The 57,671-nt window shown below is 46.8% G+C and carries 59 protein-coding genes (2 of these 59 cut by a window edge); 54 read left to right on the top strand and 5 right to left on the bottom strand.

All coding sequences use genetic code 11. From position 1 onward, the window contains the following. From dapG to pduL, 26 genes are all read left to right on the top strand, one after another. Positions 1 to 273, top strand: the end of a protein-coding gene (gene dapG / locus ABD014_RS13750) for an aspartate kinase (protein ID WP_343861926.1). It extends 951 nt beyond the left edge of the window; 273 of the gene's 1,224 nt are visible here — the last part of the coding sequence; its start codon lies off the left edge, out of view; its stop codon occupies positions 271 to 273. Positions 274 to 336: 63 nt separating this feature from the next. Then, positions 337 to 1,200, top strand: coding sequence for a 4-hydroxy-tetrahydrodipicolinate synthase (gene dapA, locus ABD014_RS13745; protein ID WP_343861925.1), 864 nt, complete (start codon positions 337 to 339; stop codon positions 1,198 to 1,200). Positions 1,201 to 1,465: 265 nt separating this feature from the next. Next, positions 1,466 to 3,145 (top strand): ribonuclease J, encoded by a 1,680-nt coding sequence (locus ABD014_RS13740; protein ID WP_343861923.1) that lies wholly within the window; start codon positions 1,466 to 1,468, stop codon positions 3,143 to 3,145. 216 nt (positions 3,146 to 3,361) lie between these two features. After that, positions 3,362 to 4,129: a ClpP family protease gene (locus tag ABD014_RS13735; RefSeq protein WP_343861921.1), complete on the top strand. Its 768-nt coding sequence runs from the start codon at positions 3,362 to 3,364 to the stop codon at positions 4,127 to 4,129. Then, positions 4,126 to 4,350 (top strand): YlzJ-like family protein, encoded by a 225-nt coding sequence (locus ABD014_RS13730; RefSeq protein WP_343861919.1) that lies wholly within the window; start codon positions 4,126 to 4,128, stop codon positions 4,348 to 4,350. Before ABD014_RS13735 ends, ABD014_RS13730 begins: the two co-directional genes overlap by 4 nt. A gap of 73 nt (positions 4,351 to 4,423) precedes the next feature. After that, the gene (locus ABD014_RS13725) at positions 4,424 to 7,093 is read left to right on the top strand and encodes an FtsK/SpoIIIE family DNA translocase (RefSeq protein WP_343861917.1); all 2,670 of its coding nucleotides are present in this window, start codon (positions 4,424 to 4,426) and stop codon (positions 7,091 to 7,093) included. Between the two features lie 412 nt (positions 7,094 to 7,505). Further along, complete coding sequence (gene sleB / locus ABD014_RS13720; protein ID WP_343861915.1) at positions 7,506 to 8,336, top strand: spore cortex-lytic enzyme; 831 nt, start codon at positions 7,506 to 7,508, stop codon at positions 8,334 to 8,336. Between the two features lie 214 nt (positions 8,337 to 8,550). Continuing rightward, a complete protein-coding gene (gene yfmF, locus ABD014_RS13715) occupies positions 8,551 to 9,831 on the top strand; it encodes an EF-P 5-aminopentanol modification-associated protein YfmF (protein ID WP_343861913.1) in 1,281 nt (426 codons plus the stop codon). A gap of 3 nt (positions 9,832 to 9,834) precedes the next feature. Continuing rightward, positions 9,835 to 11,115 carry an EF-P 5-aminopentanol modification-associated protein YfmH gene (gene yfmH, locus ABD014_RS13710; RefSeq protein ID WP_343861910.1) on the top strand — a complete coding sequence of 427 codons (1,281 nt, stop codon included), beginning with the start codon at positions 9,835 to 9,837 and terminating at the stop codon, positions 11,113 to 11,115. 1 nt (position 11,116) lies between these two features. Beyond that, positions 11,117 to 11,884: an elongation factor P 5-aminopentanone reductase gene (gene ymfI, locus ABD014_RS13705; RefSeq protein ID WP_343861908.1), complete on the top strand. Its 768-nt coding sequence runs from the start codon at positions 11,117 to 11,119 to the stop codon at positions 11,882 to 11,884. 92 nt (positions 11,885 to 11,976) lie between these two features. Further along, complete coding sequence (locus ABD014_RS13700; protein WP_127000282.1) at positions 11,977 to 12,231, top strand: DUF3243 domain-containing protein; 255 nt, start codon at positions 11,977 to 11,979, stop codon at positions 12,229 to 12,231. Between the two features lie 208 nt (positions 12,232 to 12,439). Further along, on the top strand, positions 12,440 to 13,204 hold the full coding sequence (locus ABD014_RS13695) for a DUF3388 domain-containing protein (RefSeq protein WP_343861903.1): 765 nt from the start codon (positions 12,440 to 12,442) through the stop codon (positions 13,202 to 13,204). 93 nt (positions 13,205 to 13,297) lie between these two features. After that, entirely contained in the window at positions 13,298 to 14,308 is a 1,011-nt protein-coding gene (locus ABD014_RS13690; protein ID WP_343861901.1) for a RodZ domain-containing protein, read from the top strand. Between the two features lie 174 nt (positions 14,309 to 14,482). Next, positions 14,483 to 14,974: a YajQ family cyclic di-GMP-binding protein gene (locus ABD014_RS13685; RefSeq protein ID WP_343861899.1), complete on the top strand. Its 492-nt coding sequence runs from the start codon at positions 14,483 to 14,485 to the stop codon at positions 14,972 to 14,974. Between the two features lie 159 nt (positions 14,975 to 15,133). Further along, positions 15,134 to 16,465, top strand: a complete 1,332-nt coding sequence (gene rimO, locus ABD014_RS13680) for a 30S ribosomal protein S12 methylthiotransferase RimO (protein WP_343862134.1) — start codon at positions 15,134 to 15,136, stop codon at positions 16,463 to 16,465. Then, positions 16,462 to 17,049: a CDP-diacylglycerol--glycerol-3-phosphate 3-phosphatidyltransferase gene (gene pgsA, locus ABD014_RS13675; protein WP_343861897.1), complete on the top strand. Its 588-nt coding sequence runs from the start codon at positions 16,462 to 16,464 to the stop codon at positions 17,047 to 17,049. The genes rimO and pgsA overlap by 4 nt, the downstream gene beginning before the upstream one ends. Before the next feature lie 137 nt (positions 17,050 to 17,186). After that, positions 17,187 to 18,458: a competence/damage-inducible protein A gene (locus tag ABD014_RS13670; protein WP_343861895.1), complete on the top strand. Its 1,272-nt coding sequence runs from the start codon at positions 17,187 to 17,189 to the stop codon at positions 18,456 to 18,458. 871 nt (positions 18,459 to 19,329) lie between these two features. Next, entirely contained in the window at positions 19,330 to 20,391 is a 1,062-nt protein-coding gene (gene recA, locus ABD014_RS13665; protein ID WP_285860073.1) for a recombinase RecA, read from the top strand. 80 nt (positions 20,392 to 20,471) lie between these two features. Then, complete coding sequence (locus tag ABD014_RS13660) at positions 20,472 to 21,329, top strand: regulatory protein RecX (protein WP_343861889.1); 858 nt, start codon at positions 20,472 to 20,474, stop codon at positions 21,327 to 21,329. 316 nt (positions 21,330 to 21,645) lie between these two features. Further along, positions 21,646 to 23,190, top strand: a complete 1,545-nt coding sequence (gene rny, locus ABD014_RS13655) for a ribonuclease Y (RefSeq protein ID WP_343861886.1) — start codon at positions 21,646 to 21,648, stop codon at positions 23,188 to 23,190. Between the two features lie 388 nt (positions 23,191 to 23,578). Continuing rightward, positions 23,579 to 24,394 (top strand): TIGR00282 family metallophosphoesterase, encoded by an 816-nt coding sequence (locus ABD014_RS13650; protein ID WP_343861884.1) that lies wholly within the window; start codon positions 23,579 to 23,581, stop codon positions 24,392 to 24,394. Between the two features lie 173 nt (positions 24,395 to 24,567). Then, complete coding sequence (locus ABD014_RS13645; protein WP_006286829.1) at positions 24,568 to 24,828, top strand: stage V sporulation protein S; 261 nt, start codon at positions 24,568 to 24,570, stop codon at positions 24,826 to 24,828. Between the two features lie 115 nt (positions 24,829 to 24,943). Beyond that, positions 24,944 to 25,909 (top strand): dipeptidase, encoded by a 966-nt coding sequence (locus tag ABD014_RS13640; RefSeq protein ID WP_343861881.1) that lies wholly within the window; start codon positions 24,944 to 24,946, stop codon positions 25,907 to 25,909. Positions 25,910 to 26,145: 236 nt separating this feature from the next. Further along, a complete protein-coding gene (locus ABD014_RS13635) occupies positions 26,146 to 27,921 on the top strand; it encodes a 2-oxoacid:acceptor oxidoreductase subunit alpha (RefSeq protein WP_343861879.1) in 1,776 nt (591 codons plus the stop codon). Then, positions 27,908 to 28,774, top strand: coding sequence for a 2-oxoacid:ferredoxin oxidoreductase subunit beta (locus ABD014_RS13630; protein WP_343861877.1), 867 nt, complete (start codon positions 27,908 to 27,910; stop codon positions 28,772 to 28,774). The genes ABD014_RS13635 and ABD014_RS13630 overlap by 14 nt, the downstream gene beginning before the upstream one ends. Positions 28,775 to 28,897: 123 nt before the next feature. Further along, positions 28,898 to 29,470: a phosphate propanoyltransferase gene (gene pduL / locus ABD014_RS13625; RefSeq protein ID WP_343861875.1), complete on the top strand. Its 573-nt coding sequence runs from the start codon at positions 28,898 to 28,900 to the stop codon at positions 29,468 to 29,470. 90 nt (positions 29,471 to 29,560) lie between these two features. Here the strand turns inward: pduL and spoVAD are convergent, their stop codons facing one another. Genes spoVAD through ABD014_RS13610 form a run of 3 tightly spaced genes read right to left on the bottom strand, consistent with a single transcriptional unit; the run spans position 29,561 to position 31,937 of the window. Then, positions 29,561 to 30,568 (bottom strand): stage V sporulation protein AD, encoded by a 1,008-nt coding sequence (gene spoVAD / locus ABD014_RS13620; protein ID WP_343861873.1) that lies wholly within the window; start codon positions 30,566 to 30,568, stop codon positions 29,561 to 29,563. 2 nt (positions 30,569 to 30,570) lie between these two features. After that, a complete protein-coding gene (spoVAC, locus tag ABD014_RS13615) occupies positions 30,571 to 31,059 on the bottom strand; it encodes a stage V sporulation protein AC (RefSeq protein WP_343861871.1) in 489 nt (162 codons plus the stop codon). A 14-nt stretch (positions 31,060 to 31,073) separates the two neighbouring features. Beyond that, positions 31,074 to 31,937 carry a DUF421 domain-containing protein gene (locus ABD014_RS13610; protein WP_343861869.1) on the bottom strand — a complete coding sequence of 288 codons (864 nt, stop codon included), beginning with the start codon at positions 31,935 to 31,937 and terminating at the stop codon, positions 31,074 to 31,076. Between the two features lie 201 nt (positions 31,938 to 32,138). On the opposite strand from ABD014_RS13610, the gene ABD014_RS13605 reads away from it, so the two are divergent. The 19 genes from ABD014_RS13605 to ABD014_RS13520 all read left to right on the top strand — a co-directional run bounded on the left by ABD014_RS13605 (position 32,139) and on the right by ABD014_RS13520 (position 50,045). After that, positions 32,139 to 32,345, top strand: coding sequence for a DUF1657 domain-containing protein (locus ABD014_RS13605; protein ID WP_251407099.1), 207 nt, complete (start codon positions 32,139 to 32,141; stop codon positions 32,343 to 32,345). A gap of 256 nt (positions 32,346 to 32,601) precedes the next feature. Then, positions 32,602 to 34,155 carry a tRNA (N6-isopentenyl adenosine(37)-C2)-methylthiotransferase MiaB gene (gene miaB / locus ABD014_RS13600; RefSeq protein ID WP_343861866.1) on the top strand — a complete coding sequence of 518 codons (1,554 nt, stop codon included), beginning with the start codon at positions 32,602 to 32,604 and terminating at the stop codon, positions 34,153 to 34,155. 131 nt (positions 34,156 to 34,286) lie between these two features. After that, positions 34,287 to 34,685, top strand: coding sequence for a YlbF/YmcA family competence regulator (locus ABD014_RS13595; RefSeq protein WP_343862132.1), 399 nt, complete (start codon positions 34,287 to 34,289; stop codon positions 34,683 to 34,685). A 105-nt stretch (positions 34,686 to 34,790) separates the two neighbouring features. Continuing rightward, complete coding sequence (locus ABD014_RS13590; RefSeq protein ID WP_343861863.1) at positions 34,791 to 35,183, top strand: PaaI family thioesterase; 393 nt, start codon at positions 34,791 to 34,793, stop codon at positions 35,181 to 35,183. A gap of 400 nt (positions 35,184 to 35,583) precedes the next feature. Next, positions 35,584 to 36,369 carry an NUDIX domain-containing protein gene (locus ABD014_RS13585; protein ID WP_343862130.1) on the top strand — a complete coding sequence of 262 codons (786 nt, stop codon included), beginning with the start codon at positions 35,584 to 35,586 and terminating at the stop codon, positions 36,367 to 36,369. Positions 36,370 to 36,444: 75 nt separating this feature from the next. After that, positions 36,445 to 37,908 (top strand): nicotinate phosphoribosyltransferase, encoded by a 1,464-nt coding sequence (locus ABD014_RS13580; protein ID WP_343861861.1) that lies wholly within the window; start codon positions 36,445 to 36,447, stop codon positions 37,906 to 37,908. A 307-nt stretch (positions 37,909 to 38,215) separates the two neighbouring features. Beyond that, positions 38,216 to 39,223, top strand: a complete 1,008-nt coding sequence (locus tag ABD014_RS13575) for a 2-oxoacid:acceptor oxidoreductase family protein (RefSeq protein ID WP_343861858.1) — start codon at positions 38,216 to 38,218, stop codon at positions 39,221 to 39,223. Between the two features lie 27 nt (positions 39,224 to 39,250). After that, positions 39,251 to 41,557, top strand: a complete 2,307-nt coding sequence (locus ABD014_RS13570; protein WP_343861856.1) for a thiamine pyrophosphate-dependent enzyme — start codon at positions 39,251 to 39,253, stop codon at positions 41,555 to 41,557. A gap of 169 nt (positions 41,558 to 41,726) precedes the next feature. Continuing rightward, positions 41,727 to 42,725: an acrylyl-CoA reductase family protein gene (locus ABD014_RS13565; RefSeq protein WP_343861854.1), complete on the top strand. Its 999-nt coding sequence runs from the start codon at positions 41,727 to 41,729 to the stop codon at positions 42,723 to 42,725. A gap of 234 nt (positions 42,726 to 42,959) precedes the next feature. Beyond that, positions 42,960 to 43,961, top strand: a complete 1,002-nt coding sequence (locus ABD014_RS13560; protein WP_343861852.1) for a Gfo/Idh/MocA family protein — start codon at positions 42,960 to 42,962, stop codon at positions 43,959 to 43,961. 18 nt (positions 43,962 to 43,979) lie between these two features. After that, positions 43,980 to 44,900, top strand: a complete 921-nt coding sequence (locus ABD014_RS13555) for an AraC family transcriptional regulator (RefSeq protein WP_343861850.1) — start codon at positions 43,980 to 43,982, stop codon at positions 44,898 to 44,900. A 17-nt stretch (positions 44,901 to 44,917) separates the two neighbouring features. Continuing rightward, positions 44,918 to 46,000 carry a Gfo/Idh/MocA family protein gene (locus ABD014_RS13550; protein ID WP_343861848.1) on the top strand — a complete coding sequence of 361 codons (1,083 nt, stop codon included), beginning with the start codon at positions 44,918 to 44,920 and terminating at the stop codon, positions 45,998 to 46,000. A 449-nt stretch (positions 46,001 to 46,449) separates the two neighbouring features. Then, on the top strand, positions 46,450 to 46,623 hold the full coding sequence (locus tag ABD014_RS13545; protein WP_343861846.1) for a hypothetical protein: 174 nt from the start codon (positions 46,450 to 46,452) through the stop codon (positions 46,621 to 46,623). A gap of 17 nt (positions 46,624 to 46,640) precedes the next feature. Next, on the top strand, positions 46,641 to 47,198 hold the full coding sequence (locus ABD014_RS13540) for a hypothetical protein (protein WP_343861844.1): 558 nt from the start codon (positions 46,641 to 46,643) through the stop codon (positions 47,196 to 47,198). A gap of 280 nt (positions 47,199 to 47,478) precedes the next feature. Beyond that, positions 47,479 to 47,898, top strand: coding sequence for a hypothetical protein (locus ABD014_RS13535; protein WP_343861842.1), 420 nt, complete (start codon positions 47,479 to 47,481; stop codon positions 47,896 to 47,898). A gap of 101 nt (positions 47,899 to 47,999) precedes the next feature. Continuing rightward, positions 48,000 to 48,293 (top strand): DUF6886 family protein, encoded by a 294-nt coding sequence (locus ABD014_RS13530; protein WP_343861840.1) that lies wholly within the window; start codon positions 48,000 to 48,002, stop codon positions 48,291 to 48,293. 13 nt (positions 48,294 to 48,306) lie between these two features. Next, positions 48,307 to 48,528 (top strand): DUF6886 family protein, encoded by a 222-nt coding sequence (locus ABD014_RS24880; RefSeq protein WP_379340234.1) that lies wholly within the window; start codon positions 48,307 to 48,309, stop codon positions 48,526 to 48,528. Positions 48,529 to 48,530: 2 nt separating this feature from the next. Then, on the top strand, positions 48,531 to 49,079 hold the full coding sequence (locus tag ABD014_RS13525; RefSeq protein WP_343861838.1) for a GNAT family N-acetyltransferase: 549 nt from the start codon (positions 48,531 to 48,533) through the stop codon (positions 49,077 to 49,079). A 99-nt stretch (positions 49,080 to 49,178) separates the two neighbouring features. After that, entirely contained in the window at positions 49,179 to 50,045 is an 867-nt protein-coding gene (locus tag ABD014_RS13520) for a phosphotransferase family protein (protein ID WP_343861836.1), read from the top strand. A 13-nt stretch (positions 50,046 to 50,058) separates the two neighbouring features. Here ABD014_RS13520 and ABD014_RS13515 read toward each other — a convergent pair whose 3' ends face one another. Then, positions 50,059 to 51,000: an SDR family NAD(P)-dependent oxidoreductase gene (locus ABD014_RS13515; protein ID WP_343861834.1), complete on the bottom strand. Its 942-nt coding sequence runs from the start codon at positions 50,998 to 51,000 to the stop codon at positions 50,059 to 50,061. Positions 51,001 to 51,080: 80 nt separating this feature from the next. On the opposite strand from ABD014_RS13515, the gene ABD014_RS13510 reads away from it, so the two are divergent. From ABD014_RS13510 to ABD014_RS13475, 8 genes are all read left to right on the top strand, one after another. Next, entirely contained in the window at positions 51,081 to 51,962 is an 882-nt protein-coding gene (locus tag ABD014_RS13510) for a class I SAM-dependent methyltransferase (RefSeq protein ID WP_343861832.1), read from the top strand. 19 nt (positions 51,963 to 51,981) lie between these two features. Further along, positions 51,982 to 52,359 carry a VOC family protein gene (locus ABD014_RS13505; RefSeq protein ID WP_343861830.1) on the top strand — a complete coding sequence of 126 codons (378 nt, stop codon included), beginning with the start codon at positions 51,982 to 51,984 and terminating at the stop codon, positions 52,357 to 52,359. Between the two features lie 27 nt (positions 52,360 to 52,386). After that, entirely contained in the window at positions 52,387 to 53,205 is an 819-nt protein-coding gene (locus tag ABD014_RS13500) for a class I SAM-dependent methyltransferase (protein ID WP_343861828.1), read from the top strand. An 82-nt stretch (positions 53,206 to 53,287) separates the two neighbouring features. Next, the gene (locus ABD014_RS13495) at positions 53,288 to 53,845 is read left to right on the top strand and encodes a GNAT family N-acetyltransferase (protein WP_343861826.1); all 558 of its coding nucleotides are present in this window, start codon (positions 53,288 to 53,290) and stop codon (positions 53,843 to 53,845) included. Between the two features lie 23 nt (positions 53,846 to 53,868). Then, complete coding sequence (locus ABD014_RS13490) at positions 53,869 to 54,441, top strand: DUF4269 domain-containing protein (protein ID WP_343861824.1); 573 nt, start codon at positions 53,869 to 53,871, stop codon at positions 54,439 to 54,441. Between the two features lie 39 nt (positions 54,442 to 54,480). Continuing rightward, positions 54,481 to 55,053 carry a histidine phosphatase family protein gene (locus tag ABD014_RS13485; RefSeq protein WP_343861822.1) on the top strand — a complete coding sequence of 191 codons (573 nt, stop codon included), beginning with the start codon at positions 54,481 to 54,483 and terminating at the stop codon, positions 55,051 to 55,053. A gap of 232 nt (positions 55,054 to 55,285) precedes the next feature. Next, the gene (fosB, locus tag ABD014_RS13480; protein WP_343861820.1) at positions 55,286 to 55,717 is read left to right on the top strand and encodes a metallothiol transferase FosB; all 432 of its coding nucleotides are present in this window, start codon (positions 55,286 to 55,288) and stop codon (positions 55,715 to 55,717) included. Positions 55,718 to 56,085: 368 nt separating this feature from the next. Beyond that, positions 56,086 to 56,601, top strand: a complete 516-nt coding sequence (locus ABD014_RS13475; RefSeq protein WP_343861818.1) for a hypothetical protein — start codon at positions 56,086 to 56,088, stop codon at positions 56,599 to 56,601. Positions 56,602 to 56,661: 60 nt separating this feature from the next. Here ABD014_RS13475 and ABD014_RS13470 read toward each other — a convergent pair whose 3' ends face one another. Next, positions 56,662 to 57,177, bottom strand: a complete 516-nt coding sequence (locus ABD014_RS13470; protein WP_343861815.1) for a MogA/MoaB family molybdenum cofactor biosynthesis protein — start codon at positions 57,175 to 57,177, stop codon at positions 56,662 to 56,664. 193 nt (positions 57,178 to 57,370) lie between these two features. Between ABD014_RS13470 and ABD014_RS13465 the strand changes: the two genes are divergently transcribed. Next, a protein-coding gene (locus tag ABD014_RS13465) for a CobW family GTP-binding protein (protein WP_343861812.1) crosses the window boundary here: on the top strand, positions 57,371 to 57,671 show its 5' end (the start). The gene runs 773 nt beyond the window's last position; 301 of the gene's 1,074 nt are visible here — the first part of the coding sequence; its start codon is at positions 57,371 to 57,373; its stop codon lies beyond the right edge, outside the window.

Here is a 57,671-nt window from a genome sequence, read left to right as displayed (position 1 = left end):
TTTGATCATGATTCGGATAAAGCGGTACATGTATTGGAGCAGCTCGACTTGAGACCGGATGTGCTGACAGGCTGCGCCAAAGTATCGGTAATCGGCGGTGGAATCAATGGAGTTCCGGGAATTATGGCCAAAATCGTTGAAGCATTAACGGAGCAGAATGTACAGATTCTGCAATCTGCGGACTCCAATACGACGATTTGGGTACTAGTCAATCAGGATGATATGGTAGCGGCACTGCGGGCTTTGCATACCAAGTTTGAACTGGGCCGGTAGATAGCTTAAGCCTGTAAATAAGTTATATTCCGCTTATTCAGCGAATTGAGAGGGGAGACGAAGATGGATTTCGGTAGATTGATTACAGCGATGGTTACACCATTTGATAAACAGAATCGAATTCATTGGGGCGAGACAGCTCGTCTTATCGATTATCTAATTGAGGAACAGAAGTCCGACAGCCTGGTAGTGTGCGGTACGACCGGCGAGTCTCCAACATTGACAGACGAGGAAAAGCTGGAGTTATTTCGCTTTACGGTAGGACATGTGGCTGGTAGATGCAAAGTTATTGCGGGGACGGGTAGCAACAATACAGCCCACACCATCGAATTGTCCAAAGAAGCAGAGAAGCTGGGTGTAGATGGACTATTGCTTGTAGCTCCATATTATAATAAGCCTTCCCAGGAAGGGTTATATCAACATTTTTCTGTAATTGCTAATTCGGTTTCATTGCCAGCTGTACTGTATAATATCCCAGGTCGTACGGGCATTAGCATCAGTGCCGAGACAACATTGAGATTGGCGCAAATCCCTAATATTGTCGCCACGAAGGAGTGCGCTCCTCTGGACCAGGTGGCTGAGATTGCTAGTGCTGCACCGGCCGGTTTCAAAGTTTATTCCGGTGATGATGCGGCTGCGCTCCCAGCTATGGCTGTAGGGGCCTATGGGGTTGTAAGTGTTGCAAGTCATATCGTTGGCGGCCCGATGAAGGAAATGATCACTAGCTTCCTGGCAGGACAGGTAGACGAAGCAGCGAAGCTGCATCAAAGATTGCTGCCGGTATTCAAGGGATTATTCGAATGCCCGAATCCGGTTGCTGTGAAGTATGCGCTTAGCCAGCGCGGATATTCGGTGGGTTCGGTTCGACTGCCGCTTATCCCTCCGACGGAGGCGGAAGCAGAGTGCATTCGCGGGCTGCTGAACTAGTTCAAAGAACAACCAAATTTATGATACTTAACCATAAAGCGATGCCTTGAACAAGGCATTGCTTTTTTTATTCTGGAGCAATGTAAAGGTATGCAGGAAATTCGGCTGACTTGTTTTTTATCTTTTTAATCATGTATAATGTATTTCAAGTGACTGGGTGCGGTTAAGTTTTTTTATAGTTTTATTTAAATGAGCACTGATCGGGTGCATAACAACAAATTCAAAAATTTACGACGTCCAAACAAATTAGGAGGGTTAGATTCACTTGTCCAAAAAAATGAATAATGATAAACTGATGATCTTTTCATTGGGCGGCGTTGCCGAAATCGGAAAGAACATGTATGTCGTTCAATATGCCAATGATATCGTCGTTATCGATGCCGGTCTAAAATTCCCGGAGGAAGATATGCTTGGCATTGACATCGTCATTCCTGATATTACTTACTTGATGGAGAACCGTGATAAAGTAAGGGGTATCTTGATTACCCATGGTCATGAAGATCATATCGGTGGCTTGCCATACGTTCTCAAGAACTTGAATGTGCCTGTTTACGGTACTAAGCTTACGTTGGGTCTGGTTGAGAACAAGCTGAAGGAAGCAGGTCTACTTGGTGAAACGAAGCGGGTGCTTATTAACGCGGATTCCGAAGTTCAACTGGGATCTACGATGAAGGCTACTTTCTTCAGAACGAACCATAGTATTCCGGATTCCGTAGGGGTATGTCTGGAGACACCAGAAGGCAATGTCGTTCACACGGGGGACTTCAAATTCGACCATACGCCAGTGAATAATCAGTTTGCCGATCTCCATCGTATGGGTGAAATCGGAAAGAACGGCGTACTCGCTCTACTATCGGATAGTACGAATGCGGAGAGACCTGGATTTACGCCATCTGAGAAGAATGTAGGTATCGTACTTGATGATATCTTCAGCAAGGCCGAGCAGCGGGTAGTTGTTGCGACCTTTGCTTCCAACGTTCATCGGATTCAGCAGGTTATTGATGCGGCTTATACAACAGGACGCAAGGTTACAATCATCGGGCGCAGTATGGTGAACGTCGTGACGATTGCCTCTGAACTCGGTTATCTGAATGTACCGGACGGCTTGTTAATTGAGCCGGAAGAAGTAAATAAAATGGCTGCAGATCGTGTAGTCATTCTGTGTACAGGCAGCCAAGGCGAACCCATGTCGGCTCTGACTCGAATGGCGCGTTCAACACATCGCAAGGTCGATATTTTGCCTGGGGATACCGTTATCATCGCTGCTACTCCAGTACCTGGTAATGAGAAGTACGTTGGAAGAACGATTGATGAATTATTCCGCCTTGGTGCGGAAGTAATATATAGCGGTTCAAATTCCGGGGTGCACGTATCTGGTCACGGCAGTCAGGAAGAGCTTAAGCTGATGCTGAACCTGATGCGTCCGAAATATTTTATCCCAGTACACGGTGAATACCGGATGCTTCGCAAGCATGCGCTTCTTGGGGAATCCGTTGGCGTTGATCCAGACAATATCTTCCTGGTTGATGTCGGGGATGTTGTTGAGATTCAGAACGGTGCAGCTCGCAAGGCAGGGAAAGTTCCGTCCGGTAATGTACTGATAGATGGACTTGGCGTTGGTGACGTAGGCAATATTGTACTTCGCGACCGTAAGCTTCTGTCACAGGATGGAATCCTGGTCGTCGTTGTTACGCTGAGCAAGCAGGATGGCACTATCGTCTCTGGGCCGGATATTATATCCAGAGGCTTCGTATATGTGCGTGAATCGGAAGGGCTCTTAGAAGAGGCGAACCGGATCGTGTCCAGCACGCTGGAGAAGTTGATGAGCGAGAACGTGAACGAATGGGCTTCACTTAAGACTAGCGTCAAAGATGCCCTCGGTCGTTTCCTATATGAACAGACACGTCGCAGACCGATGATTTTGCCAATCATCATGGAAGTGTAATACTTCTGAACTGCAGCTAATTAAAATAATATTCTAGGCACACAGTCGCCTCTCTCCCAAAGGTAATATTGGACGGTTCCCGTGGGAGGGGGGCTTTTTTTGTGTCGCGGCACTTCTTCTGCTTAGTACTGTAATGAGGCCGGAAGAATATCGGCATACTAATCCTTATGGACGTAAGATTAGATTATAGGCTAATGCCGGAAGGAAAGGTGCATCATGCATAGACATAATGAAGTATCAGTGCGGCAGGAGACAGAGCCAGGGGAAAAGCCAGAGGTACAACAGCCGATGCCAGGGGATAAACCCGATGTAACTGATATGATCCAGCAGCTTGGTCAAACGGCTGTGCCAACTCCAGGAGAGTCCAACATATACTGCTTAACGATTATCGGCCAGATTGAAGGTCATCTTGTGCTGCCTCCGCAGAATAAGACGACGAAGTATGAGCATTTGATCCCGCAATTGGTCGCGGCTGAACAAAACCCGAAGATCGAGGGTTTGCTCATCATTTTAAATACGGTCGGCGGTGATGTGGAAGCAGGGCTCGCTATTGCCGAGATGATTGCTTCCCTCACGAAACCTACGGTCACAGTCGTTATTGGAGGCGGGCATAGTATTGGTGTACCTATTGCTGTTGCTTCCAATTATTCGCTGATCGCTGAGAGTGCGACGATGACTATTCATCCGATCCGTATGACCGGACTCGTTATCGGTGTTCCGCAGACGTTCGAGTACATCGAGAAAATGCAGGAGCGAGTCGTCCGCTTCGTAACGTCGCATTCTAATATTACTGAACAAACGTTCAAGGAGCTGATGTTCAAGACGGGCGAGCTCAATCGGGATATCGGGACATCGGTTGGAGGAAATGATGCGGTCAAGTATGGTCTGATTGATGGAGTTGGGGGGATCGGCGAAGGTTTGCTTCAATTAAACAGTCTGATTGATTCGCGAAGAAAGACTGCCCAAGGAGGACCGAAGCAATGACGCATTATACCATTATGCCTGAAGAGGAGTATTGGGCACAGCCTGAGGTTCAGGAGATGTATACGGAGCTTGAGATGGAGGGCGTTCTGATGCAGGTCCGGATGGAACAGGGTAATCGGGCAACGATCATCAGATTGCTGCGATGTAATCTTGAAGATTATTTGAATCCGCGACTTGCTCCCGGACAGCAAATTGTCTATTTGCCAGCCTTGTTTAAATAAGTGTTGCTTACAAATGGGTAGCGGTTTTATCGGGTGGATATGGTATAATATTCATCTGGGAGGTGTTCCTGTTTTGGCACAAAAAAGGAAGAAGAAGAGGAAGGCTGTTGCCTTAGGCAATTTACTAAAATATGAAATTTATGGGATCATTCTAATTACACTATCTATAATAGCGCTGTCCGGCGAAGCCGCGGTAGGAAGAACATTATCCAAGATGTCGGCTCTCTTGCTGGGCAAGTTCTATTTCGTGATTCCTTTAATAGGTATTTATGTTGGACTAGCCGTCATGATCAATCGCAAATGGCCGTCCCGCTGGACCACTAGACGCAGCGGGGGCCTTCTTGCTGTGCTTGCGCTCGCTCTGATGAGTACTCTTATCTCCATGCAGCAAAGGCTGGAACCGATCGTTCCGCTGACTTTCGGCAATATTTTGAACCAGATTCATACCGATCTGCGTACTTCATTGTTCCAGCCAACAGCGGTTGAAATGGGCTTCAGTATGCTGAATCTAAATATTAGCGGGGGGTATATCGGCGGTATAGAATTTGCTCTGCTCTATTCCCTATTTGGTCCGGCTGGAGCTACGCTGATTATGATCGTCATGCTGGCGATCAGCTTCATGCTGATTACTGGCTTATCCTATGTAGATATCGTTCGTCTGCTGCGTGGCAGATTAGGCGAGTTTGGCAAACAGATGGGAGAGAAAGTGCGAATGCTGCGCCCTGTTCCCGTCAAGAACCGGAATCGGCGGGAGGCTAAGCCGGTGGCAGTATCGCCAAGTGAGAATATAGAGGAAGACGATGCAGGTTATATGTTGAATGAAGAGGAACAACAGTCTCCACCGAAGAAGAAACCGGTATTTTTTCAGTTATTTGGTTATAAAGGCAGAGCTGCAAGCCAGACTGAGGCTGCTAATGATAATTACATAGATGAAGATCTGCAGACTGAACCATTAGAATCAGAATCAACCCAAGGCATTAACTGGAATGAATTGAAATATGAAGGCCAGCAGAATGAAGATCTTGCCACTGAGGATAGAGGACCTATCATTCGTGATTTCTTCGACAATATTCAGCGGGAGAGTCGTCTGCAAGATGAGGATGAGGCCATGGAGGGAGACTTTGAAGGCTTCGATCATGGGGCGACTTGGCCTGAAGAGGAGGGAACAGCTCCTGATCCTCTTGCTGAAGAGAACTTCATGGATGAGGTAGCGAACTTGGATGAGATTGACTCTAGTCTTGAAGCGGATGCCTCCTCTGGAGAACAGGAAGCCGAAGCGGATGTACCGATTGCACCGCCAAAGCCTGCACCGAAGCCATATAAGTTGCCATCGTTCCGTTTACTCTCGAAGCCTGCCGGATCGGGCAAAGCTGGCGATCAGGCGGATTATATGCAGACAGCTCGCAAACTTGAAGCTACGTTGGAGAGCTTCGGGGTGCGCGCACGTGTGCTTGAAGTGGTAAGGGGGCCTGCGGTAACCCGTTATGAAGTTCAACCTGATATCGGCGTTAAGGTTAGCCGGATTGTCAACCTTACCGACGATATTGCGCTTGCACTTGCTGCCAAAGATATTCGTATGGAAGCGCCGATTCCAGGTAAATCTGCGATTGGTATTGAAGTACCGAATAATGAAGTATCTCTTGTCACGATGCGTGAAGTTATGGAGACACCGACCTTTATGAATTCGGAGGCTAGATTAACGATTGCCTTTGGTCGCGATATTTCGGGACAGACCATCGTTGGCAATCTGGCCAAAATGCCGCACTTGCTCGTTGCCGGAGCTACTGGTTCAGGTAAATCGGTATGTATTAACGGGATCATCACAAGTATTCTATACAAAGCCAAGCCGGATGAAGTCAAGTTCATGATGGTTGACCCGAAAATGGTTGAACTTAATGTATATAATGGTATTCCTCATCTGCTTACTCCGGTAGTTACTGACCCGCGACGGGCTTCACTAGCGCTGAAGAAGATCGTTGTTGAGATGGAGAAGCGCTATGAGTTGTTCTCCAAATCGGGAGCCCGCAATATCGAAGGCTATAACCAAATGATGCAAGATAATCCCGAGGCGGTACTACCCTATATCGTCGTCATCGTAGACGAGCTTGCCGATTTGATGATGGTTGCTGCGCATGATGTGGAGGATGCAATTGCTCGTCTCGCACAAATGGCGCGGGCTGCGGGCATTCATCTAATTATCGCTACCCAACGGCCTTCGGTTGACGTTATTACCGGGGTGATTAAGGCAAATATTCCGTCGCGGATTGCCTTCGGGGTCTCCTCACAGGTCGATTCCCGTACTATTCTAGATATGGCTGGTGCTGAGAAGCTGCTCGGTCGCGGTGATATGCTGTACATGCCGATGGGTGCATCGAAGCCGATCCGCGTTCAGGGAGCATTCATGAGCGATCAGGAGGTCGAGACCATCGTCTCTTATGTGAGAACTCAAGGCCAAGCTGAATATGATGAGAGCCTGGTTCCGGAAATCGATGAGGAGTCGACAGAGCCGGAAGAGGTTCTCGATGAATTATATGATCAAGCGGTGCAGATTGTCCTTGAGGCGAAGCAAGCTTCAGTATCGCTCCTGCAGCGGAGAATGCGCGTCGGTTATACTCGGGCCGCAAGATTGATCGACTCGATGGAAGCGCGGGGGATCGTAGGTCCGTATGAAGGAAGTAAACCACGGGAAGTGCTGCTTACAATGGATCAATTCAAAATGAATAATAACAAGATCTCATCTTAGAGTGCATGTTCAAAAAGGCCAGTTCTCAGCACCGAAGCTTATGCTTCCGATGTACGTTTTTTCAAAACGCTTCAGTTGGATAAAGCTCAGGGTCAGAGGAGCGGAGCTACACGTTTTCGTAGAAAACGACCTCGGAAGCATTTACTTGTAGTTTGTACGTGAGCACCTGAGATGTTTCCGGAGGAAACATACTTCGTAAGCATACGCTTGACCCGGCTCAATTCAAGATATCGATGCCGAATAGCTTCTTGATTGACTTTGTGATCAAAAATGGTTTTTTTGAACACTCATAACATAGGTATAAAATCGCATTCGTTGTTGCCTTTTTTGGAGTGCATAGGAAGTGGTCCGGCTTGTCATACTAAAGTCAACCATCCATGTTAATCCACAACAGAAAGGTAGAGCTAAACGAATGATCAAAGCGAAAATATGGTATGCCGCCGGTTTAGTGCTGCTTTTGTTCGGCATCGGGTTCGGGATATATCATGTGATCCAGACCAACGATGTAAAGGCAAATCAAGAGGTTCCCAAGCAGGCTGTACCTGTATTCAGTGAACAGGTTATCGATTATGGCGCATTTGGACAGGATGTGTACGAGCTTCAAGGCCGTCTGGCTTTTTTAGGTTTTTATTACGGGAAGATCGACCATCGTTTTGGACCGAAAACCCGGGATTCTTTAAAATGGTTCCAATCTGAGTTCGGACTCAAGGTGGATGGTTTAGCAGGTCCGAAAACGAAGCTTATGCTATGGAAAGCAACCAAGCAATGGAAGCCGGGTATGGAGTCCAATCAGGAAACGGGCAAGGAAACGGCCAAAACTCCGACGAAGGCACCTGAGAAAGCGAAGACTGAAACTGAGGAGCTATCGCCATCCAATGCGATGGGACTTTCACAAAATGATCTGAACATTATGGCGAATGCTGTCTATGGGGAGTCGCGCGGAGAGCCGTTTGAAGGTCAAGTTGCTGTTGCCGCTGTCATTCTGAATCGGGTCAAATCGCCAAGTTTCCCGAATACCGTCTCAGGGGTTATCTTCCAGCCTGGGGCTTTTACAGCGGTTGCTGACGGGCAAATCTGGCTGACGCCGAACGAGACCGCGAAGAAGGCGGTTCAGCAAGCATTGAATGGTTGGGATCCTTCTGGAGGCTGCCTCTATTATTTCAATCCAGAGACAGCAACTTCTAAATGGATCTGGACCAGACCGCAGGTTAAGACGATTGGAAAGCATATTTTCTGCATGTAAATAGATCTAAATGAAGAGCAGCCGCTTGCTTGATGGGCGGTTGCTTCTTTCCTTTCCAATGGTATAGAATGGAACTAATTTCATTGTTAAATTCGAAGTTGTCCATTTTTGACCCTTAAGTTAAGGGAGTGGAACCAGCATCGAATTTTCATTGCACATGTTTTTTACGCATGCATGATTTGCATTTTAAGTCTTTTGTAAAGGAGTTTTGGTCTTGAACAAGATGATTTTTGAACGGGGCAGCGTGGGTCAAATTCGGATTCATGTGATGCCGACGACCAGATTCAAGACGTTTGCAGTGTCGCTTTATGCAGGTATTCCGCTTGCCAGAGAGACGGTTACTGCGACAGCTCTAACTCCGTTTGTGCTCCGGCGCGGTACCGCTTCGTATCCGGAGACGACCCAGTTCAGAGAGCAGTTGGAGCGCTTGTACGGCGCGGGATTCGGTTTTGATGTCTACAAACGCGGTAATTATCAGATCGTTCAGTTTCGAATGGATACAATAAATGATTCGTTTGTACAGAGCGAGCAGTCGCTCTTGTCTAAGAGTTTTGAATTTCTTGGTGAAGTTGTGACGAAGCCGGTGACCGAGGCGAATGCTTTCCGTTCGTCCTACGTCGCTTCGGAACGCGAGAATGTGCGCAAGAAGCTTGAGGCTATTATTAATGACAAAATGCGTTATGCTGTTGAACGCTGTATTGAGGAAATGTTCCGCAACGATAGCTATCGGCTGCATCCACTCGGCGAGCGCAGTGATCTCGATCAGATTACACCTGAATCGCTGTATAGCGCCTATCAGGAATGGCTGAAGAACGCTAGTCTCGATCTCTATGTTGTTGGGGATACGACACTTGCTGAAGTCGAAGAACTGGTGGCGCGTCACTTCCAATTGAATCGGACTGCTTCTTCAGGTTATGAGCCGGAGCAAGTTAAGCTCTCCAGTGGTGAACCTCGGACAGTTACCGAGAAGCTTGATGTGAACCAGGGTAAGCTTAATCTAGGACTTCGCACGGATATCACCTATGGGGATGAACGATACGCAGCTGCATTGCTATATAACGGAATACTTGGCAGCTACCCGCATTCCAAGCTATTTGTGAATGTACGGGAGAAGGAAAGTCTGGCTTACTATGCAGCTTCGAGATTTGATGGTCACAAAGGAATGATCGGAATTCAATCCGGCATTGAGATTGCTAATTATAAAAAAGCGCTGGATATTATCAAGGCGCAATTAGCCAGCCTAGAGGCAGGCGAGATCAGTGAGATGGAAATGACACAGACCAAGGCAATGATCCGCAACAGTCTGCTGGAAATGCAGGATTCGGCGTTCGAAATGATCGCCTATGATTTCAACCGGATACTATCCGGCAAGGATCGACCGGTAGAGCAATTGTTAAGCGAGGTAGAACAGGTGCAGCCCGCCGATGTTGTTGAGGCAGCCAATACGGTTCGCCTTGATACGATATACTTTTTGACAGGGCAGAAGGAGGGATAACCTGTGGAAGCTATCACTTATGATCGATTGCAGGAGACCTTATATCACGAAACGATGAGCAACGGTTTGCAGGTTTATGTTCTTCCCAAGCCCGGATTCCAAAAGACTTACGCTACTTTCTCCACGAAGTACGGTTCGATCGATAATCATTTCAAGGTAGAAGGCGAGCCAGAAATATCTGTGCCGGATGGCATAGCCCATTTTCTTGAGCATAAAATGTTCGAGGAGCCTGAGGGGGATATTTTCACTAAATTTGCTATGCAAGGGGCTTCAGCTAACGCTTTTACAAGCTTTGATCAGACAGTATATCTGTTCTCGGCTACGGAGAACATTATGGCCAATCTGGAGACGCTTGTGAACTTTGTACAACATCCATATTTCACGGATCAGAATGTAGAGAAGGAAAAAGGAATTATCGGTCAGGAAATCGGTATGTATGGCGATAATCCGGATTGGCGGGTCTACTTCGGTTTAATCGAAGCGATGTATGCGGTTCATCCGGTACGCATCGATATTGCTGGAACTGTAGAATCGATCGCCACGATTACGAAGGAGACATTATACACTTGTTATAATGCCTTCTACCATCCAAGTAATATGCTGCTGTTCGTTGTGGGCGGGGTGGATCCTGAAGCGGTCTTCCAAATGGTTCGAGACAATCAGGCAGCCAAAGATTACAAGCCGCAGGGTGCGATTGAACGTTTGTTTGACCAGGAACCAACTGCTGTATACCAGGCTCGTAAAGTTTCCAAGCTGCCGGTATCGCTACCGAAATGTCTATTCGGCTTCAAGGAGACGCAACTTGGACTATCAGGGGAAGATCTGATACGCCGGGATTTGACTACAAAGCTGGCAATGGATCTGCTGCTTGGATCGAGTACGAAGCTTTATCAGAAGCTGTATGATATGGATTTGATTTCGGACGGATTCTCTTATGAATATAACAGTAATCCGCATTACTCTTTCTCGGCGATTGGCGGGGATACGAAAGATCCTGATCAATTACTGGAAGTCATCAAGAACGAGATTGAGGCAGTCAAGTCAAGCGGATTTCGCGCGGAGGATTTTGAGCGGGCCAAGAACAAGAAGATCGGTGGTTACTTGCGGATGCTTAACTATCCGGAGAATATCGCCCATGAATTTACTAGATATAACTTCCGGGGCGGGGACTTGTTCAGAGTACTGCCGATATATGAATCACTGACGCTAGCTGATGTGAATGGGCGTCTGCGCGAGCATATTGACTGGAATCAATTAGCTGTATCACTAGTGGTGAGCCCGTAATATGACAATACAGCATGGGAGCGAGAAGAACATCGGGGATATGACGGTTCTCGTTACGGGAGCCAGCCGAGGAATAGGAGCGCAAATCGCGCTCCGGTTCGCGGCGGTAGGAATGAATGTAGTGATTCACTATTTGAATTCACATGAAAGAGCCAATGAAGTAGCCAGACAATGTATGGAGATGGGTGCAAAGGTATATACCATCTCTGCAGATTTGCGGAGCAGGGTTGAGATTGAACGGATGAAGGAGAGGCTAGCGGGCTACGGATTGCATCCAGATATACTGGTGAATAATGCGGGAATTTCCCATTACGGACTGCTGACGGATGTCGAGGAGTCTGAATGGGACGAGATTATGGATGTCAATTTGAAGAGTGTCTTTCTGCTAAGCCAGGCCTTTATGCCTTACATGATATCGCAGCGTTTCGGGCGAATTATTAATGTATCATCCGTTTGGGGAATCTCCGGTGGCTCCTGCGAGGTCGTCTATTCCGCAGCCAAAGGCGGCGTTAACGCCTTTACGAAAGCGTTGGCTAAGGAAGTGGCTCCTTCCGGTGTAACCGTAAATGCAGTCGCTCCAGGTGCCGTGAAGACGGATATGATGGACCGCTTCGATGCCGAGGAGCTTAAACAGTTGGAGGAGGATATTCCAGTTGGCAGATTCGCTGCACCGGAGGAGATCTCTTCCCTGGTTTATTTTCTGGCTTTGCCGGAATCAAGCTATATTACAGGTCAGATCATTAGTCCTAACGGGGGCTGGGTTACCTGAATTAGGTTGTGCTGTCTCGTGAATAAATGAGCAGAGAATAACGAATATTACGACTGTTGATTATAATTTACCGACATCAAGGAGGAATTAATTTGTCAACAGTACTCAAAAATTTTGATACATGGAAGAAGTTCCTGGGTGAGCGTGTAAAACATGCGGAGAAGGCAGGCTTTAGCGAAGACGCCATCGCCAATCTTGCTTATGAGATTGGGGGATTCCTGGAGGATAAGGTTGATCCGCAAAATGATTCCAACCGTGCTCTGAAAGAGCTCTGGGATGTTGGGGATGAATCGGAGCGCAAGGCAATCGCTCGTCTGATGGTCAAATTGGCGAAGAAAAACGCATAGACTTGCCTGAAAAGCTCCCAAAATCTGGGGGCTTTTCTCCCATTTTTTACAACTACTTGCCTTTCAAAAATTTTTTCTTTATTATTAGACACGTATTGTTTTATACGATTCGGCGAGCAAGCATCAATTTATGTTCGAAAGGCAGGACATTTGAATGATTTTGTCGAAAAAGAGTAGTCTGTAAGGAATATAAGAAGGTGTATGTTTGATGGGTCAAAGACAGTGGTATTTGGAGTATAGAATACATAAGAACCGCCCGGGCTTGTTAGGTGATATTGCATCGATGCTCGGGATGCTGGAAGTCAATATTTTGACCATTAACGGGGTAGAAGGAGATACGCGCGGACTGCTGCTGGAAAGCGATGAAGATGAGAAGATTGAGCAGATTGGTAAAATGCTGGCCAAAGTGGACAGTATAACCGTAACTGCGCTCCGCAGCCCTCGACTGGTTGATTTGTTAGCGGTTCGACATGGTCGATATATTGAGCGGGACTCAGACGATCTGAAGACATTTCGATTTAGCCGAGATGAATTAGGTCTTTTGGTGGACTTTCTAGGTGAAGTGCTTAAGAAGGATGGCCATCAAATGATTGGTCTCAAAGGAATACCCCGTGTAGGCAAGACGGAATCGATCATTGCTGGAAGCGTCTGCGCAATGAAGCGATGGACATTCGTATCTTCCACACTGCTGCGGCAGACGATACGAACACAGCTCTCTGAAGAGGAAAATAATCCACAGCATGTATTTATTATAGATGGAATTATGAGCACGATGCGATCCAATGAGAAGCACAATCAGCTGATCAAGCAAATTATGGAGATGCCCTCCACGAAGGTGATTGAGCACCCGGATGTATTTATAGAGCATACGGATTATAGTTATGACGATTTTGACATTATTATCGAATTGCGTAACAATCCGGAGGAGAAAATCGTTAAAGATACGTTTGCTACGCAATATCCGGAGAATTAAGTTTTAAGATTAAATGAAGCTCTTGTATTGACAGTGTTATGTCAATTGGTGTGATAGAAGAGGGAGTATAAATAATATCAGGAGGTGATGGTCGTGTCGGATTTGGGACAACAGTTAAAAGAAGCTCGTCTATCCATGGGCCTATCATTGGATGACGTTCAGGAAATAACAAAGATTCGCAAGCGATACTTGGAAGCCATCGAGGCGGGAGACTATAAAGTTTTACCGGGGAGTTTTTATGTCCGGGCATTTATCAAAACATATGCGGAAGCAGTAGGGATTAATGCGGATGAACTTCTGGCCGAACATAAACAGAATGTGCCAGAAGCGGTACCAGACACAACCATGGAACCTGTGCTTCAGAAGCGTCGCAGCAGACAGACCAGTGAACGCAATTCGAAGTGGCTTACGACGGCTTTGATGTGGTCTTTCTTTGCGCTGATTGTGATCGTCATTTATTTATATTTCACCGTATGGAGTCAGTCGAATGAGGCAAAGACCAAAGAGCCTGATTCAACAGCGATTACTAACAATTCGGAAAATCCGCAAAATAATACAAAGCCGAATTCCAATGCAGGAACTGATCAAGATGGCGCGACAAATACGAATGCCGGTACGGATGATCAGACGGGAACTCCTGGTGATGGAAATGCAACGGATACAAATACAACAGGGCCTGATGATACGGATAATACGGCTAACAAAGAAGTTGTCGTAGCTCCTGACGGCAAGGAAGGAAGTACGACGAAGTTCAAGGTACAACCTGTAGGCAGCGAACCGGTGAAAATTGTGATCACAGCAAAAGGCAGCAGCTGGGTTGAAGTACGCAAGGGTGATAAGCGCGGTGAGAAGCTCTACTACCAGACAATGCAAGATGGTGAAGTGCTGAACTATGATCTTGGCGAAGAAGGGATGTTCATCAAGTCTGGGGCCTCCCCGAATACGACGATTACGGTTGGAGGACAAGTCGTTGAAGACGGCAAGAATACTTCGAAAATTCAATTGAATCTGGGCACCGTTGATACTACTTCGGATTCGAATAGTGCAAATACTGGCGCTAATAGTTCCAATGTAGGTAATGACGGAACGGCAGCGGGCCAATAATAAATATAGCAGGTGCAGGCTGAGCGTATGGTTCAGTCGCACCTGTTTTTTATAGTGAATGGGCTTAATACTCGACTTTGCTAAATTTATTACATATAATTAGGAGACATAGGATTATAGTGTGTTCAATGGTAATTTTGCCTGAGCACCCTTTTAGAGAAAGGAATGTGAAAGATGGCTTCAGAAAGCTCTTTTGATATTGTCTCCAAAATGGACATGCAGGAACTATCCAATGCCATTGACCAAACGGAGCGTGAAATTGCGAATCGGTTTGACTTCAAAGGCAGCAAGAGTGAACTTAAGGTAGAGAAGGATGTACTGGTCGTTATTTCCGATGATGAGTACAAGCTCGGTGCAGTCATAGATATTCTGCAATCGAAGATGATCAAGCGCGGATTACCGATCAAGAATCTGGATTATGGCAAGGTCGAGCCGGCATCCCTCGGCACCGTACGTCAACGGATCAAGTTGAAGCAAGGGATCGATCAGGAGAATGCGAAGAAGATTAATGTCTTGATTCGCGACTCGAAGTTGAAAGTAAAAAGCCAAATCCAAGGGGATCAAATTCGCGTAACTGGCAAGAGTAGAGATGATCTGCAGCAAGTGATCCAAATGCTTCGCAAAGCGGATCTTACCGTCGATCTACAGTTTACGAATCTGAAGTAAGTAGAACTATTAGTGTGTCTTCGATAGTTTATGACATGCGGTCTCTCGTAGCGGCCAAGCCGCGACGTGAGACTTTTTCATGTTTTTGACAGCGGTATTCACGAAATATTATACTTATACAGGGTATTATGGCTGTAAAATGGAGGGGCTCATAGCATGATGACTGAAAAAGTGAAGATCGTTACATTAGGCTGCGAGAAAAATATGGTTGACTCCGAGATTATGTCCGGTCTGATTGATCAGCGCGGATATTCGCTTGTAGAGCAGGCAGAGGACGCAACCGTTATTATCGTAAATACTTGCGGATTTATTGATGCCGCCAAAGAGGAGTCAGTGAATACGATTCTCGATTTGGCGGAGCTGAAAGAGACAGGTAAACTGAAGGCGCTTATCGTATCGGGCTGCTTAACTCAGCGCTATAAACAGGCATTGATGGAAGAAATGCCGGAGATTGATGGTATCGTTGGTACTGGCGACTTCTATAACATTAATCAGATCGTTGATGAAGCATTAGGAGGTAAGAAACCGGCATTTGTCGGGAATCCTGTATTTAATTACGAGGAGATTTTGCCCCGTAAGCTATCGACGGAAAAGTATACAACCTATGTGAAGATCGCGGAAGGCTGTGACAATAACTGTACCTTCTGCAGCATTCCAATTATGCGGGGAGCATTCCGCAGCCGCTCTATTGAGTCTATTATTGCGGAAGTTACCGGGCTTGCGGCTCAAGGAGTGAAGGAGATCAGCTTGATCGCCCAAGATACAACGAATTATGGAACGGATCTATACGATGGAGAGTATAAGCTGGCGGAGCTGATCAATAAGGTCAGTGAGGTTCCGGGTATCGAATGGGTCAGACTGCATTATGCGTATCCGGGCTTCTTCACGGATGAACTGATCGAGACGATGGCTTCTAACCCAAAGGTCTGCAAATATATCGACATGCCACTGCAGCATAGTGAGGATGCGGTATTGAAACGTATGCGGAGACCGGGCAGAAATCGTGATACACGTGAGCTTATTGCCAAGATCCGCTCGCGGATCCCGGGCGTGGCACTGCGTACTTCATTGATCGTAGGCTTCCCAGGGGAGACGGAAGAAGATTTTGAACGGTTATGCGATTTTGTTAGAGAGATTAAATTTGATCGCCTAGGCGTCTTTACTTACTCCAAGGAGGACGATACTCCTGCTTCGCGTCTACCGAACCAAATCGACGAGGAAGTTAAGGAGTGGCGGGCGAATACGCTTATGGAAATTCAGCGTCAGGTGTCCAACGAGAACAACGGAAAATATGTTGGACAGGTGCTGGACGTATTGATCGAGAGCTATGACGGACGCAGTGACGTGTTTGTCGGCCGATCACAGTATGACGCACCGGAAATTGACGGAGATGTCTATGTCTCGAATTGCAAAGTCGAAATTGGTGAGATTATTCCAGTACGGATTACTCATGCATATGAATATGATATGTCCGGGGAGGGTGTACTTTGAATCTGCCCAATCGTATCACTTTAGCCCGTATTTTCATGATTCCGCTGATGTTGGTGTTCTTGCTGTTCGATTTTGAGTGGTGGTCTCATGAATTGACTCTGGGGAGCTATTCACTGTCTGTGAATCATCTGATTGCTGCAGTGCTGTTCATTATTGCCGCGAGCACAGATGGTATTGATGGACATATTGCCCGTAAACGCAATCTCGTCACGAATCTTGGCAAGCTGCTTGATCCTCTTGCTGACAAGCTGCTTGTAGCGGCTGCGTTAATATCGCTCGTAGCCCTCGATAAGGTGAACGGATGGGTGGTCGTCATTATTATCAGTCGTGAGTTCGCAGTCACGGGTTTGCGGGAGATCGCCTTGCTAGAAGGCTCGGTGATTGCTGCCAGCAACTGGGGCAAAGCGAAGACAATTACGCAGATTATTGCAATCTCTGCCTTGCTGCTCAACAATTTCCCGTTCGAATGGATCGGATTTCCGTTTGCGGACATTATGATTTGGCTTGCAACGATCATTACCGTGTATTCCGGAATTGATTATTTCGTCAAGAACAAGCATGTGCTGAACTTCTCCAAAATGTGATCGTTAATGGAAATTTGCTGGGGGTTATATTACCTCTTATCCAATTGGAGAAAGATACAACATCGAGAACGTAGCCTAATTATAGCTATGTGTTCAAGTACTCTTTGAACAATCTCTAAAAGGGAGAAATGACTTGAATGAAAGCGGAAATTGTTGCCGTAGGAACGGAACTGTTGCTGGGACAAATCGTCAATTCCAACGCCCAATATTTATCTCAGGAGCTGGCTTCGCTAGGGATTGATGTCTATTTCCAGACCGTAGTGGGCGATAATACATCCCGGCTTAAGCAAGCAATTCAGCTGGCCGCAGGGCGGGCGGACGTATTGATCTTTACTGGGGGCCTCGGTCCCACTCAGGATGATCTAACGAAAGATGTAGTGGCCGAAGTGCTGGACAGATCATTACATATCGACCGGATGGCAATGGATAATATAGAACGGTTCTTCAAGGACCGGAACGTGCCGATGACAGAAAATAATCGTAGGCAGGCGCTGTCTATAGACGGGGCAACTCCGCTGGCCAATGAAACGGGTCTTGCTGTAGGAAATGCCATTGCTGAGGGCGGAAAATTTTATATTTTACTGCCTGGACCGCCTAACGAGATGAAGCCGATGTTCGAGCAACAGGCTAAGCCCTGGATTATGCAGCATGTGCTGACGAATGAATCTCCGATCTATTCGCGGATGCTCAAATTCGCGGGTATTGGTGAGTCGGCGTTAGAGACGAAGCTGCTTGATCTGATCGAGAGTCAGACCGATCCTACAATAGCTCCTTATGCCAAGGAGAGCGAGGTTACGATTCGCATCTCGACGAAGGCGGACAGTCAGAGTGCGGCTTCGAGCAAACTGGATGTGATGGAGGAACAGATCGCATCTCGCTTGCCGGAGCATTTCTATGCGAATGAGGATGTGCCGATAGAGAAGACCATCATCGATATGATGACGGAGCAGGGCCTTACGGTCAGTTGTGCGGAGAGCTGTACAGGGGGCATGCTGATGCAGACGTTCACGACGGTCCCTGGCAGCGCCACCGTCTTCCTCGGGGGGATCGTATGTTACTCCAATGCAATGAAGGAGAAGCTGCTTAACGTACCCCATGATCTGCTAGAGGGCGAAAACGCACCCGGAGCCGTTAGCGCTGAGACAGCGAAGGTACTGGCTGAACAGGTGCGAATGATCGTGGATACCGATTTTGGCCTGGCCGTTACCGGTGTAGCTGGCCCTGCCTATTCCGAGCGCAAACCGGTAGGTCTGGTCTATATCGCGATTTCTCGCCGCGACGGCGATACCGAGGTGCACGAACTGCATCTAAAAGGCAACCGCAACACCATCCGCCTGCGCTCCACCAAGACTGTTCTCTACCATCTCTGGAAGCAGCTTAAGCGGAATGAGTATCAAGCTGGCAAATAAACATTGCCCGCATCCTATATATTGGATATAATCGAATTACGGAAGAACCGTAGCCAAACTTGCTTCAAGTTGTCGCTACGGTTCTTTTTTTGCGTGATATTCGGGAGAGAGGAGGTTTTGGATAACTGCTGGGATGATTAGAGAACGAAAGCCTCTGCATATTTGCATCTTTTTTTATGTCTGGACAGCTACCGAAAGTATTTTAGAGTCTCAGAGTACCGCACCCGCCTGAAGTGAGCGATTCCCGAAGGGAGAGCGCCCTTAGCAGTACAATGGAAGTACCGCAAACTGCCGAAGTAGAGCGATTCCCGAAGGGAGAGCGCCCTTAGTAGTACAATGGAAGTACCGCATACCGCCCGAGTAGAGCGATTCCCATAGGGAGAGCGCCATTAGCACTCTAACATAGCACCCAAGAGCAGGAGCACAAAAAGTAAAGCGTGCCCGAAGGGAGGAAAGCGCTGATCGCAGGCAGCATCCCCGGGCGCGCCGAAAGCAGCAGAAATCCCCACCATGTTTCCCGGTAACCAAGGAGATCCAAAAGTAAGACGTACCCGAAGGGGGAAAAGCGTGCCACGTGCCAAAGTAGAGCTCTCCCCAACGGGGAGAGCGGCTAGGGAGCGCCTGTTCCCCATCCACTCGTTAGTCTAGTTTGCAGGAGTCCAGAGGGCGGCATGCCCTTTGGAGCCCTCCCTTATGGTAAGGGAGGGTTTGGGTGGGTTGAGATACCGAATGTATGTTCGAAAAAATGCTTGGCAAACGTTTCAAAACAAGGTACAATTGTTGTATAAAAGAAATCGATTTTCTTATTTAACTAATTTGCTTTCAATCAAATTTGTGTAAATTTCTAATCAATGAGAAGGATGTGAGCTGATTGTCAGACCGCCGTGCTGCGCTGGAAATGGCGCTTCGTCAAATAGAAAAACAATTCGGAAAAGGTTCGATCATGAAGTTGGGAGAATCCACACATATGCAGGTGGAAATTGTACCCAGCGGATCGATAGCATTGGATATTGCACTTGGAACCGGGGGGCTTCCTCGGGGAAGAATTATTGAAGTATATGGACCGGAATCTTCCGGTAAGACGACCGTAGCTTTGCATGCAATTGCCGAAGTTCAGAAGGTTGGTGGACAAGCTGCATTTATCGATGCGGAACATGCGCTTGACCCTTCTTATGCGAGCAAGCTAGGTGTAAATATTGATGAGTTGCTGTTGTCTCAGCCGGACACAGGCGAGCAGGCGCTGGAAATCGCCGAAGCGCTTGTTCGTAGCGGCGCGGTAGACATCATAGTTATAGACTCTGTAGCAGCATTGGTACCTAAGGCTGAGATCGAAGGCGAGATGGGCGACTCTCATGTCGGTTTGCAGGCTCGTCTGATGTCCCAGGCACTGCGTAAATTGTCGGGGGCAATCAGCAAATCCAAGACAATTGCCATCTTTATTAACCAGCTTCGCGAGAAGGTAGGCGTGATGTTCGGTAATCCGGAGACGACTCCAGGTGGACGAGCACTCAAGTTCTACTCGACAATTCGGCTTGATGTTCGCCGGGTAGAGACGATCAAGATGGGCAATGATATGGTCGGTAACCGGACTCGGATTAAAGTTGTGAAGAATAAGGTGGCTCCGCCGTTCAAACAGGCTGAGATTGATATTATGTATGGTGAAGGGATCTCCAAGGAAGGCAGCATTATCGATATCGGCGTTGAGCAGGATATTGTTGATAAGAGCGGCGCTTGGTACTCTTTCGCTGGCGAGCGTCTTGGTCAGGGACGTGAGAATGCGAAGCAGTATTTGAAAGAGCATCCGGAAATTTCGAATACGATTGAGCAGAAGATCCGTGAGAACAGCAACCTGACGACTTCAGTTGCGCCATCGTCTGCAAGCGAGCAGGAAGAAGAAGCTAAAGAAGAGCAGGCACTTTTCGAAGAAGAATAATAATGATTTGGGAGCGCTCTGCCGCCAGTAATAACTGGTTCGGACAGGGCGCTCTTGTCTAATAAAGGAGCGTAAACCTGGTGGAGCAACGATTTGGGAAGCATAGATCCAAAGCGTATACAGGAGCGGGCAAGGATAGTGAGGAGAACGAAATTATCGACATTTCTGACCCCGGCTCATGGGAGAATCGCCGTTCATATAAGGATGAAGAACAGGAACGGGGAGCATCAAGCCTAGTTGAAGCAGAGGGCAATGATCTGTCTGTTTTCCCTGAGGGTGAAGAGCTGACCATTACATCGGTGCAGTTGCTGAAATCGCCAAAGTTCAGATATCGTATTTACTTCGGCCCTTTCCAGGTGGAAGTGCATGAAGATGTTATGGTCAAGTATCGCATGATGAAGGGCACCGTATTTACCAAACATGAATTGGAAGAGATTGTTATTGCCGACGAACGGCAGCGGGGATATGGAGAAGCATTGAAGTATCTCAGCCGTAAACCGCGGACTTCCTTTGAAATCGAAACTCGACTTAAGGAGAAGGGATGGAGCGAGGAGACGATTAGTGAAGTAATCGAGCGGTTGATCCAGGAGCGTTGGATTAATGACGCCGCATACGCCCAGGAATGGGCGGGACAACGTCTTCGAAGTCGTGGGAAGGGTAAGGCATGGATCAGATATGAACTGCGTCAGAAGGGCATTTCTAAGCCTTTGATTGAAGAGGCACTAGGGCAGGTCAGTGAAGACGATGAGTATGACAGCGCCATGCAGCTCGCGCAGCGTAAATGGCGGACTGTATCCGGAGAGACGGCGGACAAGAAGCGTAAGATAGGCGCATTCTTGATGCGGAGAGGCTTTTCCGGCCAGCTCGCTGGTAAGGTACTCCGTGAGCTGATTCAAAAAGATGGTATAGAAGACAGGGATGAGTGGGAAGACTTATAGATTCATAGCGGTATAGAGAGACACAGATTGTACAATCATGTCCTTTGCTTGACAATTTCTTTCATTAAATAATAAAATGGTCATGAATCTATATCATGTCGATCCTTATTCCTTCCAAATGATGGATCTGACTAGATTCTGTTCGCAATCATGGGGCCAAGATTCCGGCATTTTAACGGAATATTCATGCTGATTTGGCGTGATAGCCTTGTCTGAATCGGCAAGAAATCGATTCTTTGTATGATGATGAATGAAAACTGAAAACTAACAAGCATCCCAGGGAATGCCTTGGAGGAAACAGCGGGGAGGTGAACAGATGCCACAAGTAATCTGGACGATCATACTCGTTGCCGCCGCTTTATTCTTTGGGTTCGGGATCGGATATTTTATTCGCAAATCTCTTGCAGAAGCTAAAATTTCCAGTGCGGAACATGCTGCAAGTCAAATTTTGGAAAATGCGAAAAAAGACGCAGAAGCACTGAAAAAGGAAACGGTTCTTGAAGCGAAAGACGACATTCATAAACTTAGAACCGAAGCTGATAAAGACATTCGTGAACGTCGGAATGAAATTCAACGACAAGAAAGACGATTGTTGCAAAAAGAAGAGTCGCTGGATAAAAAAATTGAATCACTGGAACGTAAAGAAGAACAAGTAGCTGGCAAAGAGAAAAGAATTGAAGAAACCCAGCAACAGATTGATCTGCTCTATAAGAGTCAGGTTCAGGAGCTTGAGCGTATTTCCAATTTAAGTATGGAGGACGCCCGCACGATCATTCTTAATAATGTCGAGCAGGAAGTTCGCCATGAAACAGCTCAAATGATTAAGGACATTGAGTTGCAGGCGAAGGAAGAAGCCGATAAGAAATCCCGTGAAATCATTACACTAGCTATTCAGCGGTGTGCAGCTGATCACGTTGCTGAGACGACCGTCTCGGTAGTCGCTCTTCCGAATGAAGAGATGAAGGGCCGGATTATCGGACGTGAAGGCCGTAACATCAGAGCGCTGGAGACATTGACCGGTATTGACTTGATTATCGATGATACACCGGAAGCGGTTATTCTGTCAGGTTTTGATCCAATCCGTCGTGAGATTGCCCGCACAGCACTGGAGAAACTGGTAGCTGACGGACGAATTCACCCAGCACGGATCGAAGAGATGGTTGAGAAATCACGTCGTGAAGTGGACGAAAGAATTCGTGAATACGGTGAACAAGCAACATTTGAGGTTGGTGTTCACGCGCTGCACCCGGATTTAATCAAGATTTTGGGTCGTCTCAAGTTCCGGACAAGCTATGGTCAGAACGTGCTGAAGCACTCGATGGAAGTAGCTTACTTGGCCGGACTGATGGCAGCCGAGCTCGGCGAGGATATCGCGCTCGCCAAACGTGCCGGATTGTTGCATGACATCGGGAAAGCGCTGGATCATGAAGTGGAAGGATCTCATGTCGAAATCGGCGTGGAACTGGCGAAGAAGTATAAGGAACATCCGGTTGTTATCAACAGTATCGCTTCCCACCACGGAGATTGTGAAGCTACTTCGGTTATCGCTATGCTGGTTGGTGCGGCCGATGCATTGTCGGCAGCTAGACCTGGCGCTCGACGTGAAACGTTGGAAACCTATATCCGTCGTTTGGAGAAACTGGAAGAGATCTCGGAATCGTTCGAAGGTGTGGAGAAATCGTTCGCAATTCAGGCAGGCCGCGAGGTTCGTGTTATGGTGCAGCCTGAGAAGATCGATGATGCCGAAGCGTTCCGTCTGGCGCGTGACATTACGAAGAAGATTGAGAGTGAACTGGATTATCCGGGTCACATCAAGGTTACTGTCATTCGTGAGACGAGAGCGGTTGAATATGCGAAGTAAAGGTTATGCTGATGAAGTGGCCCCTCGTGGGCCGCTTTTTCATTGAAAGCTCTATATAGAGCTTCAATCGGTCCACTTGCATTAAGCAAAACCTATCATCACCACTCATGGATGAGCGGCCACGAAGTGTAGACAGGTCTATGAAAACTCTAACGAAACTACGTATCGTTATTTCCTTAATAACAATGGCAAAAAAAATCTAACGAAACGTCATATCGTTATTCAGGAGAAATCCCTGCTTTTAACCACTAATTTGCAAAAATAGCGATACCCAGTTTCGTTAAAAACCCCAGAAGCCCGTTTTGGGCTAAATAGCGATACCCAGTTTCGTTAAAAATCCATAGCGATACTCAGTTTCGTTAGAGGTTCTACTAAGAAACAGCGTTGTATGGAATGGAGGAGAGACATCATTAAACTTTTATTTATTGGAGATATTGTTGGCAGTACAGGTCGGAAAGCAGTGCGGGAATCGCTTCCTCGCTTAAAATCTAAATATAATCCTCACATTATTATCGCGAACGGGGAGAATGCGGCGTCTGGGCGCGGAATTACGGAGAAGATTGCTAAGGAATTTTTCGATCAAGGCATTCACGGCTTGACGATGGGTAATCATACTTGGGATAACAAGGAGATATTCGACTTTATTGACCGCGAGCCGCGTATGGTTCGCCCGGCTAACTTCCCACCAGGGACACCAGGGATTGGTCATACCGTCATTAAGGGGAATGGCAAGGAACTGGCTGTGGTCAATCTGATGGGCCGCACATTCTTGCCGGCAATCGATGATCCGTTCCGGGCTGCGGATGATATTATTGCTGAACTGTCGAAGAAGCATAAATGCATTATGGTTGATTTCCATGCCGAAGCGACATCGGAGAAGATTGCCATGGGCTGGTATTTAGACGGTAGAGCTTCCTTCGTCGTAGGTACACATACGCATGTGCAGAGCAATGACGATATTATTTTGCCGCAGGGTACCGCTTATTTGACAGATTCGGGCATGGTTGGATCACGCGAAGGCGTGCTCGGTATGGAGCGTTCGGCGGTGATCCGCAAGTTTACGACGCAGCTGCCGGTTCGGTTCCAGGTATGTGAAGGAAAATGGCATTTCCACGCTGTGTTCGTCGAGATCGACGAGGCCACCGGCAAAGCAAAAAAGATCGAGAAGATAAGAATGCTTGAGGATGAATGGTTCATGGAATAGCTGAAAAGAGATACATCTATAAAGTGAGAACTCAAAAAGATCGGTTTTCTTATCAAAAGCGGACTTTTTGAACTACCTCTAGGCACCTCCTAAAAAAGAAGGAATTATTTTGCTGCTCACGAATATCTTCTAAGTAGTGGAGTCAAACCATTATTCCCAGGGAGGTACTTACCATGGAAGTATTAAAAGTTTCAGCAAAATCCAATCCCAACTCCGTTGCCGGTGCTCTAGCTGGAGTTCTAAGAGAGCGTGGTGCTGCTGAACTTCAGGCTATTGGAGCGGGTGCTCTTAACCAGGCCATCAAGGCGGTAGCCATAGCCCGGGGATTCGTTGCACCAAGCGGCGTAGATCTGATATGCATTCCGGCTTTTACGGATATTGTGATTGATGGTGAAGATCGGACAGCGATCAAGCTCATAGTTGAACCTAGATAAGGTCTTTAGAGATGTAGGTGAACCTGTTTACTCATGAGTAGACAGGTTTTTTTGCTTTTTGGCTTAGAAATGAATATGAATAAGTAAGATTTGAAATATACTGAAAAATAGAGCAATGAAGGAGGGGGACGTATTGAAAATTGTTGACTTCCATTGTGACGTGCTTAGCAAAATACAGCTGGACCAAAGTCTGGACTTCAAATGTGATCATGAACTTGATGTCAATTTAGAGCGTATGGAGCAAGGAGGGGTGCAGCTGCAATGCTTTGCTATTTTCCTATCGGAGAAATTAGGTCCGCCGGGCATTGAACATATCATGGAACAGCTTGACCTATTTCAGGAGCGCATAGCATCCGAAGGTATCGGTCTTATTCGAAATACTGCGGATTTGGAACGTGTTGCAGCTTCAGGAGAGAAGGCCGGTATGCTCTCTATTGAAGGTGCGGATGGCCTAGAGGGAGATTTGTTCTATTTACGGCTCTGTTATGATCGGGGAGTGCGCTTTCTCGGTATTACCTGGAATTATGCGAATTGGGCTGCGGATGGTGTGATGGAGCTGCGGAATGGCGGTTTCACTCGTAAGGGGCTTGAGCTGGTGCAGGCCTGCCATGAACTAGGAATTATACTAGATGTATCTCATTTATCTCAGAAGGGCTTCTGGGAGCTGATAGAGCTGTCTGAGAGTGTAAAGCGACCTTTTATTGCCTCTCATTCGAATGCCTATCATATTTGCGCCCATGCCCGGAATTTGCACGATGAACAAATCAGAGCGATAATAGATAGCGGTGGCCGGATCGGTGTGACATTTGTTCCTTGGTTTGTAAAAGATAGCACGGTGGTTCATAGCGAGGATCTTCTGCCCCATCTCGATCATATTTGCCAGCTAGGCGGCGAAAAGCATATTATGTTTGGCTCCGATTTCGACGGAATTAATACCCATATCGATGATTTACGGCATGCAGGGGATTACTACAGATGGGTAGAGACCCTTCTCAAACACTATCCGGAAGAGCTTGTAAAGGGCTGGATGTCCAACAATGCACTGGAATTTATGCGAAAGTGGCTACCATCAGATAGGTAAGCGCTTTTATTAATCCAATTACGAGATCGTTATGATCGAAAACAACTATATGAAAAAGGGTGGAAAACGCTTGCTTTTTATATGTCTTCGACATAAAATTGACATGACTCTGAAACAGAATGTTCACAAGTGTCGCGGAAAAATGTGATAGTTAACATGTCGACGTTCTGGGAGTGCTATTATTATTTTAATTTTATATCTTTTATAGTGCGATACGATTAAAGGGGTGGGCGATCTTGATTAGTCAATTGTCTTGGAAGATCGGTGGACAGCAAGGCGAAGGGGTTGAAAGTACGGACCGGATTTTTTCGACAGCCTTGAATAGACTTGGTTATTATTTGTACGGATACCGTCATTTTTCCTCGCGTATTAAAGGTGGTCATACGAACAACAAAATCCGGATTAGTACCAAGCCGATTCGAGCTATTTCCGACGACTTGGACATCTTAGTCGCTTTTGACCAAGAAAGTATCGATTTGAATGCGCATGAGCTATGCAGCGGTGGAGTCATTGTTGCAGATGCCAAGTTTAATCCGTCTGTTCCTGAAGGAATCGATGCGAAGCTATTCCCTGTTCCAATTACGAGCATTGCTGAGGAACTGGGCACTTCGCTCATGAAGAATATGGTTGCTTCAGGCGCTTCTTGGGCCCTCTTGGGATTGCCGCTTGAAGTATTTAACAAAGCGGTTGAAGAGGAATTTGGCCGTAAGGGTCAAGCTATTGTGGACAAAAATATCGAAGCGGTGAAACGCGGTGCCGATTTTGTACTGGAGCTCGCCGGGGGACCTCTTGATAACTTCAAGCTGGAACCAGCTGACGGTAAGCAGAAACTGTTCATGATCGGTAATGATGCGATCGGGCTCGGTGCGCTTACGGCAGGCTGCCGAATCATGAGTGCTTATCCGATTACACCGGCTTCTGAAATTATGGAATATTTGATTAAGAAATTGCCTAAGTTTGGCGGTACTGTCGTTCAGACAGAGGATGAAATCGCGGCCATTACGATGGCTATCGGTTCGAACTATGCTGGTGTACGCTCTATGACTGCTTCAGCGGGCCCTGGCTTGTCGCTGATGATGGAGGCGATCGGACTTGCTGGGATGACCGAGACGCCGGTCGTTATCGTCGATACGCAGCGCGGCGGCCCTAGTACCGGGCTTCCAACAAAGCAGGAGCAGAGCGATATCAATGCTTTGATCTACGGAACGCATGGCGAAATTCCGAAGATCGTCATTGCACCGAGCTCGATCGAGGAATGCTTCTATGATACCGTTGAAGCGTTCAATCTGGCTGAGAAGTATCAGGTGCCGGTTATCGTGGCTACTGACCTGCAATTATCCTTGGGCAAGCAGTCCTGTGAAATGCTTGATTATAACAAGATTCAAATCGAACGCGGCTATATCGTGAAGGATATTCCGGAACGCGAAGATAAGAGTATGTTTAACCGTTATGCGGTTACGGACAATGGTATTTCTCCTCGGGTATTGCCTGGTGAGAAGAATGGCATTCACCATGTTACTGGTGTAGAACATGATGAAGCCGGACGTCCATCCGAGTCGACAGTCAACCGGAAGAGAATGATGGATAAACGACTGCGCAAGCTGGACGAACTGAAGATTACGAACCCGATTCATCTGCATTCCCCGCATGCTGAGCCTGATATTCTGATCGTAGGCATGGGCTCAACTGGCGGAACAATCGATCAAGCTCGTCTTCGCCTGAATGGTGAAGGAGTGACATCAAACCATATGACGGTACGCCAAATGCATCCGTTCCCAACGGAATTAATCCTTCCGGAAATTCAGAAGGCGAAGAAGGTTCTCGTATTTGAGAATAATGCGACGGGCCAATTGGCGAACCTGATGAAGCTGCATTGCGGCAACCATGATAAAATTCTGAATGCATTGAAATATGATGGCAGTCCGTTCCTGCCTTCGGAAGTATTCGAAGAATGCGCAAAGGCCGCCGGCTATAAACCGCACGAGGAGTTGGTACAAAATGGCAACCTTTAAGGAGTTCCGTAACAATATCAAACCTAACTGGTGTCCAGGTTGTGGAGATTTTTCAGTGCAGGCCGCGATTCAGCGCGCTGCAGCGAATGTGGGACTCGAACCAGAGAGCCTGGCTGTAATCTCAGGGATCGGCTGTTCCGGACGGATCTCTGGTTACATTAACGCGTATGGTCTCCATGGCATTCATGGCCGTGCCCTCCCCATCGCACAAGGCGTGAAGCTGGCTAACCGTGATCTAACGGTTATCGCTTCAGGCGGTGACGGTGATGGCTTCGCGATCGGTATCGGGCATACGATCCATGCGATCCGCAGGAATATTAATATGACTTACATCGTTATGGATAATCAAATTTATGGTCTGACGAAGGGGCAAACTTCACCCCGTAGTAGTGAGGGTTTCAAGACGAAGAGCACGCCGGAAGGTTCGATTGAATCGACGCTATCTCCGCTTGAGCTGGCGATTTCAGCAGGGGCGACTTTCGTGGCCCAATCATTCTCCAGCGATCTGAAGCAACTGACTTCCTTGATCGAACAAGGCATCCAGCATGAAGGCTTCTCGTTAATCAACGTATTCAGCCCGTGCGTAACCTTTAACAAGGTGAACACATACGATTGGTTCAAAGAACATATTACAAATCTCGACACGATGCCGGATTATGATCCTAGCAACCGCACGTTGGCAATGACGACGTTGATGGATACAGGTAGCATGATTACTGGTCTGATCTATCAGAACAAAGACAAGAAGTGCTATGAGGATCTGGTACATGGCTTTAAGCCAGAGCCGCTTGTGAATCAACCACTGGCATTAAGCGAAACTGAGTTTGACAATCTTGTTGCAGAATTCAGATAATTGGCGAAAAAGATGTTCGTAATTTACGGACATCTTTTTCTTTTTACGTGAAAAAGGTGTATAATAGGGGGCGATGTAGAACGTCACACCCGTGATAGAGAAAAAACGAGGAGTGTTTACAAAATGAGCAAGACTGTACCTGTCGGCGTATCAGCACGTCATATTCACTTAACACAAGAGCATATTGAAGCTTTGTTCGGACAAGGCTATCAGCTTACTGAGTTCAAGCCATTGTCCCAACCAGGACAATTCGCGTCTAACGAGACAGTAGCTGTCGTTGGACCGAAAGGCCAGTTTGACAAAGTACGTATTCTGGGACCTGCTCGTCCAGCATCCCAATTGGAAATTTCCCGTACGGATTCCTTCGCAATCGGTGTTAAGGCTCCGGTTCGCGAATCTGGTAAGATTGACGGAACACCTGGTATTAAAGTAGTGGGTCCTGCTGGCGAAGTTGAGCTGGAGCAAGGCGTTATCGTAGCAGCCCGTCATATCCACTTCCACACTTCCGATGCAGAGAAATGGGGCATCAAGGATAAAGATTTGCTGAAGGTTCGCTTCGGCGGAGAACGCGGTATGACTATGGAAAATGTCATCGCGCGTGTATCGGATTCCTTCGCACTTGATATGCATATCGATACAGATGAAGCGAATGCTGCTGGAGCCAAGAATGGCGATACTGCAGAAATCGTAGATTAATCATCAGTTATTATAGACAAGGGTCTCGCTCGATCGTACAGATCGGCGAGACCCTTTATTAATTTGCAGGGAGAATTTTGCAGGCTTGAATTAATTGCTTTCGATCGCTACGGCATGAGCGATACATGGAATGCTCTCTCCTTGCTGGAAGGAGAGGGGGGAAAGAAGAGCGCCGGTAGCAACGACAAGCAGTCGCTTCAGCTCTCCGCGCTTCATACGGTTCAGCAGATGGCCGTAAGTTACAACAGCGGAGCAGGCGCAGCCGCTTGCCCCAGCCTGAACATTCTGCTTGTCATAATTGTAGATCATCATTCCGCAGTCCTGATAGTCTGTCTGGTCGATCGGAAAGTTGTGGCGTTTGAACAGTTCCTTGGCGATCTCATAGCCAACTTTAGATAGATCGCCGGTGACGATCAGATCATAGTGCGAAGGCTCAATCTGCATATCACGGAAGTGAGCCTGGATTGTATCTACTGCTGCTGGTGCCATTGCAGCTCCCATATTAAAGGGGTCGGTAATTCCCATATCGATGACGCGACCGATTGTCGCGGAAGTTACTTTCGGACCGCTGCCTTCTAACGACAGGACCGCTGATCCTGAACCCGTGACTGTATATTGCGCAGTTGGCGGCTTCTGCGAGCCGTATTCCGTCGGATATCTGAACTGTTTCTCCGCACTGGCATTGTGGCTGCAGGTTCCGGCAAGCGCATACTTGGCACCGTTGTAGTTCACAATATATGCTGCCAAAGCGAGGCTCTCCATTGAAGTGGAGCAGGCCCCAAATACGCCTAGATAAGGGATATTGAGCGTCCGAGCTGCAAAGCTGCTGCTGATGATCTGGTTCATCAAATCGCCGCCGAAGTAGAACTGAATCTGATCTTTCGTCAGCCCAGCCTTCTCAATGGCTTTGCTGGCAGACTCTTCAAGCAAAGTTTTCTCTGCCTTTTCCCAACTCTCTTGTCCTAAGTACAGATCAGCATGAATGGTATCGAAGTCATTGACCAGAGGCCCCTGTCCCTCGAACGGCCCAACAATCGTGGCGCTGCTTATAATGGTTGGCTTATTCTCGAACACCCAGCTTTGATGGCCTTGTAGCATGATTAGTGACCTCCTCCAGCAAAATCAGGAATGAAGATAGCGTAGAATAAACCAACGATGAACGCGGCAAAGGTACCGAATACGATGACGGAACCTGCAAGCTTGAACATGCCGGCGCCAACCCCGAGAACTATTCCTTCTGCGCGATGTTCAAGTGCTGCCGAGGTCATCGAGTTGGCGAATCCGGTGACGGGTACGGCCGTGCCAGCCCCGGCCCATTGTGCGATTTTGTCATAGACGCCCATGCACGTCAGAATAACGGCGATCAGAACGAGGACCGCGACCGTTGGATTGGAGGCCGCCTTCTCGTCGAATCCTCCAAAAGTGATAAATGCCTGACGAATGCACTCACCGAGTAGGCAGATGACCCCACCGACCAAGAAAGCACGCAGACAGTTCTTGAATACCGGTCGTTTAGGCTCCATGGATGAAGCCAGACGCTGGTACTGTTGCTGCGTAGGTGTAAGCTTTTTATTTTTTGCTTTAGCCATATTACCCACTTCCTTTATTGTTGTATCAACAGTTGCCTCGTATCATCTATGATGAGCTGCAGTTGCTCGGAGCAGGTCGTGTATACTTGCTTGTTCGTCTCATTCTCTGTTGAGAGGGCGAACATTTCCAGATCCGCTTGGCATTTTTTGAGTGTTGCCAGGAGCAGTGGCTTCTCCTGCGGCTGTGGAATCTTGATTTTATCATCATACAGGTCAACATAGAGCTGACCGTACCCATCGACTTGGCCAACGTAGACGTTATCGAGGGTTACTCCCTGCTTCTCCAGTTCGGTATTTAGCCATTGTCGGCTTAATCCAGCCGTCGCCAAAGGTTCGTCCATCATTTTGCCGTCGAGGATGACCGTTTGCGGCTCAACTTCAGGCGGGATTCTAATTCCTAGATGCGCCGGTGTTATCGGCTGATACTCATCCTTCAGTAAGGCATTTACCTGGCCATCCGGTTCAATGACGGCATACTCAACTTGGGACAACTTAAATATGCTCTTTCTCCGAAGCTGTTCCATCAGTTCTTCATTGGTCAATTTTTCTTTCTTCAGATTGTCTTCAAGGACTTTACCGTCCTTAATAAGAACTGTACCCTTGCTGTCGATCACGTCTCGCGCTTTCTTGCTCTTCATCTGCAGAAACTCGATTCCTAGGGAGATGAAGAACCAGGTCACAATAGCGACAAGCGCGATGTACCAATCTTGATCGTGATTAATGGATAAGAAGGCTGCCAAGTCTCCTATTGTTATCCCCGTAACATATTCGAAGAAGGTTAATTGCGATAGCTGTCTTTTGCCAAGCAAACGGGTCATAAGGAACAGGACAAAAGCGGCCGATAAAGTCCTGACGATGATTTCCAACCACACGGGCATAACGAGAAGCTCCTTTCAGCATGCATCACAAATTGACATTCATTTATTAGACTTTTGAACATTCGTTGTATCCCAATTATGCGCATCTTGCGTTTTTTTACTAACACAAAATATGGCAAGAGGCAGAGATGCATCAGTCCGAGTGAATATGGCTAAATTAATGCTTGTTCAATTGATAATCTGAATAAGGTGGTGAACAAATTGACCGTAGCATCCCAAGTGAAGACAACTGTAGCTTCCTTGAAAAGCGCTCAGGCTAGCCTTGAGACGTTTGCACTCAGCACACAGAACCAGCAAGCCAAGCAACTGTTCACTAGTGCTGCTGAGCAAACTCAGCAAATTGTAACTCAATTAGATTCACGCGTAAAACAGTTGGAGCAAGAAGAGCCGCAGTATAAAGGTTTTTAATAGCTAAAAATAATGAAGAGAAGCTTCGTTCGTATCAGAACGAGGTTTCTTTTTCGTGGAATGGAAAGCATGCCTTGGGCGAATCACCATGCGCGGTATTGACAGGTTTATCCGTCACAGGAAATGGGACTTTTTCACGGGAACCCAGGTAGATAAGCACTATAAATCATGTTATAATTTAGTGTAATGCATTTTTATAAGGTTGCTGAACCTCTTGGGTACACACATAGATTGTAAAAGGGAGTGAGCCGACACCGTGGCTAAAGAAACCAAGGATTACTCCAAGTATTTTGATTTTTCGGACGCTAAAGTCATCTCGGAGGACGAACGAGGGAAGAAGATCAGAATCCGCGGACGAGAGATCCAAATCTTGTCGGAACCGAACAGCCGTATTGAGAAACAGCGTGGCAAGGAAGAGATCAAAGTGCTATATGACAATATGGTACCGGAGGAGCTTCGGCATATTGGACTCGGCAAGCACTATATGGTTTATACGTTTGGTTGCCAAATGAACGAGCATGACAGTGAGACGATCAAGGGTCTTCTCGAGCAGATGGGTTATCAGCCTACGGAGGATCGTAAGGAAGCGGACATTATTCTGTACAATACCTGTGCGATCCGTGAGAACGCTGAAGACAAAGTATTCGGTGAACTTGGTCATATGAAAGTGCTGAAGATGGAGAAGCCGGATTTACTGCTCGGCGTATGCGGCTGTATGTCACAGGAAGAGGGCGTTGTGAAACGGATCCTGCAGAAGCACGGTTTTGTAGATATGATCTTCGGTACGCATAATATTCACCGTCTGCCTTATTTGATTCAGGAAGCGCTGTTTAGTAAAGAGATGGTGGTCGAGGTCTGGTCCAAGGAAGGCGACATCATCGAGAACCTGCCAAAGAAACGCGAAGGCATGCGGGCTTGGGTGAACATTATGTACGGCTGTGATAAGTTCTGTACATATTGCATTGTTCCATTCACACGAGGGAAGGAGCGAAGCCGCAGGCCAGAGGATGTCATTGCTGAAGTGAGAGAACTGGCACGGCAGGGATTCAAGGAGATTACGCTGCTTGGTCAGAACGTGAATGCTTACGGCAAGGATTTTACCGATATCGATTATAGATTCGGGGATTTAATGGATGACATCCATAAGATCGACATTCCGCGCATTCGCTTCACGACTTCGCATCCGCGCGATTTCGATGATCATCTGATTGAAGTATTGGCGAAGGGCGGCAATCTGGTAGAGCATATTCATCTTCCGGTGCAGTCGGGTAGCAGTGCTGTACTGAAGAAGATGAGCCGTAAATATACTCGAGAGAGCTATTTGGAGCTCGTTGCGAAGATTAAGGCCGCAATTCCAAATGCAGTGCTGACAACGGACATCATCGTTGGCTTCCCAGGGGAGACGGATGAGCAGTTCGAGGAGACGCTATCCTTAGTTCGTGAAGTCGGTTTTGACTCGGCATTTACATTTATATATTCACCGCGGGAAGGTACACCGGCTGCGGTTATGGAAGATAATGTACCGATGGAAGTGAAGAAGCAGCGACTTCAGCGGCTGAATGATACGATCAACGAATACAGTCGCAAGTTTAATGATGCGCTTCGCGGTGAAATCGTTGAAGTGCTGGTTGAAGGGGAGAGCAAACGGAATTCGAATATTCTCTCCGGTCGCACGAGAACGAACAAGCTTGTTCATTTTGAAGGAAGCACCGATTTGATCGGCAAATTCGTCATGGTAGAAATCACAGAGCCTATGACCTGGTATATTAAGGGGAATATCTTACCGGAGAGCGTTACTTCCGTGTCCTAATTAGGCGATGAAATTCGCCTGAACGAATAAGAACTCTACTAACCGAAGGCATATGATAAGGAGGGAAAACCTTGACGCAGCAACATCAACAGCAGACCGATTGTGGCATTCCGAAGTTTGATTCCCGAGATATGGTTATTCGCGAAGATATTATGGCAAAAGCGAAGGAATTGGCCGCTTTGATCGGCACTAGCGAGGAAGTTCAACAATTTAAGAAAGCTGAGCAGCAAATTCAGAAGCATGAAAAGGTGCAAAGTTTAATTAGCGCCATTAAGAAGAAGCAGAAAGAAATCGTAGCATTCGAGAGCTTTCAGAACAAAGCAATGGTGGATAAGATCGAAGCTGAAATTTCAGCATTGCAGGATGAATTAGACAATATTCCACTCGTTACTGATTTTCAGCAAAGCCAGAGTGATATCAACTATTTGCTGCAGCTTGTCATTTCGGTAATAAGCGATACTGTGTCACAGAAGGTAAATGTAGAGACAGGAAGCGGAGAGCCGGCAACGACTTCCGGCTATGGAGATTAATGACGTAATAAGTCGGTGCGGAAGTGTGCTTCCGCACCTTTTTATTGATTGCTGAATCGGCGCCTTGAAGAGAAAAATACATAGAAAATAAGGAGGTAGCGATTCATGGATTGGTCAGAAATTATGCTGAAGGAGCAAATGAGCTTCTCAGGCAATTTGGGCATGAAATTCAATCGGATTGATAAAGAATGTGTGGAGCTGGAACTGGTGATCCAGGAGAAGCACTTAAACTATGTTGGCATCGTGCATGGAGGAGTTCTGTCCTCGCTGATGGATCAAGCGATGGGAACCCTGGTAGGCGCAATTAAGGGACGTCTGGGTGTAACGACGCATCTGAATGTTAATTTTCTGCATGCAGCTAAGGCGGGGGCCATCAGAACCTATGCTTATCCTGTACACGAGACTTTTCGTACTATGACCTGCCGCGCAGAAGTTCGTGACAGCAATGATGAACTATGCTGCGTAGCTACTGGAACATTCCGTTTGCCTCGCGAATAAGTCGATTGATGTAAGAAGCTATTGACAGAAGAATTACATTTAATCTTGTTAATTTTTAACGAGATCAATATAAATACGGATTTTCTATTATTTTTATTTTCGTCCTTAGGGTAGAATGATATATAAATATTTGTTCAAATAAATGTTCAAAATGCCAGTATTCAGCACCGAGAAGGTTGGATGAAGCTTAGGGACTGAGGAGTGGAGCGTACGTAGTAGGTACGTGAGCACCTGAGATGTTTCCGTAGGAAACATAACTTCGTAAGCATCTGCCTAGGCCCGGTTGAATTCAAGATTCGATGCCGAGTTACTTCTTGATTGACTTCGTGATCAAAAGTGGACTTTTGAACTACCTTAAAAGGGCGTTATCATTATGACTGATGTGGTGATGGTGATCGTGATGAGTAAAGAACAAGAGCAAGAGAGGGCCAAGGGCGTGATGGAGGTTAAGAAATATCGCACACCGGACGGAATTCCGGCGGATATCGTGATGTTTACTTTAACCCGTCAGGAGAGAAAGGCTTCGACCAAATCTTTGCCAAGGTTTGATCTGAAGGTCATGCTGATTCGCAGAAGAAGCTGGCCGTTTGCGGGTGCATGGGCATTGCCGGGGGGATTTTGCCAGGAGGATGAATCGCTGTACGAGACGGCGAGAAGAGAACTGAAGGAAGAGACCGGAGTTGACGGACATCACCTGGAATATCTCGGCGTCTACAGCAAGCCAGGCCGCGACCCTCGTGGGTGGATTATTTCACACGCTTTCTTCGCATTGGTTGAGGAATGGGTGATCGAGAAGCGGCAAGCTGCGGATGATGCCCAGGAAGTGGGTCTGTTCCCGGTGCGCGAGGCGCTTGATGAGCTACAGCTGGCTTTTGACCATCGTGAAATATTGCAGGATGCCTATTTAAGAATACAGCAGCAAATGCTGCATACGACAATTGCCAAGCAGTTTCTGCCACCGCATTTTACGCTCGGTGAACTGTATCAGGTGATTCAGACGGTTGTACCAGATTTTGCTGAGCTCAATTTTATTCGTAAAATCACCTCCACGCGGAGCAGGCAGGGGATTCTGGAAGAGGTTCACGACGAGAACGGCAAGCCGATGTTGTCCAACCAATATTCACAGCGTCCAGCTCAGCTCTACCGGTTTACGGATTTTACACCTCAGTTATCGATTTACACTTAGTTTTATAATAGGGCAGAGGGAGTATTTCACCTGCTGCCTTTTTTGTCATCAGGATTGATAGAGAGGACGAGGACCATGTACTGTACAGATATGGCGTTACATACGGATAAGTATCAAATCAATATGATCTATGCACACTGGCTGAATGGTACCCATCTGAAGCAAACCGTATTCGAAGCTTACTTCCGCAAGTTGCCGTTCGGAAATGGGTATGCGGTGTTTGCTGGGTTGGAGCGGATTGTGAACTATATATCCAGTTTGAAATTTACGGAAGAGGACCTCACCTATTTGGCAACGCAGGAGGAGAATTATCAGCCTGAGTTCCTGGACCTGCTGCGCAGCTTCCACTTTAGTGGCAATATCTATTCCTTTAAAGAGGGGGCTCTATGCTTCCCGAATGAGCCGCTGATTCGCGTGGAAGGCACAATTATGGAGACGCAGCTTGTGGAGACGGCGTTGCTTAATTTCATGAACTTCCAGACGCTGATCGCAACGAAGGCATCTCGCATTAAGCGGGTGGCTGAGAATGATATCTTGATGGAGTTCGGAACACGACGTGCTCAGGAAGCCGATGCGGCGATCTGGGGAGCAAGAGCCACGTATATCTCAGGATTTGATGCGACATCGAACCTGTTGGCTGGTAAAGTATTCGGTATCCCGACCAAAGGCACGCACGCGCATTCCTGGGTACAGATTTTCGATTCCGAGGAAGAGGCATTTGATATATATGCCAGGGCGCTGCCGGATCAAGTATCGCTATTAGTTGATACGTTCGATACGCTAGAGAGCGGTGTACCGAATGCAATCAAGACGGCACGTAAGCTTGAAGAGGCTGGCAAACGTCTCGGCAGCATCCGTATTGATAGCGGCGACCTTGCCTATCTGTCTATTAAGGCACGCAAGATGCTGGATGATGCTGGACTCCCTTACGTGAAGATCGTAGCCTCCAACGACTTGGACGAGAATACGATCTTTAACTTGAAGGCGCAAGGGGCCAGAATCGATTCCTGGGGAGTCGGGACACAACTCATAACGGCAGCAGACCAGCCGGCGCTCGGCGGAGTGTATAAGCTGGTGGAGCGCGAGTATAACGGCTTGATGGAGCCAACGATCAAGATCTCTGGCAATCCGGAGAAGGTTACTTCACCAGGCAAGAAGGATGTACTGCGGATTGTCAGCAAGGAGAGCTGCAAATGCATCGCCGATTACGTCTGTTTCCCGCATGAACAGCAGGCCCGGACGGGCGGCAATCTACGACTGTTCGATCCCGTGCATCCATATATTAAGAAGTCCGTGAAGAACTATGAGGCGATTCCAATGCTTCAACCGATTTTTGAGCAGGGGGAATTAGTCTATGACTTGCCTACACTGGAAGAGATTAAAGCCTATCATAAAGAGCAAGTCGACATGTTCTGGCCGGAATACCTACGCAAGTTAAATCCGGAAATCTACCGCGTCAGATTAAGTCAGGAGGCGTGGGAGCTTCGGCAGAGAATGATTGAGGAACGGCTTAGTGTACATGAGATAATAGAGGAATAATCTATTTATATTCTATGGCTGCTTGCAGGCGTTGTATTCGCTTGCGGCAGTCTTTTTTGCATGCCATTGAATTATTTCTCGGGAAAGCGCAAAAATCGATTTTTAAGGGACGAAATTCGACAATACTTAAATTTTGTGACAATTCCAGTAAAAAGGTCAAAATGAGATTGTCCATATGACATTTGTTACATTCGTCACACTGCTTCTGTGATAGATTGAAAAATTAAGTAAGGTCTATTTTTCTATGATATTAATTACTGATTAACGTCGTTATGATCTCGCAATTTGCGAAGAAGGGAGCTATGACGTGGCACAGTTACCGAAAAAGAATAAGCTTGGATTTTTTGAGATTCGTCTGGAATCCATTGGGGGATTAGGCGCTAATCTGGCTGGCAAAATGCTGGCGGAAGCTGGCGTAGAAGGAGCAGGCTTCAACGGAGTCAGCTTCTCGTCTTATGGTTCGGAGAAGAAGGGGTCGCCAGTTAAGGCGCATATCCGCTTCTGTGATCTGGATACTCCGATCCGGGATACCTCACCGGTAGAGCGTCCGCATATTGTTGGAATATTTCAGGAGGCGCTTGCCAAGACCGTAAATGTAATTAGCGGTATATATGAAGATAGCACGGTTCTTGTTAATTCAACGAAAACTCCACAAGAGCTAAAAGAGAAAATGAAATTAATCGGCGGAACGATCGCAGTGGTCGATGCTACGGGCATCGCGCTCGAAGAGAAGAACCGCGTAAATATGGCTATGTTGGGGGCTATGTTCAGACTCTGTCCGTTCCTTGATCCGCAGACGATGAAGGATGTTATCCGCAAGTCGCTGGAGAAGAAGTATCCTCAGACGGTTGCACCGGCTTTGGCTACCTTTGAGAGAGGCTATCAGGAAGTAACGTTCGAGACATTCGATCTTCCGGAAGGAGCAAGCATGCCGGAATTTGTACGGATGGACACGCCGGTGCTTGGCTACGAGACACAACCTATCGGCGGTATTATCTCAAATCCGGGCAATAGTATTTTGAAGGACTTGAGCATTTCCCGTTCAGGGATGATGCCGCATTTCGAGGCTGCTTCTTGTATTCATTGCGCCCAGTGCGACAATGTATGTCCTGATAATTGCTTCGTCTGGGAAGAACTTCCGGATAAGAAGGGCAGACCACAGATGTTTCTGAAGGGCATCGATTATCAATATTGCAAAGGCTGCCTGAAATGTATTCATGCTTGTCCTACAGACGCGCTCTCCAAAGCTCGTGAAGAAGAAGGCTATGCAGAGGAGCATCGCGTTCCGCATTTATTCGACCTGGCCATTCAATAAATCTGAAACAGAAAGGCGGTAACATTGATGGCAATCAATATGGAGAAGGAACAGAGATTAGCCAAGGTGGAAGAACGGATCGTATATGAATCCGGTAACGAGATGGCAGCATATGCCGCCCATCAGATTAATTATCATATCATGGGGTATTTTCCAATCTCACCATCGACAGAAGTGGCGCAATTTCTGGATTTGATGAAGGCGAATGGACAGCATGATATCAAGCTGATTCCATCTGACGGTGAGCATAGCTCGGCCGGGATCTGCTATGGTGCTTCCACGGCAGGCGGTCGTGTCTTTAATGCCACGAGTGCGAACGGTTATATGTATATGCTGGAGCAGATGAACGTGCAATCCGGCACCCGCTTCCCGATGGTCATGAACTTGGTCTGCCGTTCTATATCAGGTCCACTCGATATTCATGGCGACCATTCGGATTTGTATTTTGCCTTGAATACAGGCTGGCCTATTCTAATGTGCCGCGATCCGCAGGCTGTCTATGACATGAATATTCTGGCGCTTAAGCTTGCTGAGGATCCAGAGGTCAGATTGCCTGTTCTGGTCGCTTCGGACGGTTATTTCACATCCCACCAGAAGCGTCGTGTTCGCACGTTCGCACATAGTAAGGATGTACTGAAATTTGTAGGAGAGACTCCACCGGCAGGCTTTCCGGATACGCTGGACCGCAACCATCCGATCACGGTTGGACCTTATATGAATGAACCGGATTATATCAATAATAAATATCAGCAATCGGAAGCGATGTATAATGCCGAGAAAGTATTTGAGAGAATCGCTGGCGAATATGCGGAACTTACAGGTCGCGAATATCAAATGCTTGATATGTACCGGATGGAGGATGCTGAGGTTGCTGTATTCCTCATGAACTCGGCTTCGGAGATCATTAAGGATGTCGTTGATGAGCTGCGTTCGCAAGGCATCAAGGCGGGCTCCATTGCGCCGAATATGATCCGCCCGTTCCCGCAGAAGCAAATTGCTGAAGCGCTCAAGAATGTCAAGGCAATCACAGTTGGCGACCGTGCTGATTCCTTTGGTGCTCATGGCGGTAATATGGTGAATGAGATCAAGGCGGCTCTGTTTACTTACGGCAATCACTCAACGAAAGTGATCAGTCGTATTTACGGCCTTGGCGGCAAAGAGTTCTATGCTGAAGACGGACATAAGCTGTTCGAACTGGCGATTGAAGCAGCTGAGAAGAATAAAGTGGAAGTACCATTTGATTACTACGGACATACTCCTGGGGATAAGAGCAAAGAACCTCAACGTGTACTGAAGCCGATGAAGTTCGAGGATCTCAAGACCGGTCTGATTCAGGTGAAAATGAATGAAGAGACCGGCAAACTCGGCGTACGGATTCCACCACTGCGGGCCTTGACGAAGAAGCCGAAGCGGATTGCCCCTGGGCATGGCGCTTGTCCGGGATGTGGTATATTCTCTGGCCTGGAGTTGTTCTTCAAGGGGATTGAGGGCGACATAGTGGCGTTGTTCCATACAGGCTGTGCGATGGTCGTTACGACGGGTTACCCGTATTCATCACATAAGGCAACCTATATCCACAATCTGTTCCAGAATGGGGCAGCGACGCTGTCTGGCGTAGTTGAGATGTTCTGGGAGCGCAAGCGCAGAGGTGAACTGGATGAACTAGGACTGCAGGATGATTTCACCTTCGTTATGGTTACTGGCGACGGCGGCATGGACATCGGTATGGGACCAGCGATTGGCGCAGCATTGCGCGGACATCGTATGATCATTGTCGAATATGATAATGAAGGTTATATGAACACAGGTGCCCAGCTTTCCTACTCTACACCGCTCGGACATCGTACTTCGACTTCGAATATCGGTTCGGTGCAGAAGGGTAAAGTATTCCATCATAAAGATACGGCGCAAATTATGGCGGCGACGAATATCCCTTATGTGTTTACCGGTAGTGAAGCGTATCCGCAGGATCTGGTGAAGAAGGCTGCCAAAGCACAGTGGTATGCGCAAAATGAAGGACTCGTCTATGGCAAGATTCTGATCGCGTGCCCATTGAACTGGATAACTCCGGATGATGAAGGCACGAACATCGTGGATGCAGCGGTAAACTCCTGCTTCTTCCCGTTGTATGAGGTCGAGCATGGACAGACCACGATTACTTACGATCCAGAGGAGAAGAACAAGCGGGTTCCACTTACGGATTGGCTGAAGACAATGGGTAAGACGCGTCATCTGCTTAAGCCTGAAAATGCCGAAGCGTTAGCTGGATTCGAACAGGAAGTGGATCGTCGCTGGCAGATTCTGAAGGCCAAGCATGAGAATCCTCTCCTGTAATAACGGGAATTATTCCATAACGATATGAAGTAAAGCATGGAGCTGGAGATTGAAATATGCCACAATGAGCTGGTATATTTCAGTCTTCAGCTTTAATTGTTGTAAGATAGTAATAAATGATTATAGCTAATATTTACTTTTCCAAGATTGATCTAAGGAGGAGAATAGGATGGAGCAAGCATATAGAGCTTTTCGGGTTAATCAGGACGATCAGGGATTTCGGACGGGTATAGAGACGATCCGGATCGCGGACCTTCCTGATGGGGACGTAACGATCCGAGTTCACTATTCGAGTGTCAACTATAAGGATGGACTGGCCAGCATTCCGGATGGGAAAATAGTACGAAGCTACCCGATCACTCCGGGAATCGATCTGGCCGGTGAAGTGTTAGAGTCGATCGACAGTCGTTATCAGCCAGGGGATCTCGTGCTGTGCACCGGTTACGGACTTGGCGTAAGCCAGGACGGAGGACTGGCGGATATCGCCCGTGTACCTGGGGATTGGCTGGTGAAGGTACCTGAGGGGCTGACGCCTATGGAGACGATGGCTATCGGCACGGCTGGCTTCACAGCAGCCTTATCGGTAGAGCGACTCATTGCGAACGGACTCTCGCCTGACTTCGGTCCGGTTGTAGTTCTTGGTTCTTCTGGTGGCGTTGGAAGCATGGCGGTATCCATTCTAGGCAAGCTTGGTTACCATGTTATCGCCGTCACAGGAAAAGTGCAGGCCAGTGAGAAATTGCGTGCGCTCGGCGCCGCTGAGGTCATTAGCCGCGAGGAAGCCGTTGCTGGAGGGAAAGGGCCGCTGTCCAAGGAGCAATGGGCTGCTGTCGTTGATCCTGTGGGTGGTGCGGTGACAGGTGAAGTACTGAAGAAGATCAAATACGGCGGATCGGTTGCCATCTCCGGCTTAACTGGAGGCAATAAAATTGACACTACGGTATTTCCGTTCATCCTGCGCGGGGTGAATCTGCTTGGCATCGATTCGGTGCTATGTCCAATGCCGCTGCGCTCAAAATTGTGGCAGCAGCTAGCTGGTGAATGGAAGCCGGAGACGGCTCTCGCTCAAGGAGTCACTGAGCTTCCACTGGAACGGGTATCAGAGGCATTGACGACCGTCCTCGCTGGCCAAGCCGTGGGAAGACAGGTTATTAACCTCATGAAGTAATAATCCTAAGGATAGATAATCTAGCACAGTATAGAAGGAAGTAAAGTAAACAGATTAGGTGGATGGCTCCCACCTGATCTGTTTTTTTGTACAGTATGATGATGTATAGTTGGTATAACTTTGTCGCGATATTATATATAATTGTCGTATACTTTGACTTAAAAACAACGGTTTATTGTGGTAACTTAATAACTAGATGTCAGGAAATTATATATACTTGGGAGGCTGGAATAGATGACGATTCGAATAGGCAAGGCTAGTTACTGGCATGTTCACGCTTGGGATTATACACGCCAAGCCCAGGAGCACCCAGACACAGAGATCACAGCAGTTTGGGACGAAAATGAGCAACGCGGCCGGGAAGCGGCTGAACAACAAGGGGTTCCCTATTATGCGAAGCTTGATGAAATGCTGGCCAATCCGGAAATCGATGCAGTTATTGTAGATGCTCCAACCGATAGACATGAAGAGATAATTACCGCTGCTGCAAATGCAGGCAAGCATATTTTCACGGAGAAGGTGCTGGCTCCGACTGTTCAGGAAGCGGAACAAATTTTGAAAGTGATCGAGCGTAATCAAGTGAAGCTGACGGTTTCACTGCCACGCTTGAATGATGGTTATACGCTGGCTATTCAGGAAATTTTGAAGCAGGGCTTGTTAGGTCAGATCACTTATGTGCGCGTTCGTCTATCTCATAACGGTGCTATTGCTGGTTGGCTGCCAGAGCACTTCTATAATTTGCAGCAATGTGCTGGCGGGGCGTTGATCGATCTGGGCTGTCACCCGATGTATTTGACGCGTCTATTCCTGGACCAGGAGATTACTGGCGTAAGCGCAAACTTCGGCTATATTACAGGCAAAGAAGTTGAAGATAACGCCGTCGTTAGTCTGTACACAGCCTCGGGAGCGATCGGTGTCGTTGAGGCGGGGTTTGTAAATAGCCATTCTCCATTCTCTATCGAGGTTCATGGGACGGAAGGAACACTGATGTATGGAACGCCGGATGAGACGCTGCGGATCAGAAGTAACCGTGATCAGCTTGGAGAAGCTTGGCATGAGCGGCCAACCGGAAGCGATCGCGAGAGTGCATTTGAGCAGTGGGTGCAGCATATTCAGAAGGATACCCAGGCTGATGAGAATGTCAGCATAGCTCTGGAGTTGACCAGACTGATGGAGGCGGCAAATCGTTCGGCTAAGGAAGGCCGTGTAGTGCAGCCCGAGCAGCTAGGCGAGTAGAATATGGAGCCCAGGCTAGTGAATTCATTTCCGTATGAAGTCATGTTCGAGAAGAAGGACATGATGGAGAGATTGGAGATCATCGTCTCATGGGGTCATTATGAAATTCGTGTTCTACGATTTCATTTAACGTCGTTTGACGCCGGGCGGTTTATTGATTTCCACAATCACGCTGAGTTCGAATTCCACTTCATCCCAAGGGGCAAGGGAGCAGTTATTCTTGAGGATACCCCTTACTCCTTGGCTGAGGGTATGTTCTATTTAACGGGGCCCGGCGTGATGCACTATCAGGAGGCGTCGCCCGAAGAGGCGATGGATGAATTATGTCTCCATGTCGATATAGTCCCTAGATTTAAGAGTGACGTGGACCCATGGGAGGCAGCCGAAGCGGAAGAATGTATCGAGAAGCTGCGCCATTTGCCACACAAGCCAACGCAGGATACCCATAATGCGATGCACTGCTTCCTTGAGGCTTATGAGGCAGCGGATATGAAGTATCGGGGCTTCTACACCTCGATCAAGCAGTCTGTTATCAGCATTCTGCTTAAGGCCGCAAGGGCTTGGGACTCGGGCGATACCGGTGCCGAGGCGCCGATCCGCGATATGCTGGAGCATCGCTACCATTACGCTATTCAATATATTGAAGCGAACTATACGAACAATTTGACCCTGGACAACGTAGCCGAGAAGCTGAATATTAGTGCCCGGCAATTGCAGAGGGTGTTCAGAAGCATGGATGAGAACCGTCCATTTAGTAAAATAGTTGAAGACATCAGGCTGCGAGCTGTCTGCCGCAGACTGGAGGAGAGCAGTATGCCGATTGAGCAGGTCGCTCAGACCGAGGGCTTCTCGAATGCGACCTATCTGCATTCCGTATTCCGCAGACGCTTCGGCATGACGCCTGCAGCTTATCGCAAATGGAAGCAAGCTATTAACTAAGAATAGGGTGAGTATATATGAGTAAAGTATACCGGATCGGAATCGTAGGTTGTGGCGGTATTGCCAACGGCAAGCATATGCCAAGCCTGAGCAAGCTGGAAAATGTAGAAATGGTCGCATTCTGTGACATTATTCCTGAGCGGGCGGAGGAAGCTGCGGCCAAATTCGGAACGCCAGAAGCGAAGATCTATACGGATTATAAAGAGATGCTAGCAGAAGAGCAGCTTGATATTGTCCATGTTCTGACCCCAAATGACTCCCATGCTGATATTTCCATCGTAGCTTTGGAGAGCGGTCATCATGTCATGTGCGAGAAGCCGATGGCGAAGACAGCTGCCGATGCAAGAAGAATGGTTGAAGCAGCGAAGCGCAGCGGGAAGAAGCTGACGATTGGTTACAACAACCGCTTCCGGGCAGATAGCTGGTATATGAAGAAGCTGTGCGAGGAAGGGGAGCTTGGGGATATTTATTTCGCCAAGGCACACGCGATTCGCAGAAGAGCAGTACCGACTTGGGGCGTATTCCTAGACGAAGAGAAGCAGGGTGGAGGACCACTGATCGATATCGGCACCCATGCGCTCGATTTGACGCTGTGGATGATGGATAATTACAAGCCAAAGGTCGTTCTCGGTACGAAGTATCATGAACTGGCTAAGCGCGAGAATGCGGCAAATGCTTGGGGACCTTGGGACCCTGAGAAATTTACTGTTGAGGATTCGGCATTTGGTATGATCGTGATGGAGAACGGCGCTACGGTGATGCTCGAATCCAGCTGGGCGCTCAACTCGCTTGAAGTGGATGAGGCAAAATGCAGCCTCAGCGGAACGGAAGCCGGTGCGGATATGAAGGGCGGACTGCGCATTAATGGCGAGAAATTTAGCCGTCTGTACACCAATGAGATCGAGCTTGGCTCCGGCGGGGTAGCTTTCTATGACGGCCAAGCCGAGAATGCCTCCGACGTTGAAATGAGTAAGTGGATTGAAGCGATCGATCAGGATCTTGAGCCGGTCGTTACGCCGGAACAGGCCTGTGTTGTCTCGGAGATCCTTGAGGCGATTTACGAATCAGCTCGTACTGGCAAGGCCGTATATATGAACTAAAAGCAGTATTAATGAAAATTATAGTAGGAACGCATCGCTGTAGAAGTGGTGCGTTCTTTTTTTATGTACATGCTTGAATTGGAGTCTAACGGCATCTACTGGAGAGTGAGCATGAGACTACGTTTCGGCATGTGATAGCAGTTTGCTAACGAAACTGGGAAGCGTTATATTAGCCATAACAAGGCTAATTGGAATTTAACGAAACACCATATCGTTATATGGGTCGAAAAGGGGAAGTTTACGCTTTTTTTATATCAAATAGCGATACCCAGTTTCGTTAGATTTATTTTGAGCCTATTTTCGTCCCAATAGCGATACTGTGTTTCCTTAGAACAAATTTAGCATTGATAGATCTACAGAATACGCAGAGGCATACAGGAAAATATGGTACAATATTGAAAATTGGATGGAGGGACAACGAATATTTTGAAGAAAGAGGGAGGTTAAAGATGGATACTTCTGCATCGGTTTTAGGGATGATACTCCCTATTTTAATTATCGTATTCTATTTTTTGATCGCGGTGTTAGGTATTTATTGCCTTATCCTGTTCATTAAGCTGGCGCATCGTGGAATCAAGGCTCTGGACATTTATATTGCTGAGAAGAATAGAAGAAATCTCTAGCTTAAGGAGGGGGAAAGATGGGGAAGAACACTCTCCTCTTATTACTTTTACTCATAGTTGCAGGAGTGGTTTTTTCAGGCTGTGGAAGCGGAGAGAATTTACCTGCAAGTTCCGATAATTCTGAGGGCTCAACGGCTTCTCCATATGCACAACAGAGTAATCCAGATAAGGTTGAATCTATGTTCAGCGTTGAAATGATTATTCCATCGGATATACAAGTTAATGAGGCGTTTGAGATTGAAGGCTTGCTATGCAATAACAGTGATAAAGAAGTAGAGATTGTGCATGGAGCAGCAATGTTCACGTATGTTGTCTATAATCCGGATGGAGTCGAAGTACCGATCGAACGAGGAACATACACGATAAATGACATTGGAATTGGAGTTCTCCTGGAGCCAAACAGCAAGTACAGCTATGATGGAGGTGGACATATCAGCACGAAATTAAATGAAATCGTGCTTGAGCGGCCCGGCATTTATACAATTGTGGCTCAGGCTGAGTTCCACATTACAGGCAGTGGGGAAAACAGCGGGGTTAGCATCAAATCAGAACCTTATGAGATCGAGTTGAAGTAAGCGTAGGTGAACGGATTGATAAATTTAAAAACATATTGAGGTCATTGTTGGCTGAATGTATGTGGCCTGATGACGTACGGATATGAATATATGCACAGCTATCATCCAGCTAAAATAATTGCTGAGACGGATCAAGATGCCATAGGATTCTACAGTAAGATTGGGTTCGAAATCCATAGCTTGGGAGAAAAGTACCCTGGAGTTGAACGATTCCAATGTATTTTATCGAAGGATCATGAGTTGATACTAAAAGGTATTAGATCATAAAGGTGAGTTGCAAGTGGCCGTTCCAAGAGAAGGAGTGATAATGATGAAATCTCCGGGTGGCTCGACGTTTCCCTATTACTATAAAGGGGGAGAGATTCACTGTCTAAAATATGGGAACAAATACAAGGACGAGCAGGCGCTATTGCAATTAATGCAGAAAGAAGAGGAGTTTATCGTTCAGGTAAACAGGCGGCTGAAGATATGGGTTGATTTTGACAAAACTTCATTTACTCCAGGTGTCTGCAACGCATTTATCCAAAATATTATAAATTTAAGCCATCATATTGATAAATTATCCATTGTCGGATTATCGGGCTTTCATCGTTGGAGGCTGCAGAGGGGAATTCGGAAAGCAAAGCTCAAAATGAATATTTCATTCTATATGGATCCTGAAGAGGCCAAAACGTGGCTAGTCTCTGAAAGACCAATTTAATGACAAATCCTGAGGCGGCTCCCAATCATTAATGCCAAGCAATGTCTCAATGATCAATATCAATCATCTTCAATCTAGATTTTAGCAAGGAGCGCGATCATTTGCTTTATCATATCAGTGAAGAGAGTAATATAGAAGTATTTGTTCCAAGGAAAGCCGAGGCTTGGCCGGATTTGCCGCCAGTCGTATGGGCGATGGATGAGAAGCATTTGATAAATTACCTTTTTCCCAGAGAATGTCCACGCATTATATATTCAAATTCTCAAAAGGTCAGTGAGGCTGACCGAGAGAAGTTCTTCTCGCAAACGGTGGCAAATACGATCGTTGTTGTGGAGAAAGGCTGGCTGGAGCGTATGATGCAGGCTCGGAATATACAAATACTGCTTCGCGGATAATGGATTTGAACTTATGGATGCAGTTGCTGGTTACTATGTCTCTAGGGAGACGGTACGGCCGCTTCATATTGAGCCCATCCAGGATTTGGTGGATCAGCTCTTGTCTTATGATATCGAACTGCGCTTTACTCCGAATCTCCATCCTTTAAAGGATGCTATTCTTGCTTCTACAATTACAAATTTTTCTATGATACGTATGCGAAATGCTAATCCAAGAGAATCAAATGGAGGTTAGACATGATCTATAAAAGTGGCAAGATCACGGTCCGCTCTATTACAGAGGCAGATCAGCAGCTTCTTGCAGACTGGCTGTCTAATCCGGAAGTACTTCAATACTATGAGGGGCGTGACCGACCACATGATCTTGAAATGGTCAGGGAGCATTTCTATCTGGAGGATGACGAGACGCGATGTATTGTTGAATATGAAGGCCAAGCGATCGGCTACATCCAATTCTACCCGCTCAAGGAGGATTCCAGACTAGAATATGGGTATACCAATGCAGACGGGATCATCTATGGAACGGATCAATTTATTGGTGACCCGGGTTATTGGAATAGAGGCATCGGTAAGAAGCTGGTCAGCTCGATGCGGGATTACTTAATCCATCAGCGCAAAGCGGCTAAAGTGGTCATGGACCCGCAAGCCTGGAACGCAAGGGCTCTTGCTTGTTATGAACAGTGCGGATTCGTCAAGAAGAAGCTGCTCAAGGAGCATGAGCTGCATGAAGGGCAATTCAGAGATTGCTGGTTGATCGAATGTACGGCGGAATCTGCGTTACTATAGGAAGGAGTAGACCGGATTCAGAAAGGTAGGAACTATTGAGATGGATGGCGAATCCTATCATCATGCCAGGCTATAGAAGTGAAGAAGGATGTGAGCGTGGTGATAGATCAGATAAATGAGATTCGTTGGCTGGAGGGGGGCACTGCTATAGATGCTCTATTCACTCCTAGTGCTGTCTATACGATAACTCCTTTGAATTCCGGTCTAGAGGCTGAAGTCGTAAAAATAAGCATGGCTGACAATCATGCCGTGCTTAAGGTGTGGAATCGAGATTCCAAGCCAGATGTGGCGTTGCAGTATAATCTATTACGGATTCTGTCCGCTCAAGGGATCGCCGTATCACAACCGCTTGGTTATGGGAGGGATCGGGATGGTCATTCGGTCTTGCTGACACCGTATGACGGTCAGTCTTTCAACAAGTTGAACAAATCGATATTGTCGACGCTTGTACAGAAACTGAACGAGATACATCGTTTTCCTATTCCAGAATTGAGAGGGCTTTCTCTCCCTAAGTATGATTTTGTCCGTTACTTCTTTCCGATGATTGAGAAACATGAGGACATCAAGCTTTTGCTCGAGCAGCTTGTTCCAAAAGTGAGTATGCGTCACAACTGCATGATTCACGGGGATTATAATTTGGGCAATATTCTGTACATGAATGGAAAGTATTCCATTATCGACTGGACCAATGTACAGCTTGGTGACTCTAGATATGATGCAGCCTGGTCGATTCTATTAATGCGGATTTATGCGGGTGAACGTAACGGTTCGATATATCAGTCTTTATTTATGGATGAGGGGTCGTTTACTTCTGATGATTTCGAGCTATTCGAGGCACTGGCTTGCTTGAGATGGATCTTGCTATCCCGTATAGCTCCAGAGCTAGCAAAGGGTAGAGATACATTATCAAGAGCACGCAGTATCCTCAAAAACAATCCGTATCTACGTGAAGACTTGCTGGGATAGATAATTGATCGTCCTAGCGTTGTGTCCATTTTGTACATAGCTCCCATACTTGTTGGGCGATATCAGGATCATCCGCATAAGCGGGATAATAAGTTGAACCGAATATTTGCTTGGCTTGTGTGAAGGGGTCAGGCTTGGTCTGACCTGGCAGAATAATCTCACCCTGCTTATTAAAGAGATGCCCAGACAGATTCGCATATTTCTCCGCCGTACAAATTTGATAGTAGCACTCCGCTACTTCATCCGGTAAGGGATTAAATAGGTTCTGGAGTACTGCGAGAGTCCGCCAGATTGGGGATAAGTTGTCTATGGTCCGTTTGGATATTTTTGTAGCAGGAATTTGCAGCGCATTGACCTTGATGTCATAGCGTTTAAGTTCCTCAGCCAATCTTTTCGTCATTATAAATAATGCCATCTTTGAGTCACCGTACATTTTATAGGTGCTATAAGGACGGTTATCTTTGAATTCACCTTGAAGATTGTCAAACTCAATTTTTCGCTTAGGATCGAAGAAGTGCTTGATGTTCGTGCTGCAGGCATGAAGGATCCGGGCATCCGATGATTTGCGAAGCGGATCCATTAATAGCTTTGTCATTAAGTAGGGTCCAAATAAGTTCGTGGCAAAGGAAAGCTCAATGTGATCGGGGCTAAGTTGATAGATTTTTTCGCCGTGTTTAAGGTATGCCGCATTATGGATTAATACATCAAGTTGGTCAAAGGTTTGTTGAAAAGCTGAGCAGAAATGGCGGATCGATGAAAAGGAAGCGAGATCCAGTTCCAACAAGCTTACTTTATCGCTTCCACTTTTCTCGATAATCTCCTGTTGTACACTGCGACTTGCACTTAGATTACGACAGGCCATTACTACATGGAACCCTGTGGAAGCAAATTTGAAGGCGGCTGCTCTGCCAATCCCAGAGTTGGCACCGCTAATGATAACAATACGATCGCCCATGGTTCTCCCCTCATTTCTATGATTAGCGCAATATCAATATATGTGAATTTAGTAGCAATAATGAATATAGGAGCCGATGTATGAGTGAATATTATTGGGACAGCCAGGTTGAATATTTGCGCAATACTCGCTGTCTTTACTATAACGATGATTATCTGGAATTTCTAGTAAAAATCGTCTGGAAGATCGATCGACCGGTGAAGATTATTGACTTCGGTTGTGGGTATGGTTATTTAGGGCTAAAGTTCTTGCCGCTCTTACCGGAAGGATCGACATATACAGGAATCGATAGAGGAAGCAAGTTGATCCAAACAGCCCGGGAAATATACGGGCACCAGAAATTCGAGACTGAATTTATCGAAGCTGATATTGAAGAAGTGGTCATAGCAAGAGATTATGATATCGCGATGTGCCATGCCTTTCTACTACATATGACGGATTCGAGAGCAATCCTACAGAAAATGATTGACAGTGTTCAGAATCATGGGCGAATCATTTGTTTTGAGCCTCACTGGATTGCGAATATGTCGAACTATTATATGGTTGGGATTGAACAATCGAGAATTATTCGCTTGGGATTGCTGCAACAGTTATATGAAGAAGATGCTCGGCTTAATGGTAAGGATGGAAACATTGGAATTATGCTTCCAATCATGCTAAGTCAGATGGGCTTGCACAATGTTGAATGCCGGGTGAGCGACAAAGTGAATTTTTTGGATCAGAACATGGAACCACTGGCGAAAGACAAACTCTATCAATCACTGATAGAAGAAGGGTTGGGACAAATACCTGGCAATCGGAATGAAGTTGTGGAGCGACTGAAAGCGAATGGTCTACCAGAGGAAGAAGCCGTGAGTCAATACAATGCTGAGTTATTATTTTCCGAGAGTTTCGGAGTAAATAGCTGGTTAGCATACGCTCCCAATATGAAGATCACTTACGGAACAGTGAATCATGATTGAACAAGAAGAAGGAGGACATATGATGCATGGATTATCGCATTGCCTGCAAATATTTCCGGTTCCCGATCTGGGTCGGACGGCAAGTTTCTATGAGCGTATTGGATTCAGAGCGGTTAATTACCTGGAGGTCGAAGAGCCGCATATATGTTTATATCGGGACTCCGTTGAGATTGTTCTGACGAAGTCTAATCAAGAGAAGATTCTCCCTAATCGGATATGTCACGGGTACGGGTATGACGCCTATTTTGTCGCGCATGATCAGAAGGGACTTGAAGAGGAATTGAAACAATTTGGGATCAACATCGTAAGGCCCTTGACGACAACGGATTATAACAATCGAGAATTTGTGTTCGAGGATGTTGATGGGCGCTGGATCGCAGTAGGCAATAAACTTTAGGATCGCGTGATCTTGGAAGGAGATAATATGGATTCGTTGATACGATATTACAGCCAGTTCGACGAATGGGGAAGGCTCGATCGCGAGCCATTAGAATACTTGATTCATCTATACCACATGCAGAAGAATCTCCCTCGATCTGGTCGTATTCTAGATAACGGGGCAGGTCCAGGTAAGTATTCGATGTGGTTAGCAGAGCAGGGTTATCGGGTTACCTTGACTGATTTGACACCGAGGCTAGTTGAACTAGCGGAGCTAAAAGCGATAGAGCTTAATCTAGAAAAGCAGTTCGATGGTTTTCACGTAATGGATGCGAGACATTTAGATGGACTCTCTGATGAGCAATTTGATGCGGCATTGGTGTTAGGACCGATGTATCATTTACAGTCCCAAGATGATCGAAACCGGGCAATTGCCGAATTGTACCGGGTGACCAGGCAAGATGGACTTATTTTCGTTGCATTTATGTCTAGAACGAGGTTCCTGTCCACGTCTTTGCAATATCCGGAAAGGTGGAGGCCCAATCATACCGTGCAAGGGATAACAGACTTCATGAAATCTGGGGCCTTTAACCATGACGATGAAGGTAGATTTACCGGGGCCTACTATTTTGATATCGCTGAAATTATCCCTTTCATGGAATCGAATGGCTTCCAGACGATCAAACTTATCGGTTCAAGCAGTGTCGCTGGGGGAATGACGGAGGAGCAGTGGGATTATTGGAAGAGGCAAGGGGACGATGCCTTCACTCAAATGATGGAATTGATCATAAGTGAATCGGAGAACCCTTATATTCTCGGGACCTCATCCCATTTGTTATACATCGGTAGGAAATCTAGGGAGTAGCAGTAAAAATTAATTATAGTTATTCTCCATCTTGTAGTCACATATCATAAAAGCTAAGGTCAGAAGCGGAGGCGTTAAGAGCATGAAAGTATCCATTAGCTTAACAGATCAGAATACGAAATTTGTTATTAATAATCTATATCCATTGTATCTGCATGATCTGTCCGAGATCTGGGGATGGAGACCGAACCAATACGGCGTCTTTGAGACAGACGATACGTTGACACTACAGGATCAGAATAAAGTATTTGATATCTGGTGGGAGAAGCCGTCTATTCTAATCCCCTATCTCGTCACTGTGGAAGATATTCCAGCGGGATTTGCACTTGTAGCGACACCGCCTTATACGCCACATGGAACTGAATTTTATTTAAATGAATTCTTCATCCTGCGTTCCTTCCGTGGTCAGGGGGTTGCTGAAGCGGCAGCCATACAGGTCTTTAATCTACATTCCGGCACTTGGGAGCTACAGACGAATCCAACGGACAGCAACAAAAGAGCGCAGGCCTTCTGGAGAAAGACGGTAAGGAATTATGCTCCAGATTCGTACCTGGAAGAAATGATGGAGACATCAGATGATGGGAACAAGTTAGTATTTACTTTTGATAATAGTAAACAGGCGTTGATCTCTAATAGATAAGTTAAGGAAAGGAAATCTTCAATTTGAGTCATAACTGGACAGATTTAAAGTATCTCCTCAGTGGTAATGCAACGCAACGTGAAGTCTATCATTTACTAGACAAGTACAGACTTATGCATCTTCTCGAATTATATCGTCCGATTCTGGTTGGAACCATTCCAATCGGGATTCACGTTGAGAACAGTGATTTGGATATCATTTGCGAAGTAAATGATATCGCTTCCTTTGATGCGTTAGAAGAGTTAGCCAGGGCTCATCTGCAGCGGTACCGGGGTTATACTCTGACGAGACGGAAAGTAGACGGCTTATGGAGACTTAAAGTGAATTTCTGGCTGGAGCATTGGCCTGTGGAAATATTTGCACAGCAGAAGCCTGTCATGGAACAGAACGGGTATCGACATATGGTGATTGAGAATCGGTTGCTTCGCTTGTATGGAGAGGATTTTAGACAACAAGTGATCGCTCTGAAGCGTGAGGGGCTGAAGACGGAACCGACCTTTGCCAAGCTACTGCATCTAGATGGAGATCCTTTCAGCAAAATATTGGAGCTAGAGACATGGGAAGATGAACAACTTAGAATGCTGTGGGTGAGATAGAATAATAGATTAACAGCGATCAGTTGGAAGGAGGCAACTATGTTAACGATGATATATATGGTACGGCACGCGGAGTCGCCTTATACGGCTGGTGAAGAGAGAACAAGGGGACTGAGTCCTGATGGAGTGCTGAAGTCTAGGCAGGTGACAGAGCTGTTGCAGGATGAAGGTATCGATATGATCGTCTCCAGCCCGTATGCGAGAGCTATGCTAACCGTGGAAGGGCTGGCCGGGAAGTTGAATTTGCCTATAGAGACATATGAAGACCTCAGGGAAAGGCAGTTTGCCGATGATAGCTATTTGATCAGGGATGAGCAGTTTATGACACAAGTGCAGAATATGTTCTCTGATCCGGAATACGCTTTGCCTGGGGGAGAATCGAGCAGGGTTTGTCAGCAGCGGGCTGTTCCTGTACTGTTTGATTTGCTTGAACAGCATAGGGGGAAGAAGATTGTTATCGGTACACATGGCAACGTCATGACACTGATGATGAATTACTTTGACTCAAGCTATGGCTGGGATTTCTTCATTGAGACGAAGAAGCCGGACATTTATAAAATGGAGTTTCAAGGTACCAGGTTAGCACATGTTATGAGGCTATGGAAGGATTGAAGGTGCATCCGAATCGTTGATGCAGACGGCGACTCTACTAAGGGGCCGTTCGGTATCGTCTTCTCGGGGAAGGCGTTCAGTGAGCCGACCCTCATTAAATTGGCATATGCATTTGAACAGGCGACAATGTACCGTTACCCGCCTCAATTAAGTGAAAAATAGTCATTTTCGCTCGTCCACCGAGTATCTGCAGATAAGACGGAATTCACAGTTTGAAGGGGCTTGCTATGTTATGAAAATCCAAAGTATTAATCATTTATGCTTTTCTGTCTCAGATCTGGATAGATCCATTGAGTTTTATGAGAATGTATTCGAAGCCCGGGTATTGGTAAAGGGAAGAAAGTTGGCTTACTTCGATTTGAATGGAATATGGATTGCCCTGAATCAAGAGGATGTTAAGCGTAATACGACCGAACGGACTTATACTCACATTGCTTTTACAATAGAAGAGTCCGATTATGAGCTGCTGATATCCAGGCTAACCGCTTTGAATGTAACACTCCTGCCCGGACGGGAGCGGGATGAGCAGGACAAACGCTCGATATATTTTCTCGATCCCGATGGTCATATGTTTGAATTTCATACGGGTAGCCTGCAGGATCGATTGAAATATTACAGGGCAGAGAAGGAGCATATGATTTTTTACGAGCAGTCTGATGAATAATAGTTCGTACAACACCCGGCTGAATTCAAGATTCGATGTCGAATAGCTTCATGATCTACTTTGTGATCAAAAGCAGACTTTTTGACAACCTCTATTAGTGTGTGTTCAAAAAGGCTGGTTTTCAGCACCGAGAAGGTTGGATGAAGATAGGGACTGAGGAGCGGAGCGTAGGCAAAACCTACGTGAGCACCGGAAGGCCCGGCTGAATTCAAGATTCGATGTCGAAAAGCTTCATGATTTGCTTCGTGATCAAAAGCAGACTTTTTGACAACCTCTGTTAGGGAAAAACTGGTATAAAGAGGGCGTAGATGTGCCATGCTAACATCATCAACAGATGACTAGCTTTCGATGAGGAAGGGGTTACTCCGATGAGATGTCTAGCATGGGGCTTGAATACGTTGCTGGCCGTGCTGCTCCTTAGCGGTTGCGGTTCAGGTTCGCAGCAGATCGTAAAGCAAGAACTTGACAGAATCAATATGAAGAGCTATCAAGAGGGTAATGATCGGCAATTGGTTAGTGGAACGACGCTGAACAGCGCACTTCTCAAATCCCTGCAGGCGGAGTGTGCGAACCGCGGAATCAGACTTACCCATGAGACGTATGCGGAAGCCTTGAATGGAGGGATCAGCTACAATTATTATATCAATGGCGATGCCAGGCATTTTCTGATTTTCAATGTATATCCGAGTGAACAGGACCGGATCAGTGAAATATCTGAAGTATATGGTGCTGGTACGGCAAAAGATGAAGCCTACGTTATCGAGACGAAAGGCAAGGTAGCTCTGATCTATGCTTCAAGCGGGCAGAAGAAAAGCCGGTATAGCGCTGAGCTTAAGAATGTTTTTCAACAGGTATTGCAACAGATTAACGAAGATTCACTGTAAAATAATAAACTATCCCCCGACAGGCTCGTTGCCAGTAGGGGGATTTCTTTTGCAGCTGCCTTATCTCTTATGAATTTCATTCAAAATATGCGGCAATTCTGGAATGATGATCTTTTCCATCGCTAGCTTAACAGCGGCCTGAGAGCCTGGCATGGAGAAGACAGCCATACTACTGATCGTTCCTGCAATCGCTCGACTAAGGATAGCAGCAGAGCCGATATCTTCAATAAAGCTTAAATGGCGGAATAACTCTCCAAAACCTGGCATTTCTTTATTAAGCAAGCTGCGTACTGCCTCATAGGTCATATCCTTCGGGGCGATGCCGGTTCCGCCGCTAAGCAGGACGACATCGATAGTACGGTGTGCAGCGGCTTGCCGCAGTAATTGGCGGATTCCATCGTAATCGTCTTTGACAATTGTATAATCCACAACATTATATCCGTTAGCTGTAAGCAGGTCCTGAATAAATTGTCCGCTGTAGTCATTACTCTTATTCCGGGTATCCGACACCGTAATAATTAGGCAGTTCTTACGAGACGGTGCTTGGCTTCGATGTTCATCAACTGATCGTATCATATCAATTATCCTCTCTAACGTGATGTTATCTTTCTATTTTATCATATTCCTCTATCTTCTCATTAAGTATTAAACCCAGAAAGTTGCGTGTTTCTATAGCATGGTGTAAACTCGCCTTCATGGAAGAGAGTTATTATAATGTGTGTTCAATACTTTTTGAACAACCTCTTATAGAGAGCGAGGAATGAAAAAGATGAATAAAGCAACACCCATTTACATATTGTCGGGATTTCTGGGCAGTGGGAAGACAACGCTGCTGCAGCGCTTAATTGCGAAATGGAAAAATGAAGGGCTTAAGCCAGCTGTCATTATGAATGAGATTGGTGAAGTTAATCTGGACGGTCTGATGATTGGTCCGGAGGTACCGATGGCGGAGATGTTGGGCGGCTGTATATGCTGTACGATTCGCAGCGATCTGAGCATGCAGCTCTATGAGTTGATCCAAGGGGAGAAGCCGGATGTGGTGATTATAGAAGCCACGGGAGCGGCCAACC

The organism is Paenibacillus motobuensis, from assembly GCF_039521865.1.
Lineage (GTDB): Bacteria > Bacillota > Bacilli > Paenibacillales > Paenibacillaceae > Fontibacillus > Fontibacillus motobuensis.
The sequence above is the reverse complement of the archived record's forward strand: the minus strand, read 5'-3'. Positions and strand labels throughout refer to the sequence as shown.

Coding starts and splice junctions, on each gene's coding strand:
- dapA (WP_343861925.1), top strand. CDS start 337: ATGGATTTCGGTAGATTGATTACAGCGATGGTTACACCATTTGATAAA.
- ABD014_RS13735 (WP_343861921.1), top strand. CDS start 3,362: ATGCATAGACATAATGAAGTATCAGTGCGGCAGGAGACAGAGCCAGGG.
- ABD014_RS13730 (WP_343861919.1), top strand. CDS start 4,126: ATGACGCATTATACCATTATGCCTGAAGAGGAGTATTGGGCACAGCCT.
- sleB (WP_343861915.1), top strand. CDS start 7,506: ATGATCAAAGCGAAAATATGGTATGCCGCCGGTTTAGTGCTGCTTTTG.
- ymfI (WP_343861908.1), top strand. CDS start 11,117: ATGACAATACAGCATGGGAGCGAGAAGAACATCGGGGATATGACGGTT.
- ABD014_RS13695 (WP_343861903.1), top strand. CDS start 12,440: ATGGGTCAAAGACAGTGGTATTTGGAGTATAGAATACATAAGAACCGC.
- ABD014_RS13685 (WP_343861899.1), top strand. CDS start 14,483: ATGGCTTCAGAAAGCTCTTTTGATATTGTCTCCAAAATGGACATGCAG.
- rimO (WP_343862134.1), top strand. CDS start 15,134: ATGACTGAAAAAGTGAAGATCGTTACATTAGGCTGCGAGAAAAATATG.
- ABD014_RS13670 (WP_343861895.1), top strand. CDS start 17,187: ATGAAAGCGGAAATTGTTGCCGTAGGAACGGAACTGTTGCTGGGACAA.
- rny (WP_343861886.1), top strand. CDS start 21,646: ATGCCACAAGTAATCTGGACGATCATACTCGTTGCCGCCGCTTTATTC.
- ABD014_RS13650 (WP_343861884.1), top strand. CDS start 23,579: ATGGAATGGAGGAGAGACATCATTAAACTTTTATTTATTGGAGATATT.
- ABD014_RS13645 (WP_006286829.1), top strand. CDS start 24,568: ATGGAAGTATTAAAAGTTTCAGCAAAATCCAATCCCAACTCCGTTGCC.
- ABD014_RS13640 (WP_343861881.1), top strand. CDS start 24,944: ATGAAGGAGGGGGACGTATTGAAAATTGTTGACTTCCATTGTGACGTG.
- ABD014_RS13630 (WP_343861877.1), top strand. CDS start 27,908: ATGGCAACCTTTAAGGAGTTCCGTAACAATATCAAACCTAACTGGTGT.
- pduL (WP_343861875.1), top strand. CDS start 28,898: ATGAGCAAGACTGTACCTGTCGGCGTATCAGCACGTCATATTCACTTA.
- spoVAD (WP_343861873.1), bottom strand. CDS start 30,568: ATGCTACAAGGCCATCAAAGCTGGGTGTTCGAGAATAAGCCAACCATT.
- spoVAC (WP_343861871.1), bottom strand. CDS start 31,059: ATGGCTAAAGCAAAAAATAAAAAGCTTACACCTACGCAGCAACAGTAC.
- ABD014_RS13610 (WP_343861869.1), bottom strand. CDS start 31,937: ATGCCCGTGTGGTTGGAAATCATCGTCAGGACTTTATCGGCCGCTTTT.
- ABD014_RS13595 (WP_343862132.1), top strand. CDS start 34,287: ATGGTTATTCGCGAAGATATTATGGCAAAAGCGAAGGAATTGGCCGCT.
- ABD014_RS13590 (WP_343861863.1), top strand. CDS start 34,791: ATGGATTGGTCAGAAATTATGCTGAAGGAGCAAATGAGCTTCTCAGGC.
- ABD014_RS13585 (WP_343862130.1), top strand. CDS start 35,584: ATGAGTAAAGAACAAGAGCAAGAGAGGGCCAAGGGCGTGATGGAGGTT.
- ABD014_RS13580 (WP_343861861.1), top strand. CDS start 36,445: ATGTACTGTACAGATATGGCGTTACATACGGATAAGTATCAAATCAAT.
- ABD014_RS13570 (WP_343861856.1), top strand. CDS start 39,251: ATGGCAATCAATATGGAGAAGGAACAGAGATTAGCCAAGGTGGAAGAA.
- ABD014_RS13565 (WP_343861854.1), top strand. CDS start 41,727: ATGGAGCAAGCATATAGAGCTTTTCGGGTTAATCAGGACGATCAGGGA.
- ABD014_RS13560 (WP_343861852.1), top strand. CDS start 42,960: ATGACGATTCGAATAGGCAAGGCTAGTTACTGGCATGTTCACGCTTGG.
- ABD014_RS13550 (WP_343861848.1), top strand. CDS start 44,918: ATGAGTAAAGTATACCGGATCGGAATCGTAGGTTGTGGCGGTATTGCC.
- ABD014_RS13545 (WP_343861846.1), top strand. CDS start 46,450: ATGGATACTTCTGCATCGGTTTTAGGGATGATACTCCCTATTTTAATT.
- ABD014_RS13540 (WP_343861844.1), top strand. CDS start 46,641: ATGGGGAAGAACACTCTCCTCTTATTACTTTTACTCATAGTTGCAGGA.
- ABD014_RS24880 (WP_379340234.1), top strand. CDS start 48,307: ATGGATGCAGTTGCTGGTTACTATGTCTCTAGGGAGACGGTACGGCCG.
- ABD014_RS13525 (WP_343861838.1), top strand. CDS start 48,531: ATGATCTATAAAAGTGGCAAGATCACGGTCCGCTCTATTACAGAGGCA.
- ABD014_RS13515 (WP_343861834.1), bottom strand. CDS start 51,000: ATGGGCGATCGTATTGTTATCATTAGCGGTGCCAACTCTGGGATTGGC.
- ABD014_RS13510 (WP_343861832.1), top strand. CDS start 51,081: ATGAGTGAATATTATTGGGACAGCCAGGTTGAATATTTGCGCAATACT.
- ABD014_RS13505 (WP_343861830.1), top strand. CDS start 51,982: ATGATGCATGGATTATCGCATTGCCTGCAAATATTTCCGGTTCCCGAT.
- ABD014_RS13500 (WP_343861828.1), top strand. CDS start 52,387: ATGGATTCGTTGATACGATATTACAGCCAGTTCGACGAATGGGGAAGG.
- ABD014_RS13495 (WP_343861826.1), top strand. CDS start 53,288: ATGAAAGTATCCATTAGCTTAACAGATCAGAATACGAAATTTGTTATT.
- ABD014_RS13485 (WP_343861822.1), top strand. CDS start 54,481: ATGTTAACGATGATATATATGGTACGGCACGCGGAGTCGCCTTATACG.
- fosB (WP_343861820.1), top strand. CDS start 55,286: ATGAAAATCCAAAGTATTAATCATTTATGCTTTTCTGTCTCAGATCTG.
- ABD014_RS13475 (WP_343861818.1), top strand. CDS start 56,086: ATGAGATGTCTAGCATGGGGCTTGAATACGTTGCTGGCCGTGCTGCTC.
- ABD014_RS13470 (WP_343861815.1), bottom strand. CDS start 57,177: ATGATACGATCAGTTGATGAACATCGAAGCCAAGCACCGTCTCGTAAG.